This window comes from Atopomonas hussainii, from assembly GCF_900109735.1.
Lineage (GTDB): Bacteria > Pseudomonadota > Gammaproteobacteria > Pseudomonadales > Pseudomonadaceae > Atopomonas > Atopomonas hussainii.
On sequence record NZ_FOAS01000012.1, the window covers coordinates 56,839 to 113,649 of the forward strand.

General features: G+C 60.2%; 50 protein-coding genes and 3 tRNA genes (1 of these 53 only partly in view). 30 read left to right on the forward strand and 23 right to left on the reverse strand.

The window, feature by feature from the left end:
- Positions 1–679, reverse strand: the 5' portion of a protein-coding gene (gene serB, locus BMX80_RS12660; RefSeq protein WP_074869081.1) for a phosphoserine phosphatase SerB. Its footprint begins 533 nt before the window's first position; the window shows 679 of its 1,212 coding nt (coding positions 1–679); the start codon lies at positions 677–679; its stop codon lies beyond the left edge, outside the window.
- 130 nt (positions 680–809) lie between these two features.
- On the opposite strand from serB, the gene BMX80_RS12665 reads away from it, so the two are divergent.
- Positions 810–2,306 (forward strand): histidine kinase, encoded by a 1,497-nt coding sequence (locus BMX80_RS12665; protein ID WP_074869085.1) that lies wholly within the window; start codon positions 810–812, stop codon positions 2,304–2,306.
- Positions 2,307–2,320: 14 nt separating this feature from the next.
- The gene (locus BMX80_RS12670) at positions 2,321–3,277 is read left to right on the forward strand and encodes a YHYH protein (protein ID WP_074869088.1); all 957 of its coding nucleotides are present in this window, start codon (positions 2,321–2,323) and stop codon (positions 3,275–3,277) included.
- 16 nt (positions 3,278–3,293) lie between these two features.
- Here BMX80_RS12670 and BMX80_RS12675 read toward each other — a convergent pair whose 3' ends face one another.
- A complete protein-coding gene (locus tag BMX80_RS12675) occupies positions 3,294–4,778 on the reverse strand; it encodes an AAA family ATPase (protein WP_074869091.1) in 1,485 nt (494 codons plus the stop codon).
- 95 nt (positions 4,779–4,873) lie between these two features.
- Here BMX80_RS12675 and BMX80_RS12680 point away from each other — a divergent pair, with 95 nt between their 5' ends.
- From BMX80_RS12680 to coq7, 3 genes are all read left to right on the forward strand, one after another.
- Positions 4,874–5,212, forward strand: a complete 339-nt coding sequence (locus BMX80_RS12680) for a histidine triad nucleotide-binding protein (RefSeq protein WP_074869093.1) — start codon at positions 4,874–4,876, stop codon at positions 5,210–5,212.
- A 1-nt stretch (position 5,213) separates the two neighbouring features.
- Positions 5,214–6,029 carry a formylglycine-generating enzyme family protein gene (locus BMX80_RS12685; RefSeq protein WP_074869096.1) on the forward strand — a complete coding sequence of 272 codons (816 nt, stop codon included), beginning with the start codon at positions 5,214–5,216 and terminating at the stop codon, positions 6,027–6,029.
- Positions 6,030–6,092: 63 nt separating this feature from the next.
- A complete protein-coding gene (coq7, locus tag BMX80_RS12690; protein WP_071872947.1) occupies positions 6,093–6,740 on the forward strand; it encodes a 2-polyprenyl-3-methyl-6-methoxy-1,4-benzoquinone monooxygenase in 648 nt (215 codons plus the stop codon).
- A gap of 74 nt (positions 6,741–6,814) precedes the next feature.
- Here the strand turns inward: coq7 and BMX80_RS12695 are convergent, their stop codons facing one another.
- Positions 6,815–7,240 carry an OsmC family protein gene (locus BMX80_RS12695; protein ID WP_074869099.1) on the reverse strand — a complete coding sequence of 142 codons (426 nt, stop codon included), beginning with the start codon at positions 7,238–7,240 and terminating at the stop codon, positions 6,815–6,817.
- A 264-nt stretch (positions 7,241–7,504) separates the two neighbouring features.
- On the opposite strand from BMX80_RS12695, the gene crp reads away from it, so the two are divergent.
- Positions 7,505–8,149: a cAMP-activated global transcriptional regulator CRP gene (gene crp / locus BMX80_RS12700; protein WP_071872945.1), complete on the forward strand. Its 645-nt coding sequence runs from the start codon at positions 7,505–7,507 to the stop codon at positions 8,147–8,149.
- A 232-nt stretch (positions 8,150–8,381) separates the two neighbouring features.
- Positions 8,382–10,067, forward strand: coding sequence for a flagellinolysin (locus tag BMX80_RS18055; RefSeq protein WP_074869101.1), 1,686 nt, complete (start codon positions 8,382–8,384; stop codon positions 10,065–10,067).
- An 11-nt stretch (positions 10,068–10,078) separates the two neighbouring features.
- Here BMX80_RS18055 and BMX80_RS12710 read toward each other — a convergent pair whose 3' ends face one another.
- From BMX80_RS12710 to BMX80_RS12725, 4 genes are all read right to left on the reverse strand, one after another.
- Positions 10,079–11,023 (reverse strand): Nudix family hydrolase, encoded by a 945-nt coding sequence (locus tag BMX80_RS12710; RefSeq protein WP_074869105.1) that lies wholly within the window; start codon positions 11,021–11,023, stop codon positions 10,079–10,081.
- A 65-nt stretch (positions 11,024–11,088) separates the two neighbouring features.
- Complete coding sequence (gene argJ / locus BMX80_RS12715; protein WP_074869108.1) at positions 11,089–12,306, reverse strand: bifunctional glutamate N-acetyltransferase/amino-acid acetyltransferase ArgJ; 1,218 nt, start codon at positions 12,304–12,306, stop codon at positions 11,089–11,091.
- Positions 12,307–12,405: 99 nt separating this feature from the next.
- Positions 12,406–15,141 carry a preprotein translocase subunit SecA gene (secA, locus tag BMX80_RS12720; RefSeq protein WP_074869111.1) on the reverse strand — a complete coding sequence of 912 codons (2,736 nt, stop codon included), beginning with the start codon at positions 15,139–15,141 and terminating at the stop codon, positions 12,406–12,408.
- A 133-nt stretch (positions 15,142–15,274) separates the two neighbouring features.
- Complete coding sequence (locus BMX80_RS12725; RefSeq protein ID WP_074869115.1) at positions 15,275–16,204, reverse strand: M23 family metallopeptidase; 930 nt, start codon at positions 16,202–16,204, stop codon at positions 15,275–15,277.
- A gap of 86 nt (positions 16,205–16,290) precedes the next feature.
- Here BMX80_RS12725 and BMX80_RS12730 point away from each other — a divergent pair, with 86 nt between their 5' ends.
- The gene (locus BMX80_RS12730) at positions 16,291–16,764 is read left to right on the forward strand and encodes a DciA family protein (protein ID WP_074869118.1); all 474 of its coding nucleotides are present in this window, start codon (positions 16,291–16,293) and stop codon (positions 16,762–16,764) included.
- Positions 16,765–16,795: 31 nt separating this feature from the next.
- Here BMX80_RS12730 and BMX80_RS12735 read toward each other — a convergent pair whose 3' ends face one another.
- From BMX80_RS12735 to BMX80_RS12745, 3 genes are read right to left on the reverse strand one after another with little or no spacing between them, the layout of a single operon-like run.
- A complete protein-coding gene (locus BMX80_RS12735; RefSeq protein ID WP_074869121.1) occupies positions 16,796–17,107 on the reverse strand; it encodes an RnfH family protein in 312 nt (103 codons plus the stop codon).
- Entirely contained in the window at positions 17,100–17,531 is a 432-nt protein-coding gene (locus tag BMX80_RS12740) for a type II toxin-antitoxin system RatA family toxin (protein ID WP_071872937.1), read from the reverse strand. The genes BMX80_RS12735 and BMX80_RS12740 overlap by 8 nt, the downstream gene beginning before the upstream one ends.
- Before the next feature lie 10 nt (positions 17,532–17,541).
- Positions 17,542–18,942, reverse strand: a complete 1,401-nt coding sequence (locus tag BMX80_RS12745; RefSeq protein WP_074869124.1) for a sodium-dependent transporter — start codon at positions 18,940–18,942, stop codon at positions 17,542–17,544.
- 270 nt (positions 18,943–19,212) lie between these two features.
- Here BMX80_RS12745 and smpB point away from each other — a divergent pair, with 270 nt between their 5' ends.
- Positions 19,213–19,680 carry an SsrA-binding protein SmpB gene (gene smpB / locus BMX80_RS12750; RefSeq protein WP_071872935.1) on the forward strand — a complete coding sequence of 156 codons (468 nt, stop codon included), beginning with the start codon at positions 19,213–19,215 and terminating at the stop codon, positions 19,678–19,680.
- An 83-nt stretch (positions 19,681–19,763) separates the two neighbouring features.
- Here the strand turns inward: smpB and BMX80_RS12755 are convergent, their stop codons facing one another.
- A complete protein-coding gene (locus tag BMX80_RS12755) occupies positions 19,764–20,498 on the reverse strand; it encodes a UTRA domain-containing protein (RefSeq protein WP_074869126.1) in 735 nt (244 codons plus the stop codon).
- A 172-nt stretch (positions 20,499–20,670) separates the two neighbouring features.
- Between BMX80_RS12755 and BMX80_RS12760 the strand changes: the two genes are divergently transcribed.
- Genes BMX80_RS12760 through BMX80_RS12780 form a run of 5 tightly spaced genes read left to right on the forward strand, consistent with a single transcriptional unit; the run spans position 20,671 to position 25,231 of the window.
- A complete protein-coding gene (locus BMX80_RS12760) occupies positions 20,671–21,723 on the forward strand; it encodes an extracellular solute-binding protein (protein ID WP_074869129.1) in 1,053 nt (350 codons plus the stop codon).
- A gap of 8 nt (positions 21,724–21,731) precedes the next feature.
- Entirely contained in the window at positions 21,732–22,568 is an 837-nt protein-coding gene (locus BMX80_RS12765) for an alkaline phosphatase family protein (RefSeq protein WP_074869133.1), read from the forward strand.
- Positions 22,562–23,446 carry an ABC transporter permease gene (locus BMX80_RS12770; RefSeq protein ID WP_083394324.1) on the forward strand — a complete coding sequence of 295 codons (885 nt, stop codon included), beginning with the start codon at positions 22,562–22,564 and terminating at the stop codon, positions 23,444–23,446. The genes BMX80_RS12765 and BMX80_RS12770 overlap by 7 nt, the downstream gene beginning before the upstream one ends.
- Complete coding sequence (locus tag BMX80_RS12775; protein ID WP_074869137.1) at positions 23,433–24,218, forward strand: ABC transporter permease; 786 nt, start codon at positions 23,433–23,435, stop codon at positions 24,216–24,218. Before BMX80_RS12770 ends, BMX80_RS12775 begins: the two co-directional genes overlap by 14 nt.
- Positions 24,215–25,231 (forward strand): ABC transporter ATP-binding protein, encoded by a 1,017-nt coding sequence (locus tag BMX80_RS12780; protein ID WP_074869140.1) that lies wholly within the window; start codon positions 24,215–24,217, stop codon positions 25,229–25,231. The genes BMX80_RS12775 and BMX80_RS12780 overlap by 4 nt, the downstream gene beginning before the upstream one ends.
- Here the strand turns inward: BMX80_RS12780 and BMX80_RS12785 are convergent.
- The 3 genes from BMX80_RS12785 to BMX80_RS12795 all read right to left on the reverse strand — a co-directional run bounded on the left by BMX80_RS12785 (position 25,211) and on the right by BMX80_RS12795 (position 27,789).
- A complete protein-coding gene (locus tag BMX80_RS12785) occupies positions 25,211–25,996 on the reverse strand; it encodes an enhanced serine sensitivity protein SseB C-terminal domain-containing protein (RefSeq protein WP_074869143.1) in 786 nt (261 codons plus the stop codon). The two genes, BMX80_RS12780 and BMX80_RS12785, sit on opposite strands and share 21 nt — an antisense overlap.
- A gap of 136 nt (positions 25,997–26,132) precedes the next feature.
- The gene (locus tag BMX80_RS12790) at positions 26,133–27,002 is read right to left on the reverse strand and encodes a hypothetical protein (protein WP_074869146.1); all 870 of its coding nucleotides are present in this window, start codon (positions 27,000–27,002) and stop codon (positions 26,133–26,135) included.
- 25 nt (positions 27,003–27,027) lie between these two features.
- Complete coding sequence (locus BMX80_RS12795) at positions 27,028–27,789, reverse strand: FCD domain-containing protein (protein WP_074869264.1); 762 nt, start codon at positions 27,787–27,789, stop codon at positions 27,028–27,030.
- A gap of 382 nt (positions 27,790–28,171) precedes the next feature.
- Here BMX80_RS12795 and BMX80_RS12800 point away from each other — a divergent pair, with 382 nt between their 5' ends.
- The 3 genes from BMX80_RS12800 (at position 28,172) to BMX80_RS12810 (ending at position 33,949) form a co-directional block, all read left to right on the forward strand.
- The gene (locus tag BMX80_RS12800; protein WP_074869149.1) at positions 28,172–29,866 is read left to right on the forward strand and encodes an L-lactate permease; all 1,695 of its coding nucleotides are present in this window, start codon (positions 28,172–28,174) and stop codon (positions 29,864–29,866) included.
- 80 nt (positions 29,867–29,946) lie between these two features.
- Positions 29,947–31,092, forward strand: a complete 1,146-nt coding sequence (gene lldD / locus BMX80_RS12805) for an FMN-dependent L-lactate dehydrogenase LldD (RefSeq protein WP_074869152.1) — start codon at positions 29,947–29,949, stop codon at positions 31,090–31,092.
- A 19-nt stretch (positions 31,093–31,111) separates the two neighbouring features.
- On the forward strand, positions 31,112–33,949 hold the full coding sequence (locus BMX80_RS12810) for an FAD-binding and (Fe-S)-binding domain-containing protein (protein WP_074869154.1): 2,838 nt from the start codon (positions 31,112–31,114) through the stop codon (positions 33,947–33,949).
- 152 nt (positions 33,950–34,101) lie between these two features.
- On the opposite strand, the gene BMX80_RS12815 is transcribed toward BMX80_RS12810, so the two are convergent.
- The 3 genes from BMX80_RS12815 to BMX80_RS12825 all read right to left on the reverse strand — a co-directional run bounded on the left by BMX80_RS12815 (position 34,102) and on the right by BMX80_RS12825 (position 34,342).
- Positions 34,102–34,177 (reverse strand) — tRNA-Lys (locus BMX80_RS12815).
- Between the two features lie 5 nt (positions 34,178–34,182).
- Positions 34,183–34,259, reverse strand: a tRNA-Pro gene (locus BMX80_RS12820).
- A 7-nt stretch (positions 34,260–34,266) separates the two neighbouring features.
- A tRNA-Asn gene (locus BMX80_RS12825) sits at positions 34,267–34,342 on the reverse strand.
- Between the two features lie 196 nt (positions 34,343–34,538).
- Here BMX80_RS12825 and BMX80_RS12830 point away from each other — a divergent pair.
- From BMX80_RS12830 to BMX80_RS12840, 3 genes are read left to right on the forward strand one after another with little or no spacing between them, the layout of a single operon-like run.
- A complete protein-coding gene (locus BMX80_RS12830; protein WP_074869156.1) occupies positions 34,539–36,917 on the forward strand; it encodes a DUF1631 domain-containing protein in 2,379 nt (792 codons plus the stop codon).
- Between the two features lie 25 nt (positions 36,918–36,942).
- The gene (locus tag BMX80_RS12835; protein WP_071872922.1) at positions 36,943–37,269 is read left to right on the forward strand and encodes a PilZ domain-containing protein; all 327 of its coding nucleotides are present in this window, start codon (positions 36,943–36,945) and stop codon (positions 37,267–37,269) included.
- A gap of 37 nt (positions 37,270–37,306) precedes the next feature.
- Complete coding sequence (locus tag BMX80_RS12840) at positions 37,307–37,636, forward strand: DHCW motif cupin fold protein (protein ID WP_074869159.1); 330 nt, start codon at positions 37,307–37,309, stop codon at positions 37,634–37,636.
- A gap of 52 nt (positions 37,637–37,688) precedes the next feature.
- Here the strand turns inward: BMX80_RS12840 and clpB are convergent, their stop codons facing one another.
- The 3 genes from clpB to rluD all read right to left on the reverse strand — a co-directional run bounded on the left by clpB (position 37,689) and on the right by rluD (position 42,119).
- A complete protein-coding gene (clpB, locus tag BMX80_RS12845) occupies positions 37,689–40,253 on the reverse strand; it encodes an ATP-dependent chaperone ClpB (RefSeq protein ID WP_071872920.1) in 2,565 nt (854 codons plus the stop codon).
- A gap of 168 nt (positions 40,254–40,421) precedes the next feature.
- Positions 40,422–41,153 carry a peptidoglycan editing factor PgeF gene (gene pgeF, locus BMX80_RS12850; protein ID WP_074869162.1) on the reverse strand — a complete coding sequence of 244 codons (732 nt, stop codon included), beginning with the start codon at positions 41,151–41,153 and terminating at the stop codon, positions 40,422–40,424.
- A gap of 3 nt (positions 41,154–41,156) precedes the next feature.
- Positions 41,157–42,119, reverse strand: a complete 963-nt coding sequence (rluD, locus tag BMX80_RS12855; RefSeq protein WP_074869164.1) for a 23S rRNA pseudouridine(1911/1915/1917) synthase RluD — start codon at positions 42,117–42,119, stop codon at positions 41,157–41,159.
- 140 nt (positions 42,120–42,259) lie between these two features.
- On the opposite strand from rluD, the gene BMX80_RS12860 reads away from it, so the two are divergent.
- Positions 42,260–43,246, forward strand: a complete 987-nt coding sequence (locus BMX80_RS12860; RefSeq protein WP_074869266.1) for an outer membrane protein assembly factor BamD — start codon at positions 42,260–42,262, stop codon at positions 43,244–43,246.
- Positions 43,247–43,316: 70 nt separating this feature from the next.
- Here BMX80_RS12860 and BMX80_RS12865 read toward each other — a convergent pair whose 3' ends face one another.
- A complete protein-coding gene (locus BMX80_RS12865) occupies positions 43,317–44,141 on the reverse strand; it encodes a mechanosensitive ion channel family protein (protein WP_074869167.1) in 825 nt (274 codons plus the stop codon).
- Between the two features lie 73 nt (positions 44,142–44,214).
- Complete coding sequence (locus tag BMX80_RS12870) at positions 44,215–44,694, reverse strand: YajQ family cyclic di-GMP-binding protein (protein WP_074869169.1); 480 nt, start codon at positions 44,692–44,694, stop codon at positions 44,215–44,217.
- Between the two features lie 174 nt (positions 44,695–44,868).
- On the opposite strand from BMX80_RS12870, the gene BMX80_RS12875 reads away from it, so the two are divergent.
- The 4 genes from BMX80_RS12875 (at position 44,869) to BMX80_RS12890 (ending at position 49,413) form a co-directional block, all read left to right on the forward strand.
- A complete protein-coding gene (locus BMX80_RS12875) occupies positions 44,869–45,831 on the forward strand; it encodes a GGDEF domain-containing response regulator (RefSeq protein ID WP_074869172.1) in 963 nt (320 codons plus the stop codon).
- Positions 45,828–46,736, forward strand: coding sequence for a putative 2-dehydropantoate 2-reductase (locus tag BMX80_RS12880; protein WP_074869175.1), 909 nt, complete (start codon positions 45,828–45,830; stop codon positions 46,734–46,736). Before BMX80_RS12875 ends, BMX80_RS12880 begins: the two co-directional genes overlap by 4 nt.
- A 3-nt stretch (positions 46,737–46,739) precedes the next feature.
- Entirely contained in the window at positions 46,740–48,743 is a 2,004-nt protein-coding gene (locus BMX80_RS12885; RefSeq protein WP_074869178.1) for a sensor histidine kinase, read from the forward strand.
- Positions 48,744–48,837: 94 nt separating this feature from the next.
- Positions 48,838–49,413, forward strand: coding sequence for a cob(I)yrinic acid a,c-diamide adenosyltransferase (locus BMX80_RS12890; protein ID WP_074869181.1), 576 nt, complete (start codon positions 48,838–48,840; stop codon positions 49,411–49,413).
- Between the two features lie 61 nt (positions 49,414–49,474).
- Here BMX80_RS12890 and BMX80_RS12895 read toward each other — a convergent pair whose 3' ends face one another.
- Entirely contained in the window at positions 49,475–51,103 is a 1,629-nt protein-coding gene (locus BMX80_RS12895) for an NAD+ synthase (RefSeq protein ID WP_074869184.1), read from the reverse strand.
- Positions 51,104–51,225: 122 nt separating this feature from the next.
- On the opposite strand from BMX80_RS12895, the gene BMX80_RS12900 reads away from it, so the two are divergent.
- The 5 genes from BMX80_RS12900 to BMX80_RS12920 all read left to right on the forward strand — a co-directional run bounded on the left by BMX80_RS12900 (position 51,226) and on the right by BMX80_RS12920 (position 55,989).
- Positions 51,226–51,459, forward strand: coding sequence for a PP0621 family protein (locus tag BMX80_RS12900; RefSeq protein WP_074869189.1), 234 nt, complete (start codon positions 51,226–51,228; stop codon positions 51,457–51,459).
- Positions 51,446–53,047 (forward strand): sensor histidine kinase, encoded by a 1,602-nt coding sequence (locus BMX80_RS12905; protein ID WP_074869192.1) that lies wholly within the window; start codon positions 51,446–51,448, stop codon positions 53,045–53,047. Before BMX80_RS12900 ends, BMX80_RS12905 begins: the two co-directional genes overlap by 14 nt.
- 5 nt (positions 53,048–53,052) lie before the next feature.
- Entirely contained in the window at positions 53,053–54,399 is a 1,347-nt protein-coding gene (locus BMX80_RS12910) for a sigma-54-dependent transcriptional regulator (RefSeq protein WP_071872908.1), read from the forward strand.
- Positions 54,400–54,553: 154 nt separating this feature from the next.
- Positions 54,554–55,561 carry a hypothetical protein gene (locus BMX80_RS12915; RefSeq protein WP_139214126.1) on the forward strand — a complete coding sequence of 336 codons (1,008 nt, stop codon included), beginning with the start codon at positions 54,554–54,556 and terminating at the stop codon, positions 55,559–55,561.
- The gene (locus tag BMX80_RS12920; RefSeq protein ID WP_074869197.1) at positions 55,558–55,989 is read left to right on the forward strand and encodes a hypothetical protein; all 432 of its coding nucleotides are present in this window, start codon (positions 55,558–55,560) and stop codon (positions 55,987–55,989) included. The genes BMX80_RS12915 and BMX80_RS12920 overlap by 4 nt, the downstream gene beginning before the upstream one ends.
- Positions 55,990–56,811: the final 822 nt, after the last annotated feature.

Here is a 56,811-nt window from a genome sequence, read left to right on the forward strand (position 1 = left end):
CGCGCTCGGTGATCTCCGCCACCTGCTCGCCCACGCCTGCCGCCTTGGCCAGCTCGTCGATCACTTCGGCCTCAATCAAGGTGGAGTCCATATCGAACACCACTAAGCGGCGATTGCGGCGGAACACAGTGTCTTGCTGGAAGGCGATATCGACATTCAGCTCCTGCGCCACGGAGAGAAACTCGGCGCGAAGTGCTGCCGCATCGTCCGGCTCACCACGCACCGAGAACTCCACACAGCCCTTGCTGCGTGACTGATCGGCGCCCAGCGCCACACGACCCGACAGGCGATCGATATGATCGATATTCAAGCCATAGCGCGCGGTGATCGAGCTGACTCGGCGCAGCTGCTCTGCGGTGACCTGACGCGTCAGCAAGGTAACGATATGCCGCGACTTGCCTTGGCCGCCCACCCACGCGGCGTACTCCGCCTCGCTCACTGGGGTGAAGCGCACTTGCTGATCCATCTTGTAGCCGGTGAACAGCACTTCTTTCAGCACACCGGAGGCTTCGGCATTGCTGGGAATTTCCACCAGAATGCCAAACGACAAGGTGTCGTGAATCACCGCTTGGCCAATGTCGAGGATATTGGCGCCGCTTTGCGCCAGCACGCCGGTGATGGCCGCGGTTAAACCCGGGCGATCTTCACCGGTGATATTGATCAGCACTATTTCGCGCACGCTGGGGTCTCCCTGCAAAATTTGCCGACAGTTTACCTGCAAACCCGGTCGCATCGGCAGCGTTGCGGCTATCAAGGCTCGCAATCAGGCGTTTATACTGCCGATCATCTTTGTCTGCCGATTTTGCTCTGTGAACCGCCCACACGATCCACGCCCCGATAATGTGTTCGTCATGCTGTTTCAGGCCCTGCGTCGCAAGCGCATCAGCCTGAGCTTACGCGTGGCAGCGCACAGCCTGTTTTTAGTGGCGTTTGCACTGATTGTGTATGCCTGGGTGATGGGCATGCAGTTTCGCCAAGCCATGCAGCAACAGGCTGACGCTTTAGGGCAAAGCTTAGTGGCACAAACCGGCGCCTCAGCCACCGAGCTGCTGGTCGCCAACGACCTGCTTAGCCTCAATGTGTTGCTGAATAATCTGGTGAAAAACCCGCTGGTGGCGCATGCGGCGATTTACAGCGTCGACAACCGCATTCTTGCCGAAGCCGGCGCAAGGCCACGCACCCTACTGGGCGAGCCGGAAGGCCTGTATTCGACCAACATCACCTTCCAAGAGGTGATCGCCGGCTACCTGCGCATCAGCCTCGACATGAGCCAGTTCTACCAGCCGATGACCATCAGCTTGCAGAGCATGGCGATTCTTAGCTTGATTCTGCTCGCGCTGACCATCTCGCTATCGCTGCGAGTGGGGCGCAATCTCGCCCAGCCGCTGCAAGAGCTGCGTCTGTGGCTGCGCGACCCCGACGACCCAGCGCCAGGCTCGGCACGCATGGATGAAATCGGCGAGCTGGCGCGCCAGCTGCAAGCTCGCTTGGTGGTTCCCAAACCTGCACCAGCACCTATTGCTGAGCTCACGTCCGCCGACGAGCAAGAAGACGCATCAGAGCCTGACTGGGACGAACGCGGCGAATTCGACGAGCAACACGACGAACCACTGCCTTGGCAAGCCGATGAGGCGAGCAGCGCGTTTAGCGACATCGAAGACGACCCAGACCCAGAAACCTGGCTCGGCGAACTGGTCACCCCAAGCGAATTGGATGAAGCCGGGGAAATCCCCGGCGAAACCTGCGTACTCGCCGTGCAGCTCGGTGCCCAAGAACAACTGCGCCGCCTGCCCCGCCCACGCCTGATGGAGCTGCTCGAGCGCTATCGTGGCGCGCTGGAGCAAGCCGCACAGCTGTATAACGGCGAACTGCATACCCTCAATGACGGCAGCAGTTTGGTGCTGTTTCACAGCGAAGAATGCGCCGACGACCACACCGGCAATGCCCTGTGCTGCGCCGAACTGCTGCGCGGCCTTGGCCATAGCCTGCAAGTGGAAGTGGCCGACAGCGGCTTAACCTTGCAACTGCAACTGGGCTTGGCCGTAGGCGATAGCCTGCAAGATTTGCCGCAAGGCGAACTGCTGCTGAGCGAAGCTACCCAAGCGGCACTGGCCCTCAGCCAACACAGCCGCAACTTAGTGTTGCTTGACCAGTCAATCAGCAGCGAGAGCGACATTCGCCACCGTGCCAAGGTACGCCCCATCGCCAGCCCTGCTGGTGCCTGTTGTGTCGAGCGTTTGCTGGAGCCCTACCAGAGCCTGCTCGATAGCCAGCTCACGCAGATGTTTGAAAGCCCCACCAGCTAACGCCGGAGCCCACCATGCGCCGCCTCATCACCCTCCCCTTGGTTTTGTTGAGCAGCGCGTTAGCCGCGCATGAGCATCACGGTCATGCGCAGTGGAGCGAACACAATGGGCAACGCTGCGTGACCAGCAATGGCCTGCCCAACCATGCCACCGGGCAGTTTCCTAATCGCGGCAACCCACACCGCATCAGCGAACAAGCCACACACCTGTGCGTGACACTCACGCCGAAGAAAAACGCCACGCCCACAATGATCGAGCGCGGCGCGATTGGCGTGGCGATTAATGGCGTGCCGTTTCGCCCAGAAACCGCCGACTATTACGACGCCAGCAGCCAGCGCGGCTTTAGCCGCAATCCGCAGTCGGGTTGGAATCTGGAAGGCTTAGGCGCCCGCGACTTGCTCGGCATGGACAGCAACAACGCCCACGTGGATGAGCGCGGCCTGTACCACTATCACGGCGTGCCACCGACGTTAACAGCTCACAGCAGCTTGCTTGGCTATGCCGCCGACGGCTTTGAGATTCACTACCGCGCTAATCAGCCGCCATCGGGCTACCGGCTAAAGCCCGGCCAGCGACCTACCGCGCCCTATGGTCGCTACGACGGCACCTATATCGAAGACTGGCAGTATGTCGGCGGCCCGCACACCCTCGATCGCTGTAACGGCGGCGAGCTGGATGGTCGCTTCGTGTATTTCGCCACCGATAGCTTTCCATTCTTCCCCCGCTGCTTGTGGGGCACGCCAAGCGCCGACTTTAGCCCACGCGCACGGCCAAACGCGGCGCAGCCTAGCCAGCGCTTGCCAGCACGCACTAACGACGCAGCAGCGCGGCGCCAACCGCCGGCAGCGGCTATCGACGCCTGCTCAGGCCGTAGCGACGGGCAACGCTGTCAATTCAGCCCGCCGGGGCGCCCAAGCCTACAAGGGCAATGCCGCCGCACCCCGCAGGGTGTGACGGCTTGTGTGCCTTAAAGCGTTTAAGCCCGCGTTAATCCGCCGGCACCGTGCGCTGCTCGGCCCATTGGCGCAGCGCGAAGAGGTCTTCCGCCATCACCACCGACAGTGGCGAGGTGTCATGCAGCGCCTGCACGATGTGCGTCTGGTTAACCGGGCTTTCTTGCGCTTGCGCGGCGTACACAGCGCTGACCACCGCCTGCTCGATTTCCGCCCCCGAGAAGCCTTCTGCAGCCTCCGACAGCTCCGCCAAGGCAAAGCGCTCTAAGGGCAAATCGCGTTTTTCGAGGTGAATGCGGAAGATCTCCTCACGCACCTGCGCCCCGGGCAAGTCGACAAAGAACATTTCATCAAAACGCCCTTTACGCACCAGCTCCGGCGGTAACTGTTTGATCGCGTTGGCGGTGGCAACCATAAACACCGGCGTTTTGCGCTCGGCCATCCACGTTAACAAGGTGCCTAACACGCGCTGGCTGACGCCGCCGTCGTTGTCGCCGGTGGCCATGCCTTTTTCCAGCTCGTCCATCCACAGCACGCACGGCGACATCATGTCCGCCAACTTGAGCGCCTCACGCAGGTTGCGCTCGGTTTCGCCAAAGTACTTGTTGTACAGGCTGCCGAAATCCAAGCGCAGCAGCGGCAGACCCCAGAGACCAGCCACGGCTTTGGCAGCCAAACTTTTACCGCCGCCTTGCACGCCCACCAACAGCACGCCGCGCGGTATATCGCCGCCTTGCTGGGTTAAAAACGCCTGCTGACGTTGGCCCAGCCACTGCTTAAAGCGGCGCAAACCACCTACATCGGCAAAGCGCGCGGTGTCGTACTCAAAGCTCAGCACGCCGTCTAGGTCGAGCAGCTCGAACTTGGCTTTATTGAGCTCCGGCAGGTCTTCTTGGGTGATGGCGCCGTCATCGACAATCACTTTGCGCGCCAGCAGCCGCGCCTCGCCATGGGTAAGGCCGCGCAGGTTCTTTACCAGCTGCCCTAAGGTGCGGTTATCGGTGCGCACGCGCAGGCCGCGATTGCGCTCGCTCCACTGCCCGGCCTCTTCGCGCACAATCGCGCCGAGTTCTTCTTCCGACGGCAGCGAAAGCTCAAAGCGCGCGGCATAACGGCGCACCTCAGCGGGCAGTTCCATGGCATGCGAGAGCAGCACCACGGTCGGCGCGTAGCTTTCGCTGCGCAGCGCCACTTCTTTCAGCAAGCGCACCAGCTTAGGGTTCTCGCCCAGCAAGTACGGGTGTAGATCGCACAAGACATACACATTGGGCTGCATATCGCGGCGAATAACCTTCAGCGCCTCTTCCGGGTTTTGCGTCAGCTCGCTATCGGCGGCATCGCTACCAAAACCCAAGCGTGCCAAGCCGTCGACATCGGTCCAGCGATACACCGTATGGGTGCGTTTAACCGCCAAGCTGGTGATCAGTTCCAGCACGCGCGGCTCTTCCCACGACTCAATCAGAATCAGTTTGACCTTAGAGTCGAGCACTAAGCCCAAGTCATGTATGTCGTTTTTCACCCTTACTCCTTAAAGGCTTATCCGTGCACGAAAAGTTGCCAGAGGATACACTCGCCGACGAATTTAGCGCGCCAATCAGCGCCACGGGAGGCTCTATGGACTGCTTATTTTGCAAAATAGTCGCCGGTGACATACCCGCGAAAAAGCTCTACGAAGACGAACACCTCGTGGCCTTTCACGACATCAGCCCGCAAGCGCCGGTGCACTTTTTGGTGATCCCAAAAAAACACATCGCCACCTTGAATGACTTAGCCGAAGACGACAAAGCCCTCGCCGGGCACATCCTCTTCACCGCCCAGCGTTTGGCCAAAGAGCAAGGCTGCGAGGCGGGCTTTCGTGTGGTGATGAACTGCAACGAGCAAGGTGGGCAGACCGTGTACCACATCCACATGCATGTGCTCGGTCAGCGTCAACTGAACTGGCCGCCGGGTTGATATGCGCGTCACCGCTTTACTGGCCAGCCTATTGCTGTGCCTAGCGCCCAGCGCGCATGCCTTAAACCCCGGCGACACCTTCCACGACAACCTGCTCGACGGCACCCCCGGCCCTGAGCTGGTGGTGGTGCCGGCGGGCACCTTTGTCATCGGCGACAGCGTAGGCTCTGGCAATCACAACGAGCGCCCCACCAAACAACTTACCCTGCCCAAGGCGTTTGCCATGGGCGTTTATGAGGTGAGCTTCGCTGAATGGCGCGCCTACAGCGAAGCCAGCGGCAAGCCGGTGCCGAATAACGAAGGCTGGGGCTTATCGGAACAGCGCCCGGTGATGCATGTGAACTGGCATCAAGCGCAGGCGTTTTGCCAATGGCTCAGCCAAGTCACCGGCCAGCGCTATCGCCTACCTACTGAGGCCGAGTGGGAATACGCCGCCCGCGCCGGTAGCAGCAGCTTGTTTTGGTGGGGCGACAGCGCCGCGCCCGTTAATGAGCAACCGTTTGCCCACTGTCGCGGCTGCGGCACCTCCAGCTTTATTCGCAACAAAACCGCACTGCGTGGCCAATTTGCGCCCAACGCGTTTGGTCTGTACGACACCGCCGGCAATGTTTGGGAGTGGACTGCTTCGCCCTATTCCGCCACCTATGATGGCAGCGAACAACACAGCGCCCGCTTGCTCGATCAACGCCCGCGCGTAGTGCGTGGCGGCGCGTGGAACAGCGGCCCGCAGTATTTGCGCAGTTCGCTGCGCGACCCGCGCCAAGCCGATCAAGCCAGTTACTCATTGGGTTTTCGTGTGCTGCGCGAGCTGAACTGACAGACGTCAACGTCTACACACCTAACTGCGTTACACTTTGCACAGTTTGTTCTGGAGATGCGTATGCCGTCCCAACGCCATTACTCCCCGCTCGATCAGCTGCTGCTGCAAGCCGACAGCGCCCTGCGCACCTTGCTGCCCTTTAGCGGCCAGCCGGATCGCCTGTCACCGGCCAGCGATAAGCCCGAGTGCGAGCTGTCTGCCGATGACAACCGCCATGTCGCCGGCTTGATGCGCATCAACCACACCGGAGAGGTGTGCGCGCAAGGCCTGTACCAAGGCCAAGCCCTCACTGCCAAGCTGCCGGAAGTGCGCGAACGCATGGAGCACGCGGCGCGGGAAGAAATCGACCATCTGGCCTGGTGCGAAGAGCGCCTGCGCCAACTGGACAGCCGCCCCAGCGTACTTAATCCACTGTTTTACGGCCTGTCGTTTGGTATTGGTGCCACCGCCGGTTTGATTAGCGACCGCTTAAGCCTAGGCTTTGTCGCCGCCACCGAAGATCAAGTGTGCAAGCACTTGGATGAGCACCTGCACCAACTGCCGCGCAGCGATGCAAAGAGCCGCGCGATTTTGGCGCAGATGCGCATCGATGAAGCCGAGCATGCCGACCATGCCTTAGAGGCCGGCGGCTTTAAGTTTCCCGCGCCGGTCAAACTGGGCATGACCTTGCTGTCCAAGGTGATGACCAAAAGCACCTACCGCATCTGATTGAGTCAGGGCTTTGCGGCTTGAACAAAAACGGCAGCTTAATAAGCTGCCGTTTTTGTGCGTGCGCTCGCGACTTAAGCGCCGAGCTCTTCAATCTCATAATCGTGAGTAATCGCCACACCCGCCGCGCCGAGCATGATCGACGCCGAGCAGTATTTTTCTGCCGACAACTCAACCGCGCGTTTAACCTGCGCTTCTTTTAGGCCACGGCCTTTGACCACAAAGTGCACGTGAATTTTGGTGAACACTTTCGGGTCTTCGCTGGCGCGTTCGGCCTCTAAAAACGCCTCACAGTGCTCTACCGGCTGACGCGCTTTCTTCAAAATGCTCATCACGTCAAAACCGGTGCAGCCACCCATGCCCAGCAGCAGCATTTCCATCGGGCGCACGCCCAAGTTGCGGCCACCGTATTCCGGCGGGCCATCCATCACCACCACATGGCCACTGCCTGACTCACCTAAAAACATGGCCTCACCGGCCCACTGAATCCGCGCCTTCATCCCCATACTCCTGATAGCCTGCAAACCGCGCGGTAGCTTACCACACGTCTATTTGCCAGCTGTGGCCACTAGCGCTTACGCTTTCTGTGGTTCAATTCGTAAAACCAAGCGGTCGCTTGTTGGTAAACTTGACGCCGTCACACTGACACCATCAGCTAAAAAAGGAATATAGTCACTGTTGGTCTTTATCCAGATCACTGATGACGTATCCCAGATAAAACAAAACGAGTCGCTGGATCGTGACTCAACATTGCGGGAAATCTCATGGTTGCACTGACCCTTACGCCAAAAATCAAGAACCTCGATAAGTTCTTGGCCCACTGCCATCGCCGTCGTTTTACTGCCAAAAGCACCATCATTTATGCCGGTGACCGTTGCGAAAGCCTGTTTTTTATCGTCAAAGGCTCCGTGACCATTCTGATTGAGGATGACGATGGTCGCGAAATGATCATTGCCTACCTCAACGCCGGAGACTTCTTTGGCGAGATGGGCCTGTTCGAGCGCGAAGGCTCCGAGCAAGAGCGCAGCGCTTGGGTACGCGCGAAAACCGAGTGCGAAGTGGCAGAAATCAGCTACGCCAAGTTCCGCGAAATCAGCCAGCAAGACCCGGATATTATGTTCGCCCTTGGCCAGCAGATGGCCGAGCGCCTGCGCGATACCACGCGCAAAGTCGGCGACTTGGCCTTCCTCGACGTGACTGGCCGCGTCGCACGCACCCTGCTCGATCTGTGCAAGCAACCCGACGCGATGACGCACCCCGACGGCATGCAGATCAAGATCACCCGCCAAGAGATTGGCCGCATTGTTGGCTGCTCGCGGGAAATGGTTGGTCGCGTACTGAAGTCACTGGAAGAACAGGGACTGGTACACGTCAAAGGCAAAACCATGGTGGTTTACGGCACCCGCTAAGACCCTCGCGCAGGCTTGGCTCTCAGCCGAGAGCCAAGCGCCGCTCGACGCAACAAGCGCTCACTCGCTCTCCTCACTTAACGCACCCCGTCGCCGAATCTCAATCAAACGACAGCACGCCGCAACGGCAACCGTTCGTCGGCAATAGCCCTCCCCTGCCTCAAGCTCTTTTCACCCACGCCGAAAACCCGCTCAGGAGTTACAAAAACCTGCACGCGAGGGGCTGCAAAGCATGCTCAGCGTCAACACCAACATGGCGTCATCATTTACCCAGCGCCAACTGGGCAGTAACGGCAGCGCCTTAAATACCACGCTGCAACGACTGTCCACGGGCTATCGCATTAACAGTGCGAAGGATGATGCCGCCGGCCTACAGATCTCCAACCGCCTATCGACACAGGTCAGCGGCTTGGCTGTGGCTGTGCGTAACGCCAACGACGGCATCTCGCTGTTGCAAGTCGCCGAAGGCGCTCTGCAAAGCGTGACCGATGCACTGCAGCGGATTCGCGTACTGGGCTTGCAGGCCATGAATGGCTCCAACGGCGCCAGCGAGCGCGATGCGCTCAACCAAGAAGCCCAGCAGCTTGCGCAGGAAATCACTCGCATCAACGAAACGACCACCTTTGGTGGGCGCAAAGTGTTCGATCAGGGCAGCAGCTCGCTGCTTGGCGATCTTGACCAACGCTCGGTACTCAACTCTTTACGCGGCTATTGGATTAGCGAAGGCGAACAACGCGTCTTCGACGCCTTCGGCCTGCGTGCCGATGGGGCGCAGCTGGAAATCACCTTCAGCAATAACGGCGCCAGCCCTGCTTTAGCCTCGGTCGCCTACACCGGTGCCGATGGCAACGGCAAGGCGCTCAACCAAGTACTCGACGTTAACCTCGCCTATTTCGATGCCTCCACCCTACCCAACGGCGGCACCAACCCTGCGCAGTACACCGACCGGGTGATTGCCCACGAAATGGCTCACGCGGTAATGGGCCGCACGATGAATTTTGCCGGCGGACTGCCCAACTGGTTTATCGAAGGCGCCGCAGAGGCTGTACATGGCGCCGATGCCCGAGTATTTGCCGACACCGCCGGCGGCACCAATGTCACCGCCATGCTCGCCGCCTTCAACGCCGACAACGTCGGTGTCAGCGCCGGTTACTCGGCCGGCTATGTGGCCGTTCGCTATATGCATGACCGCATCAAGGCAGCCGGCGGCACCGGCATCAAAGAGATCATGGGTTATCTCAACAGCAATGCCGGCTCGACACTCGATCAGGCGCTGACCAATGCCAGCAAAGGCGCCTTCACCAGCCTGGCCAACTTCAATACCCAGTTCAATGCCAATGCCAGCGCCTATGTTGCAGGGATGAACCTGACCAACGCCGACACCGGCGCCATCGGCGGCCTAGATGCTGACGGCGGGCCGGTGTTAACGGCAGAGAACATCTTGCCCAACCAAGGCACCGGGCTGCCCGGCTCACAGGGTTTTAAGCTCAAAGAACCGAGCTTATTTAATGCCAACAGCGTGGGCGGCGGCAGCGTGGTGGACTTCCAAGTTGGCGCCAATGCTAACGAAACCGTCAGTGTCGGCATCGGCTCATTCAGCGCCGGCTCGCTGGCACTGAGCCGGCTCAACTTAGGCACTTTGCCCGGCTTCGCGGTGATGGATGTAGATGACGCGCTGGCCTATGTCGATCGCCAGCGCGCCTACATGGGCTCGCTACAAAACCGTCTTGAAGCGACTATCGACAACCTGCAAAACATTGGCGAAAACGCCGCCTCCAGCCGCTCGCGAATCATCGATGCTGACTTTGCCCAAGAAACCGCCCTGCTGGTCTCACAGCAAATCAAACAGCAGGCCGCGCAGGGCATCCTCGCGCAAGCTAATCAGCAGTCGGAAAACGTGCTCAACCTACTGCGCTAGAGGCTTTGACGCTAAGCAGCCCCGACACCGTGCCACAACCCCCGAATCGCCGCAATGCCCTGCGCACCCACTTGCCACGCCTGCGGCAAGTCGGCCGGACTTACCCCGCCGAGCAGATACGCTGGGCTTAAACACTGCTTGAGTAATTGTTCGGCCTGCGCCCAGCCTAGAGGCTCTGCCTCTGGGTGTGAGGCGGTCTGCAGTAGCGGTGACAGGGTAACAAAGTCCACCCCCAACTGATTGGCCAGCGCTAACTCGGCGGCGTTATGGCACGACGCCGCCACGCGCACACCCGCCGGGCGCTCACCCTGAAAGCCCTGCAACTGCGCGGCGCTGAGATGCCAGCCGGCGCCCGGCACTTGCGCCAATAACGCCTGCTCGCCGTGCAGCATCAGCTGGGCACGGCCCGCACACAGCGCCGCCGCTTGCTGCACACAGTGCAAATACGCCGCCGCACTTAACTGCGGTAAACGCCAGTAGATCAACGCTGCGCCAGCAGCCAAAGCCTGGGTTAACTGCGCTAAGGCGTGCTCTGCCGTCCACTCGGGCGCCGTGACCCAGTAGCAATCGGGCAGCTGTGCGGCACTCACAATCGGCAAATTCGCTGCAGGAAAGTGGTAATCGCTTAACGCCGGCGGCACCACCCACGCCAAGGGCTGCCCCTCAGCACCGTGTGGCTCGCCACTGAAGCCGGTCACGCGCCAAACGTCCAACAGTACGGATTTATCCGCGTAATCATGGCTCACCTGAATCAGTGGCCGTGCAGCGGTCACGCGGATGCCTAACTCTTCGTGCAGCTCACGATCCAGCGCCTGCTCGCGAGTTTCCCCCGCTTCGCATTTACCGCCGGGGAATTCCCACAAGCCACCTTGATGCTGATTCGCCGCGCGCTTGGCCAGCAGGATACGTCCATCCTCGCCGACGATCACAGCAGCCATGACATGAATGCGCTTCATCCATCCCCCCAAAAATACACGGGCCAGCAAGCTGGCCCGTTTTTAGCTCGGTGTTACCCGCCAATTTAGGTGCGGTATTCGGCGTTAATCTTCACATACTCATGGGAAAGGTCGGTGGTCCAGATAGTTTCGCTGAACTCGCCACGACCTAACTCGATGCGAATGGTGATTTCCTCGCGGGCCATGACCTCGGCGCCTTGCGCTTCGGTGTAGCTGGCCGCGCGACCGCCTTGGCTGGCGATGCACACTTCACCCAAGAACACGTCGATCTTGCTCACATCCAGCTCTGGCACGCCGGCGTAACCTACGGCCGCCAAGATGCGCCCCCAGTTGGGGTCGGAGGCAAACAGCGCGGTCTTGATCAGCGGCGAGTGGGCCACGGCATACGCCACATCCAAGCACTCTTGCGCATTACCGCCACCGTTGGCTATCACGGTAACGAACTTAGTCGCGCCTTCGCCGTCGCGCACGATGGCTTGTGCCACTTCCATAAATACGCTGAACACGGCGTCTTTCAGTTTGCCGAACAACTCACCGCTGGCGGCGGTGATTTCCGGCAGCTTGGCTTGGCCGGTGGCGATCAGCATGCAGCAATCGTTGGTCGAGGTGTCGCCGTCGATGGTGATGCGGTTAAACGATTTATTCGCCGCATCGCGCACCAGCGCTTGCAGCACATCGCGCGAGACTTTGGCGTCGGTGGCGATATAGCCCAGCATGGTGGCCATGTTCGGGCGAATCATGCCGGCGCCTTTGCTGATACCAGTGACGGTGACGATGACGCCGTCATGCTCAAACTGACGACTGGCGCCCTTAGGCAGCGTGTCGGTGGTCATGATGCCTTCGGCGGCTTGCGCCCAGTGATCTTCCGCCAAGTCAGCCAGTGCCGCGGGCAGCGCGGCTTCGATCTTGGCCACGGGCAGCGGCTCACCAATCACACCGGTGGAAAACGGTAAAATCTGCTCGGCATCGACTTGGGTCAGCTGGGCCAACGCCTCGGTGCTGCGCTTGGCGTTGGCCAGACCATCATCGCCGGTACCGGCATTGGCGTTGCCGGTATTGGTGAGCAAATAGCGCACCTCGCCCGCCAGACGCTCGCGAGTAATCAGCACGGGAGCGGCGCAAAACGCATTGGTGGTGGTCACGCCAGCCACACGCGAACCTTCTGCACAGCGCATGACGACCACATCCTTGCGGCCTACGCGTTTAATCCCGGCCGAGGCGATACCCAACTCGAAACCCGGTACTGGATGCAATGTGGGCAGCGGGCCCAGTCCAACAGCCATAGTGACGCTCCTTGAAAATCATGCTTGCTTTAACTGGCAAAACGCCGCGAGCAGCCAAGGCTGGTCACGGCGTTGCTAGCACGGTGGCTCGATCAGGGTTTAGCTGATCTGGCCGTGACAGTGTTTAAATTTCTTCCCCGAGCCGCACGGGCACAGCTCATTGCGACCCACTTTGCGCTCGTTGCGCACGGGCTCTTGCGCCTGCGGCTCGTCGTCTTCAGCGTCGCCATCGTCGTCACCGGCCATGGCTGGAGCAGCGGCATGCTGGAACTGCATGCTACGGGCGCGGGCTTCGGCTTCGGCGCGCATCCGCGCTTCTTCTTCGGCCGGATCTTCGCGGCGCACTTGCACGTGGGCCAGCACGCGAATCACGTCCCGCTTGATCTGCTCGAGCATTTCTTGGAACAGGTTAAACGACTCGCGCTTGTATTCCTGCTTGGGGTTCTTCGCCGCGTAACCACGCAAGTGAATACCGTGGCGCAGGTGATCCATAGTCGCTAGGTGTTCTTTCCACAGGTCATCCAGCACGCGCAGCATGATCTGCTTCTCGAAGGTGCGCAGCGCATCGCCGCCGGCCAGTTCTTCTTTGCCGCGATAGTCTTCGGTGACCAGATCCATCAGCTTGGCGCGCAGGGTTTCTTCGTGCAGATGATCGTCTTCATCCAGCCACTGCTGAATCGGCAGCTGCAGGGTGAACTCGCGGTTCATCGCCTCTTCCAGCCCTTCGATATCCCACTGTTCTGGCAGGGATTGCGGCGGCAGGAACTGATCGACCAAACCATTCAGCACTTCGGCGCGGAACTCGTCGATGGTGGCCGCTACGTTGTCGGCTTCCAGCAGGCTGTTGCGCATGTGGTAAACCACTTTACGCTGCTCGTTGGCGACGTCGTCGAACTCCAGCAGTTGCTTACGGATATCGAAGTTGCGGCCTTCGACCTTGCGCTGGGCTTTTTCGATGGCGTTGGTGACCATGCGGTGTTCGATGGCCTCGCCCTGCTGCATGCCGAGGGCTTTCATAAAGTTCTTCACCCGATCAGAGGCGAAGATGCGCATCAGGTTGTCTTCCAGCGACAGGTAGAAACGGCTCGAACCCGGATCGCCCTGACGACCCGAACGGCCGCGCAGCTGGTTATCGATACGGCGTGATTCGTGACGCTCGGAGCCAATCACGTGCAAGCCGCCATTTTCCAGCACTTGCGCGTGGCGCTGTTGCCATTCGGCTTTGATCTGCGCGATTTGCTCGTCGCTGGGGTTTTCCAGCGCGGCGACTTCGGCTTCCCAGCTACCACCAAGCAGAATGTCGGTACCACGACCGGCCATGTTGGTGGCGATGGTCACAGCGCCCGGACGACCGGCTTGCGAGATGATCTCAGCTTCTTTTTCGTGGAACTTGGCGTTCAGTACCTTGTGCGCAATACCAGCTTTGTCCATCAGGCTGGACAGGTATTCGGAAGCATCAATCGACGCCGTACCGACCAGCACCGGGCGACCCGCAGCCTGACAGGCTTGCACGTCGGCAATCACCGCTTGGTATTTCTCTTCGACGGTGAGGTACACCAAGTCGTTGCCGTCTTTACGCGCCAGCGGCTTGTGGGTGGGGATCACCACCACGTCGAGGGCGTAAATCTGGCGGAATTCGAACGCTTCGGTGTCTGCGGTACCGGTCATGCCGGACAGCTTGTTGTACAGACGGAAGTAGTTCTGGAAGGTGGTCGAGGCCAGCGTCTGGCTTTCGGCCTGAATCGGCAGGCCTTCTTTGGCTTCGATGGCCTGGTGCAAGCCTTCGGACAAACGACGACCGGGCATAGTACGGCCGGTGTGTTCGTCGATCAGCAGCACCTGATTGTTCTGCACGATGTACTCGACGTTGCGGTGGTACAACGCATGCGCGCGCAAGGCCGCGTAAACGTGGGTCAGCAGGGTCAGATTCTGCGCGTGATAGAGGCTCTCGCCTTCGGGCAGCAAACCAGCTTCGGTGAGCAGTTGCTCGATGTACTCGTGACCGGCTTCGGTGATTTCGATCTGCCGGGTCTTTTCATCGATGGTGTAGTGACCCGGCTTGCCGGCGTCGCCTTCCACCGCCTCGACGCCACGTTCCAGACGCGGGATCAAGTTGTTCATTTCCATGTACAGGCGCGAGCTGTCTTCGGCCTGACCGGAAATAATCAGTGGGGTACGCGCTTCGTCGATGAGGATCGAGTCCACTTCGTCGACCACGGCGAAGTTCAGGCCGCGCTGGAATTTATCTTCCAAGCTGAAGGCCATGTTGTCGCGCAGGTAGTCGAAACCAAATTCGTTGTTGGTGCCGTAGGTGATGTCACACGCATAAGCAGCACGCTTTTCTTGCGGGTCTTGCTGCGGGGTAACCACACCAACGCTGAGGCCTAAGAATTCATACAGCGGACGCATCCAGTTGGCGTCACGGCGGGCCAGGTATTCGTTCACGGTGATCACGTGCACGCCTTTGCCGGCCAGGGCGTTTAAATACACCGCCAAGGTGGCCACCAGGGTTTTACCCTCACCGGTACGCATCTCGGCAATTTTGCCGGCGTTAAGGGTCATGCCGCCGATCAACTGCACATCAAAGTGGCGCATACCCATGACGCGCTTACTGGCCTCGCGACATACGGCAAAGGCTTCCGGCAGCAAGGTATCGAGGGCTTCCCCTTGGCTGGCACGCTGGCGCAGCTCCTGACTCTTGGCACGCAAAGCGGCGTCATCCAAGGCGACCAACTGCTCTTCCATGGCATTGATGGTCTTAACCACGCGCGACATGCGCTTGAGCTCACGGTCGTTTTTACTTCCGAAGACTTTTCTCAGCAAAGGGGCAAACATGACGTATAGGGCTTTCCACTGATTGAAGGGAAAGGGCGCATCCGCGCGCCCAGCCGAAGCGATAGGCTTAAAACAAGGCAGGCATTCTAACCGGATGCAGACGATTCGTCAGGCATGCCGTTGGATTGCATTGTCAACGATGTAACGAACTGCGGGCAATGTAGCTACTGGGATTGACTAATTTGCCGTTTTTGAACACCTCAAAATGCACGTGATTGCCAGTAGAGCGGCCAGTGCTACCCACTTTGGCAATAACCTGCCCCGGCTGCACCAGCTCACCGACTTGCACGGTGTTGCGCTGGTTGTGCGCGTAGCGGCTCACATAACCATCGGCATGGGTGATTTCTACCGTGTTGCCATACGCGGGACGACGGCCTGACCAGGTCACCACGCCAGCAGCCACCGCGACTACATCGCTGCCACGCGGCGCGGCAAAGTCGACGCCTTTGTGCAAGCTAGAGCGCCCCGTCACTGGGTTTACCCGACGACCAAACGGTGACGATACGTAGCCCGTATTCACTGGGCGACCGGCCAGTTCGCTGGCTTCAGAGATGCTGCGTTCGGCCAACATAGACTCCAGCAAATCCAGCTGCAGTTCGCGCTCGCCTAAGCGCAGCTCTAGCGCGCTTAAGGTTTCCATAAAGCTGGGCGGGGCATAGGCCGGCAGGTTTTCCAGCTCGTCATCAGCACCGCCTTGGGCGACGTCGATGGCGAAGTCGAACTCGCTGCTATCCAGCTCGGCCACGCCAACTAAACGCTCGCCTAGGGCATCGATACGCATCATGCGCGCTTGCAGGCGGCCGACATGCACGGCCAGGGCATCTAATTGACGCTGCGCGTCTTCGCGGGTTTCCCGCACGTTGTCACGCTGGTATTGCAGCGCCAGCGCAACATCTAAGCCCTCGCCCGGGCCGCTGTGGTTATGCCACTGGGCCAGCGCTAAGCCGCCAACCAAACCCACACCTAACAGGAGCTTGGTCGCCAACGCGGCGGTCACTGCCAGCCAGCGACCGCTAACATTGGTAGTGTTACTGCCACGACGGCTAAGAATGATGACTTGCATGCATTCAACCTCGTTGTGTCTTGCGCCGCAGCGCATGCGTCTCTGTTAGCATGCCGGGCAAGTAAATCATCACAAGGCTTCCTGCCATGGGGTTCCGTCCGTTGGACGCGAAAGGGCTCAAACACCTGCTCAAGCAGGGTGCCCTGCAAACAATGCTCAATCAGGCCGCTCGGGTGGCGCGCTATCAAGCGCTACTCGAACAATGCCTACAGCCGGCGGCTAGGCCACACTGCCAAGTGGGCGGCCTGAATAACGGCAAGCTGGTGATCGTGGTCGACAACAGCCATTGGGCTACCCGCCTACGCTTTCAGGAACAGCGATTGCTGCGCCAGCTGCAAGCGTGCGAAGAATTGCGCACCTTAACCAAAATTCTCATCAAGGTACATCCTCGGTCGTCCGCAGCGCCTTACCGTTCACATTCTGCGCGACGCACCCCCGCCGCTGCCGAGGCCCTGCATGAAGCTGCCGAGGTGATTCAAGACCCGCAACTAAAGGCCGCGCTAGAGCGCTTAGCCAGCCGCCACGAGAGCAACAAAAAAGCCTCAGACGACAACGCCTGAGGCTTTTTTAATACCCGCAAAACCCGCCGATTTATTCTTGCGCTTTGGCCTTGGCCAGTTTCGCCGCGCGTTGTTTGCGCACTTCCTTGGGGTCGGCAATCAAGGGGCGATAAATCTCCACCCGCTCGCCCTCTTCCAGCACGCGCTCCGCCGGCTTAGCCACGGCTTTGCCAAAGATACCCATGGGCGTGGCAGCCACATCCAACTCGGGAAAGAAGCGCTCCAGCCGCGCCGCTTTCGCGGCATCGAGCATGCTACTGCCTTGCGGCACTTTTAGGCGCACCAGTTCTTGGCGCTCGGGGGTGGCGTAAACCACCTCGACGCTGATTTCGTGCTCAGCCATACAGTTGTTTCGCTCGTTGGCAGAAGGCATCCACCATAGTGTTGGCAGCCTGATTGAACAAAGGGCCCAGTGTCGCTTTGGCCAAGGTGCCGGCGTAATCGAAGGACAAATCCAAGCTGATCTTGCAGGCATGCTCGCCAAGAGCCTTGAAGTGCCACACGCCGTTTAAGCGCGAGAACGGCCCTTCGACCAAGTTCATTTCGATACGCTCGCCGGGCACTAGCGTGTTGCGGGTGACAAAACTCTGATTGACCCCGCCTTTGGCGATGGTTAGGCGCGCGGTCATTTGCTCGGCGCTAACCTCGAGCACTTCGCTGCTATCACACCACGGTAAAAACTGCGGATAGCTGGCCACATCATTAACCAAGTCGTACAGCACCTGTGCGGAAACCGGCAGCAAGGCAGAGCGCTGAATGCACATCATGGGCAAACCCTCACTTCAGCAATTCGGCGACAAACACCACGGCGATGCCCAATGGGGCGACCACACGCAGCAACACCAGCAGTAGGTTTAAGAATAGCGGGTTCTTAAGCTCCAGCTCTTCGCGCACCACCTCACGGCCCAGCACCCAGCCGGCGAACAGCACGAACACCAAGCCACCCAGCGGCAGCATGATGCGACTGGTTAAGTAATCAACCAGATCGAAGAAAGTCTTACCGCCTTCGGCGCCCCACGCCCACAGCGCAAAGCCGTCGGCGCCGGTGACGAAGAACTTAAGCTCGGCCCACTCGTTAAACGACAGCACAGTGCCAATCCCCAGTACCCAGCAGATCAGCGCCAAGAGCCAGGTAAAGCGCACCCGGCCACCGGCATGCCGATCACTGAAATAGGCCACCGCCGGTTCGAGCATGGAGATCGACGAGCTCCACGCCGCCAAGGCCACCAGCACGAAGAACACCACGCCCATCACTTGGCCAAAGGCGATATTGCCGAACGCCACCGGCAAGGTGACGAACATCAAGCCCGGCCCGGCGCCCGGCTCAAGGCCGGCAGCAAACACGATGGGGAACAAGGCTAAGCCTGCGGCCAGCGCCACCACAGTATCCAGCAGGCCGACGGTAATAATGGTCGCGCCAATCGGTGCGCGGCGCGGCATATACGCACCAAAGGCCATGATCGAACCGACGCCCACACTCAAGGTGAAGAAGGCATGACCTAAGGCCGGCAGCAGGCCGTCTTTGACTTGCGCGGGGTCGAAGTGGAACAAGAAGCGCACGCCATCCATGAAGTGTCCGGTGGTCACGCTGTAACCCAAGAGCACCACCAAGAGTAAAAACAGCAGCGGCATCATCAAGCGCAGCGCACGCTCAAGACCGGCGACCACGCCACGGGTAATCACCCACGCCGTCATGGCCATAAAAATGGTGTGAAAAATAATCAGCTTGACCGGGTCGGCCGTCAGCGCGCCGAAAGCGGCGCCAGCGTCTTCACCACTAATGCCGGTGAAACTGCCCTTGCCCATATCGATGATGTAGCTCAGCGACCAACCGGCCACCACGCTATAAAAAGACAGAATCAGCAGGCCGCAAATCAACCCCATTACCGCTGCCCACGCCCAACGCACACTGGCGCCACGCTCTACGGCCAGGTTCTGCAAGCTGACCACGGGGCTGTGTCGGCCACGCCGGCCAATCAGGGTTTCCGCCAGCATTACCGGCATACCCACCAAGGCGATGCAGAACAGATAAATCAATACAAAGGCACCGCCGCCGTAGACGCCGGTCATGTAGGGGAATTTCCAGATATTGCCCAAGCCCACCGCCGAGCCGGTGGCCGCCAGAATAAAGATCCAACGGCTGGCCCACACCTGAGCCACTGCCTTGTCGCCTGCCATGTTGTTCTCCACGCTCTACTTTCTACAAGGGGGCAAGAAAACCGCGCATTGTCCAGAAAACGACCAAGGCGAACAAGGCTCAGAAGCCGCGAATAAATGCAGCGAACAGCGCAAGCACAAGGCAATAGGAGCACAGCCTGCGGGGCATACCCAGTGGTAGACGCGTTGCCGGGCACCGCGCAACGCTGTGCTTGAGCCGGGCAGCCATTTCATTCGGGGACTCCTCAGCGACTAGGCGGCAGTCGACCACCTGCCTATAATGCGCGCCCTATGGCTAAGCAGAAAAAACACCCCTCGGGGACTATCGCCCTTAATAAGAAGGCGAAACACGACTACTTCATCGAGCAGACCTTCGAGGCCGGCATTGCTTTGTCGGGCTGGGAAGTAAAAAGCCTGCGCGCTGGCAAAGCGCAGCTGGTCGACAGCTATGTGCTGCTCAAAGATGGCGAAGCTTGGCTGATGGGCGCGCACATCACCCCGCTGCCGCAGGCCAGCACCCACGTGATTGCCGACCCCATCCGCACCCGCAAATTGCTGCTGCACAAAAACGAGCTGGGCAAGCTGTTTGGCGGCGTGCAGCAAAAAGGCTACGCCTGCGTGTGTACCGCGCTGTATTGGAAGCAGCACTTGGTCAAATGCGAAATCGCCCTGGCTAAAGGTAAGAAGGAGTTCGATAAGCGCCAGGTCGAGAAAGACCGCGACTGGGCCCGCGAAAAGCAGCGCGCGATGCACAAGTAAGCCAATGCGAGGCGCCTAGGGGCGCCTCGCTGCTTTTAGTTAGTTGCCCAGCTGATGGTTGTCCAGCTAGCTGTCCAGCGGGCCTAACTACCCGCCTCGATACACACCTTCACCGCATCCTGCCGCCAATATTCCAGATCGCAGTCGATCCAGCGCCCACTCTGATCGGCGTTGACCCGTTGCACCTGTAGCGCCGGGCTGCCGGGGGCGACTTTCAGCACGCGCGCGGCCATTTCCGGCAGCGCAGTGGGCATGATTTCGAAGCGCACGCGACCGTATTCGATGCCGTAATGCTGGCGATACAGCTCGGTCAGCGAATGGCTCAAGGTGCGCTCGCCAAAACGCTCGAAGTCGGGAAAACACGCCGCGTTTAAGTAGTGCTCGACAAACAACACCCGGCGCCCATCCACGCTGCGCGCACGACGCACTAGGTACACCGGGTCGAGCGGGCGAATCTGCAAGAGCGCGGCAATCTGTTCGGTCGCGGCTTGGGTTTCCACCTGCAACAAACGCGTGCCGGGCACCCGCCCTTGGCTGCGCACCATGCGATCAAAATAACCGCGCGCGCTGGGGTTGTAGGCCAAACGCGGCGGGGCGACAAACCAGCCACGGCGCTCTTCGCGGTACAGCACGCCTTCGGCCTCCAGCTGCAATAACGCCTCGCGCAGGGTGATGCGCGTGGTGGCGAACTGTTCGCTGAGCACCCGTTCGGCGGGCAGACGGCCATGCTCGCCGAGGTCTTGATCGATTTGCGCCAGCAAGGCCTGACGAATTTGCGTGACTTGCGAGGGCTCGCGCCCCGGTATGCCGGTGTACATCGAATAACTCCCACGGCGTGATTGTGCGCGGCAGGTTATGCCTGCGCCACGTGACAGGTGGATGACAAACCGGGGTTGTCACACAAGCGTCATCGCCTTGCCATGGCGCCGTCATGGCGCCGTCCTAGCGTGGTGGCTGTTGTGCTGACCTAGACCAGACACGGAGCCATCCATGAAGCGTTTTACCCTCTCCCTGCTTGCCCTCACCTTGGCCGCTGGCCAAGCGCTGGCTAACACCCCCAACATCACCGCGCTAGAAAAAGCCGCACGCGCCGAAGGCCAACTGGCCAGCGTTGGCATGCCCGACTCGTGGGCGAACTGGAAAGACACCTGGCGCGACCTGAAAACCCACTACGGCCTGGCGCACATGGACACCGACATGAGCTCGGCGCAAGAGATCGCCAAGTTCGCCGCCGAGAAAGAACAAGCCACTGCCGATATCGGTGACGTTGGCGAAGCCTTCGGCCCGATCGCCGTGCAGCAAGGCGTCAGCCAGCCCTACAAGCCAAGCACCTGGGACGACATCCCGGCTTGGGCAAAAGACCAAGACGGTCACTGGGCGCTGGCCTACACCGGCACCATCGCCTTTATCGTCAACAAGCAACTGGTGAAAGACGCGCCCACTTCCTGGGCCGACTTGCGTAGCGGCAGCTACAAGGTCAGCGTCGGCGAAGTGGGCGTAGCCTCACAAGCCAACAATGCCGTGCTGGCTGCAGCGTTTGCCACTGGCGGCAACGAACAAGACTTAAGCCCGGCGCTGGATCTATTTGCCGAGCTGGCCAAACAAAAGCGCCTGTCGCTGAATAACCCGGTGGTGGCCAATCTGGAAAAAGGCGAAGTGGAAGTCGGCATTCTCTGGGACTTCAACGCCCTCGGTTATCGCGATCAGATCGACCGCGAGCGCTTCGCCGTGGTGATCCCCAGCGATGGCTCGGTCACCTCGGGCTACACCACCATCATCAACAAGTACGCCAAGAACCCCAACGCCGCCAAGCTGGCCCGCGAATACATCTTTAGCGATGCCGGGCAGATCAACTTAGCGCGTGGCTATGCCCGACCGATTCGCGCCGAAAAACTCAGCCTGCCGGACGATGTCGCCGCCAAGCTGCTGCCCGCGGCGCAATACGCCAAGGCCCGCCCGATTGCCGACGGCAAAGCCTGGGAAGCCAGCGCCAAGCAACTGCCGCGTCAGTGGCAAGAACGTGTCGTCATTCACCTGCAATAAGTCGCACCATGCCAACCGCTCAACACCGGGTGATTGTGATCATCCTCGATGGTTTGGCATGGTCGGTCGCCACACAGACTCTGGGTTATTTGCAGGGTCTGTGTGAGGCCGGTCAAGCCAGTGTGCAGCGCCTGCGCTGCGAGCTGCCATCGCTCTCGCGCCCGCTTTACGAATGCATTCTCACCGGCACTGCGCCGGTGCACAGCGGCATCACCCATAACAATGTGGTGCGCTTAAGCCAGCAAACCAGCCTGTTCCATCTGGCCCAAGCCGCCGGGCTGCGCACCGCTGCGGCGGCCTATCATTGGATCAGCGAACTGTATAACCGCGCGCCCTATGACCCGCTGCGCGACCGCAACACCTGCGCGCCGGAGCTGCCGATTCAATACGCCAGCTTCTACCACCGCGACGACTACCCCGATGACCACCTGTTTCTCGACGCCGAGCAACTGCGCCGCCAGTACCAACCCGACCTGCTGCTGGTGCACCCGATGAATATCGACGACGCCGGGCACCGTCACGGCCTACACAGCGCCGCCTATCGCAACGCCGCGCGCCGCGCCGATAACCTGCTGGCCGCCTTCGTGCCACTGTGGCGCGAGGCCGGTTATCAACTGGTGATCACCAGCGACCACGGCATGAATGCCGACGGTAGCCACGGCGGCACGCTGGATGAAGAGCGCGATGTGCCGCTGTACTTGATTGGCGAGGCGTTTAACCACCAGCACCCGCCGCAAGTAGCCCAGACCGAACTGTGCGGGCTGTGCGCCGACCTGCTGGGCCTTACGCATAACAAGCCCCGCCCGCGCCGGACGCTGGCCAATAGCGAGGCCGTGCCATGCTGAGTTTGCTAAGCCGCGCGCCCGCCAGCGCGCTACGCCTGCCGCGCCTAGAGCGCAGCCAATTGGCCTGTGCGCTGGCGGTGTTGCCCTTCGTAGTGCTGTTTGGCCTGTTTCAACTGGCCCCGCTGGCGTGGGTGGCGGTGAACAGCCTACTGGTGGATGGCCAGTGGTCGTTGGGCCACTACCGCGAAGCGCTGAGTTCGCCGTTTATGCGCCAAGCGCTGGGTAACTCGCTGTGGGTGTCGGTGCTCTCCAGCCTGATCGGTTTGGTGATTGCAGCGATCGGCAGCTACGCGCTGTACCGCAGCGGCAGTCGCTTGCGTGAATGGGTGCTGGCCTTTGCCAGCATGACCAGCAACTTCTCCGGTGTGCCGCTGGCGTTTGCCTTCATCATTCTGCTCGGCTTTAACGGCAGCTTGAGTTTGCTGCTGCGCAAGTTTGGCTTGGCGGATGACTTCAATCTGTATTCCACCCAAGGCCTGCTGCTGATTTACAGCTACTTTCAGATTCCCCTCGGTGTGTTGTTGCTCTACCCCGCCTTCGATGCCCTGCGTGATGACTGGCAAGCAGCCGCCGCGCTGCTCGGCGCCAGTCGCTGGGGCTTTTGGCGGCAGATTGGCTTGCCGCTGCTGTGGCCGGCACTGGCCGGCACCTTTCTGATTCTGCTCGCCAACGCCATGGGCGCTTACGCCACGGCCTATGCACTGACCAGCGGCAACCTCAACCTACTGACCATTCGCATCGCCAGCTTAGTGGCCGGGGATATTTATCTGGAGCCGCAACTGGCCAGTGCCTTGGCCATGCTGCTGGTCGGCATGCTGGCGCTGACTGCAGCGGTTAACCAATGGCTACTGCGCCGGAGGCCCAATGCGCTGGACTGAACAACACAGCTACCGGCTGATCGTCTGGAGCCTCGTCGGCCTGCTGGCCATGCCGTTGCTGGCCACCTTGTTGTATTCACTCTCGAGCAGTTGGGGCGCCACCCTGCTGCCCGACGGACTAACCCTGCGCTGGTACTTAGCACTGTGGAGCGAGCCGCGTTTTCTTGCCGCCTTCGCCCGTTCGCTGTTGGTGTGTTTGGCGGCGCTGGCCCTCACGGTGGCCGTTATGTTGCCGCTGGTATTGGTGGCGCACACCCGCTGGCCGTGGCTCGACCGGCTCATGCAACAGCTCATGCTGCTGCCCTTCGCCGTGCCTCCGGTGGTGGGTGCCGTGGGGCTGTTACAGCTGTATGCCGGTGGCCCGCTACCCATAGTCGGCACACCGTGGATCTTGATCGCCTGCTTCTTCACCCTCGCTGTGCCGTTTCTCTATCAGGCGCTGGCCACCAGCATCAAAGCCCTGCCCTTACAGGATTTGCTCGACGCCGCGCGCCTGCTCGGCGCCAGCACGCCCGTGGCGTTTTGCCGCGTGGTGCTGCCGAGCCTGCGCAACGGCTTGCTGGCCGGCTGCTTTATCAGCTTCTCGTTTTTATTTGGCGAGTTCGTGTTTGCCAACCTGCTGGTGGGCACGCGTTTCGAAACCTTGCAGGTGTACTTAAACAACATGCGTAACCACAGCGGGCATTACACCAGCGCGCTGGTGATCAGTTATTTCTTGGCCATCTTGCTGCTCACGTGGCTGGCCAACCGACTCAGCCGGAGCGCCCGATGAGCTTTCTTACCCTCAGTCATATTGAGCAGGGCTACGCCCAGCAGCCGCTGTTTAACGACTTCAACTTAAGCATTGGTGAAGGCCAGTTGGTCAGCCTGCTCGGCCCCAGTGGCTGCGGTAAGTCAACCCTGCTGCGCTTAGTCGCCGGGCTCACGCCGCTACAAGGCGGGCGTATTCACTTGGCTGGGCGCGATATCAGCCACTGCGCGCCACGCGAGCGCGGCATCGGCATGGTTTTTCAGAGCTATGCGCTGTTTCCCAACCTCAGCGTGTTCGACAACGTGGCCTTCGCCTTAGTGCAGCAAAAGCAGCCCAAGGCGCAGATTCGCCAAGCGGTTGAAGCCATGCTGGAGCAAGTCGAGTTGAGTGAGCTGGCCAACCGCCTGCCACGCCAGCTGTCCGGCGGCCAGTGTCAGCGCGTGGCCTTGGCCCGCGCCTTGGTGTGCAAGCCGCGTTTGTTGCTGCTCGATGAGCCACTGTCAGCGCTGGATGCACGCATTCGCCGGCATTTGCGCGAGCAAATCCGCCAGCTGCAGCAGGCTTATGGCCTGACCACACTGTTCGTCACCCACGACCAAGAAGAAGCCCTAACCCTGTCAGATCACATCGTGCTGATGGAGTGCGGGCGCATCGTGCAGCAAGGCAACGCGGCCGAGGTGTATAGCGCGCCGGTGAATGAATTTGCCGCGCGTTTTATCGGCCACTACAACGTGCTCAGCGCCAGCGAAGCGCAGCAACTGAGCGGCCACGCGCAGACTCAAGCACTGGCGATTCGTCCCGAGGCACTGCTACTGAGCACGCAACCGCAAACCCTTACCGGGCACTGCGCGCCACAGCCGGTGCAAGTCGAGCGCCTGCAATTGCTCGGCAATGTGCTGCGCTACCAAGTGCGCTGCGGCGAGTTAAGCCTGACCTGCGACCGCCTCAACCAGCACCCGCAGCAAGTGTTTGCCGTGGGCCAACAGCTGTGGCTGAGCGTGCCGTTGGCCGCACTACGCCCACTGGCCGCGTAAGCGCGCCCAGAGGCTTTTTGGCTTGCGGTAGAAGGGTTCAACCTCGCTATAAAAGTGCTGGCTGATGCCGCTGTTTTCGTTAGGGCTGACCAGCACTAAATCCACCGCCATGCCTTGCGGCGCGGTGTCGGTGGCCACGCTGCCGGCATCCTGCAGCACGCTTTGCGCATCGCCGCTGACCTCCAGCCCCACCAGTAAACTTTGCGCCGGTGTGCGGCTCGCGTCGTGCATCAGGGCCAAAAAGGCCTGCTGCACGTTAGCGTGCTTGGCCAGCAAGGCGGTTAACGCGGCGACTAAGGCATCGGGGTAGTCTTTGGGCTGGCCGAGCAAGACTTGGGTTGGCTCCTGCACCACATGCTTCTGAACGCTACAGCTGCTGCCGTGGGCGAGAATTTGCTCCACCTCGTGGGGGACAAACTCTTTGCCATAGGGCGAACGCGGATTGAGCACTAAGGTGGCACCACGGGTCATCTCGAACAGGGCACGGGCGTTAAAGCTGAGGTATTGCTCCTCGCGCTCAATCGACTGGGCGAGCACTTCTACCGAGGTAAAAAACGGCAGCACCGCCGTGCCATCGGGCTTTTGCCAATGCTGCAGACGCAGCTTATCGCCCGCCGCCACCTGACCGCCTAAGTGCTGCTCGCCATGGCCGATCACCAACACCTCGCTTTCCAGCAAGGCGCGGATAAACGCCGGGCGCTCGGCGGGCGCTTGCGCGGCTAAACGCAGCGCCTGTTCGAGGGCGTTCTCAGGCTCGGCAGACATAGGCAGCTCCGGAAAAAATCAGCGCGGAGCATGCCAGTGGCTAAACGGCATTGCTGTGTGCCATGCCCCAGAACACCGCCAAGCAGCCATGACGTGTCAATTGTGTGAAGTGCTGCGTGGCTCGGCTTAGCTCGGCTTAGCGCATCAGCAGCGGCACATCGAACCAGCGCGCTAACCGTTCGGCATCGGCCACTAAGACATCCCGCTTGCCGTGATCCATCACATTCAGACGTTGGCCACTTTGCAGCACAAGGTTGAGTTCGTAGCTGTTATACGAGGGGGCTTCGCTATCCGTCACTAGTTCTGCCAGCACCTGCACGGCGCGAATTTCATGCAGCGGCGCTGCTTTGCCGCGTTCCTGTAAGGCATGCCGTTGCTGATCCGTCAGCCCTTCACGGCCTTGCCAATACCAGCCCACGCGCCGGTCAAAACACTTGCGTGGCGCCGCGAAGCGCACCAGCGCCCAGCTAATGCCGATAAACATCAGCCCCATCAGCAGCGGAATCAACGCCTTGGCGCCCTTATCCAGCTCGGCAAAGGCAATCCCCAAACCCAACGGGCCGCCAATGGCACCGAATAAGCTGCACAGCAGCACAAAGCGCCAAGTAGGCGCGACAACCCAACCCTGCTCCGCGCACGCTGACAGTTGCTGGGTCTGAAAGTTGGCACCACCGCTGTTGAGCGGCGACCAGTCAACCTTGAGGCCTTTAACCCCCGATTGCGCCGCCGCATCGCGGACGGCTCCCGGCGCGGCAGCGGCGTCCGCCTGCGCTTGTAACCATGAACGGCGGTTGTGCCGCACACGCACACTGAGCAACCACACCTGCGCGAACACGCCGCCGATCAGCAACACCCAGCGCCCCGCATGAATCGCCTCGGCGATGGGTTCTGGCAGTAGCGCAATCGGTGACACAGGCCAGAGGGCCAAAAAGCCCAACATCGCCAGCAGCCCAGCGATGAGGTTAAGCGTTTGGTAAGACAGCCCACGCTGTTCTTCAGCGGCCATAACCCCTCCGTAAAACGAATGGCACTCAGGATTTGCTGAACGTGCCGCGCCGCGCCGCGCGGGCTTCGCGGTCGTGTTGTGCGCGAGCTTCGCCGAGCACTTCCTCGACAAAGCGAATGTGCTGCTCAGCGGCGGCTTTGGCCGCGTCGGCCTCACCGGCAAGAATCGCCGCAATGATCGCCGCATGCTGCGCGCGCAGCTGCTCGCGCGTGGCGGGGTCGCGCTGGTACAAGCCGCCGATGTTGGTCACCACATTGCGCTTTAGCAGGTCGAACAGACCTTTCATGGTGTGCAGGTAGATCAGGTTGTGGCTGGCCTCGGCAATCGCCAGATGAAAGTGCGCATCCGCGCCGCCTTCTTGCTGGCGCGAGTTGTTTTCGTAGCTGGCTTCCAACGCTTGGTGCGCCGCTTGTAAACGCTGGTGATCTTGTGCGCTAGCGCGGCGCGCCGCTTGGTAGGCACAGGCGCCTTCCAGCACGGCACGAAACTCAAGCAAGTCGCGGTGCGCCGAGGGTTGGCTTTCCAGCAAAGCCAGCAGCGGATCAGTGACGCCGCGGCCCAACTCTTGGCTGACATAGTTGCCGCCGCCTTGGCGGCTGACCAATAAACCGCGCGCCACCAGTTTTTGCAGCGCCTCGCGCAGGCTGGGGCGCGACACGCCAAATTGCTCGGCCAACACGCGCTCAGCGGGCAGGCGTTCGCCAGCCTTAAAAGTGCCTTCGGCGATCAGGGTTTCCAGTTGCTGAACGATATCGTCCGACAAACGGCGCGGTTGCAGCGAGGCCATGCAGGTGTCCTTAAAAAACCAATAAAAAGCCCCGCGCCAGCGCTGTGGCAAGCGGGTTTGCTCGGCGAGCGTACCCAGAGCCCCGTAGCAACTCAAGGCCAATGGTCAGACCAATCCTGCGACTTAAGTCCAATAGTCATCAATTGACACATTTTTCTCGCCCCCATAAGCTGATCGGGCCCAAAGGGAATTGGTATTACCAATTTACCAAAAAACAAATCTAAACAACGAAGGGTCGATTGCGTGTCTTATGTCTTAAACATAAGCGCGACAACCGATCCGTAATGGGAGCCGTCATGAACTTAACCGCTTTGTTGCTGGCCGCCGTGTTGTGCGCCTGCACCTGTGCCCTCAGCGTTACCCACCACGCGGAGGATCGCGCATGAGCCCTGCCATGGCCGCCCTACTGGCCTTTACCCCCATTCTGCTTGCCGGCATCTTGCTGATTGGTCTGCGTTGGCCCGCCAAGCACGCCATGCCCGCCGTGTTCGTCGTCACCGCGGCTATTGCGGCGCTGGCGTGGGACATGAGCGCCACCCGCATCATCGCCTCTAGCCTGCAAGGCTTAGTGATTACTCTTGGCGTGCTGTGGATCATCTTCGGCGCCATCTTGCTGCTCAACACCCTGAAACACTCCGGGGCGATCAGCACCATTCGCAGCGCTTTTGCCAATATCAGCCCAGACCGCCGTATTCAGGCGATCATCATCGCGTGGCTGTTTGGTTGCTTTATTGAAGGCGCCTCAGGCTTTGGCACCCCCGCCGCGATTGCTGCACCACTGCTGGTAGCGCTGGGCTTCCCCGCCATCGCGGCGGTGATGCTGGGCATGATGGTGCAAAGCACGCCGGTATCCTTTGGTGCGGTGGGCACGCCGATCGTGATTGGCGTTAACACCGGCCTCGACACCGCCACCCTAGGCGCGCAACTGGTTGAGCAAGGCTCTAGCTGGGCGGCGTTTTTGCAGCTGATCACCAGCCAAGTGGCGATCATTCATGCGCTGGTCGGCAGCATCATGCCGATCCTTATGGTGCTGATGCTGACGCGCTTCTTCGGTAAGGAAAAAAGCTGGAAAGCCGGAATCGCCGCGATCCCCTTCGCCTTATTTGCGGGCTTGGCCTTCACCCTGCCGTACATGGCCACCGGGGTGTTCTTAGGGCCGGAGTTCCCCTCGCTGGCTGGCGGTTTGATTGGTTTGGCGATTGTTACCTTGGCCGCCAAAGTAGGCTTTTTGGTGCCCAAGCAGAGCTGGGACTTTGCCGACAGCAAAGACTGGCCGAGCGAGTGGCTGGGCAGCATCGAGATGAAACTCGACGAGCTGAGCCAAGCGCCGATGAGCGCCCTGCGCGCGTGGGTGCCGTATGTGCTGGTGGCGGTCATTCTGGTGATCAGCCGCGTGTTCCCCGAGGTCAGCGCGCTACTGAAAGGCGTGGCGGTGAACTTCACCGACATCTTGGGCGAAACCGGCATCAGCGCCGGCATTCAGCCGCTGTACTTGCCCGGCGGCATCTTAGTGGCCGTGGTGCTGATCACCTTCTTCTTGCATGGCATGCGCCTTAACCAGCTGAGCAAAGCGGTGGGCGAATCCGGCAAGGTGCTAGTGGGTGCCGGCTTTGTGCTGCTGTTTACCGTGCCTATGGTGCGCATCATGATCAACTCAGGCGTTAACGGTGCCGATCTACCGAGCATGCCGATTGCCATGGCACAGTTTGTCGCCGACAGCGTGGGCGGTATTTACCCATTGCTGGCGCCGAGCGTGGGTGCACTGGGCGCTTTCTTGGCCGGCTCCAACACCGTGAGCAACATGATGCTTAGCCAGTTCCAATACGGCGTGGCACAAAACTTAGGTCTTTCTGGCGCGTTGATCGTCGCCGTGCAAGCCATTGGCGCCGCCGCCGGCAACATGGTGGCTATCCATAACGTTGTCGCCGCATCTGCCACCGTGGGCCTGCTGGGCCGCGAAGGCAGCACGCTGCGCAAAACCGTTTGGCCTACCTTGTATTACGTGCTGGCGACCGGCGCGATTGCTCTGTTTGCCGTGTATGGCCTGGGCATCAGCGACCCGCTGGTTGGCCATTAACGCGCAAGGCTTAACGCCTTATGCCATAACCGACCTGCGCTGCTTGGGCGCAGGTCGGCTGATTGATTGAGGACTTTGCCATGATTATTTCTGCCGCCACCGACTACCGCGCCGCCGCCAAGCGCAAGCTGCCGCCGTTCTTATTTCACTACATCGACGGTGGTGCCTACGCCGAGCACACCTTAAAGCGCAACGTGGCGGACCTCGCCGATATCGCCCTGCGCCAGCGCGTGCTGAACAACATGGCCGAGTTGGACTTGTCCACCACGCTGTTTAACGAACAACTCAAGCTGCCGGTGGCGCTGTCGCCGGTCGGCTTAACCGGCATGTACGCCCGCCGTGGCGAAGTACAAGCCGCGCGCGCCGCCGATGCCGCGGGCGTGCCGTTTACCCTGTCTACCGTGTCGGTGTGCCCGATTGAAGAAGTCGCCCCGGCGATCAACCGGCCCATGTGGTTTCAGCTCTATGTGCTGAAAGACCGTGGCTTTATGCGCAATGCGCTGGAGCGCGCCAAAGCCGCCGGCGTCACTACTTTAGTGTTTACCGTGGATATGCCGGTGCCCGGCGCACGCTACCGCGACGCGCACTCTGGCATGAGCGGCCCTTACGCGCCGCTGCGCCGTGTGCTGCAAGCCATGACTCATCCGCAGTGGGCGCTGGATGTCGGCGTGCTCGGCAAGCCGCACGATCTGGGCAATATCTCCGCCTACCGTGGCTACCCTACGGGGCTGGCCGATTACATTGGCTGGCTGGGCGATAACTTCGACCCGTCGATCTCGTGGCAAGACTTGGAGTGGATTCGCGAGTTCTGGGACGGCCCTATGGTCATCAAGGGCATTCTCGACCCGCAAGACGCCCGCGATGCGGTGAGTTTCGGCGCCGACGGCATTGTGGTGTCCAACCACGGCGGCCGACAGCTCGACGGCGTGTTATCCAGCGCCCGCGCCCTGCCAGCGATTGCTAAGGCGGTCAAAGGCGAGCTGAAGATTCTCGTCGACTCCGGCATTCGTACCGGGCTGGACGTGGTGCGCATGCTCGCCCTCGGCGCCGACTGCTGCATGCTCGGCCGCGCATTTGTTTATGCGCTGGCCGCCGATGGCGAAACTGGGGTACGCAACCTGCTGAGCCTGATCGAAAAAGAAATGCGCGTGGCCATGGTGCTCACTGGCGCCAAATCGATCAGCGACATCACCGCCGATTTACTGGTGCGCCCGAGCCACCCCTAATAACAGAGCGTGCCCCCTGATGAGCCTACCCACTGCTTTTCTCGACGCCATCGCCGAACTAATCCCCGACAACCGGCGCTTTAGCGACCCGCTCTCGACCCTCGCCTTCGGCACCGACGCCAGCTTCTACCGGCTGATTCCGCAATTAGTGCTGCGCGTCGAAAGCGAGTGGGAAGTGCAAGAAACCCTGCGCCACGCGCACCAACACAGCGTGCCGGTGACCTTCCGCGCCGCGGGCACCAGTCTTTCCGGCCAAGCGATTACCGACTCGGTGCTCATCGTGCTGGGTGAGCATTGGCAAGGCCGCGAGATTCGCGATAACGGCGCACACATCCGCCTGCAACCGGGGGTGATCGGCGCCACCGCCAATGCTGCGTTGGCACCGTTCGGGCGCAAAATTGGCCCTGACCCGGCGTCGATCAACGCCTGCAAAATCGGCGGCATCGCGGCCAATAACGCCAGCGGCATGTGCTGCGGCACCGCGCAAAACAGCTACCACACCTTAGCCGGCATGCGTCTGCTGCTGGCCGACGGCAGCATGCTGGACAGCGAAGATGCCGCCAGCGTGGCGCGCTTTCGGCAGTCGCATGCGGCACTGCTGGATGAGTTGGCTCGTTTGGCCGAGCAGACGCGCAACAACCCTGTGCTGGCAGAGAAAATCCGCCACAAGTACCGGCTGAAAAACACCACAGGCCTGTCGCTGAATGCCTTGGTGGATTTCACCGACCCGCTGGACATCCTCCTACACCTGATGATCGGCAGCGAGGGCACGCTAGGCTTTATCAGCGCCATCACCTACCGCACCGTGGAAGAGCACGCGCACAAGGCCTCGACCTTGGTGGTGTTTGCCGATGCCGAGCAGTGCTGCCAAGCCGTCACCACACTTAAAACCAGCCCCGTCGCGGCTGTGGAGCTGATCGATCGTCGCGGCCTGCGCTCGGTAGAGAACAAACCGGGCCTGCCCGAGTTTGTGAAAACCCTGCCCGATGCCGCCTGCGCCTTATTAATAGAAAGCCGCGCCGCCGATGACGCCACGCTAAGCCAGCAGCTGGCGCAGATCGAAGCGGTATTAAAGGGCTACACCCTGCTCGCCGAAGTGCCCTTCACCCGCGACCCTGCCGAGTTCGGCAAGCTGTGGGCGATCCGCAAGGGGCTGTTCCCTGCCGTGGGCGCGGTGCGCGACACCGGCAGCACGGTGATCATCGAGGACGTGACCTTCCCCATCGAGCAACTGGCTGCCGGCGTGCTGCGTCTGCAGGCCTTGTTCGACAAGCACGGCTATAACGAGGCGCTGATCTTCGGCCACGCGCTGGAAGGTAATCTGCACTTTGTGTTCACCCAAGCCTTCGAAACGTCCGAGCAAATCGCCCGCTACCGCGCCTTTATGGATGACGTGGCGCAACTGGTGGCCGTGGAATTTGGCGGCGCACTAAAAGCCGAGCACGGCACTGGCCGCAACATGGCGCCGTTTGTTGAGCTGGAATGGGGCCACGATGCCTATCAGTTGATGTGGCAATTAAAGCGCCTGCTCGACCCGCAGAACATTCTTAACCCCGGGGTGATTCTTTCCGACAATCCCGAGCTGCATGTGCAAAACCTAAAGCCCATGCCCGCCGCCAACGCGCTGATCGACAAGTGCATCGAATGCGGCTTCTGCGAGCCGGTGTGCCCGTCACGCGGGCTAACGCTTACCCCGCGTCAGCGCATCGTGCTGTGGCGCGACATTCAAGCCAAACGCCGCGCCGGCCAAGACACTCAAGCGCTGGAAAAGGCCTATCAATACCAAGGCATTGACAGCTGCGCCGCCACCGGCCTGTGCGCGCAACGCTGCCCCGTGGGCATTAACACCGGCGATTTAGTGCGTGAACTGCGCGCCGAACAAACTCGCTCGCCACGCATTGCCCGCTGGCTGGGCGAACACTTTGCCGCCAGCCTAAAGGCCAGCCGTCTGGTACTGGCCGCTGCCGATGGTGCGCGTCGGGTGCTCGGCGCACCGCGTTTAGCAGCGCTATCGAACGGCGCCAGCAAAATCAGCGGCGAACGCTTACCGCGTTGGCATGCCGCCATGCCGCAGCCGGTGCGCCTTGCTGCGGCGCCAGCAATCCGCCAAATGGACAAGCCACGCGTGGTCTATCTGCCAGCCTGCGTATCCCGCGCCATGGGGCCAGCAGCCGCTGACACAGAGCAAACCAGCTTGTTCGATAAAACCGTCGCGCTGCTTAATAAAGGCGGCTATGCGGTGGTAATCCCCGAAGGGCTGGATAACCTCTGCTGCGGCCAGCCGTTTGCCTCTAAAGGCTATGCCGAGGAAGGCGCGCGCAAACTGACGGAGCTGCGTGATGCGCTGTTAAAAGCCAGTCGCGGCGGGCTGGACCCCATCTACTGCGACACCAGCCCGTGCACCCTGCGCTTAATCAAAGAAAGCCCCGACAGCCGCTTAGACATTTATGAGCCGGTGCGTTTTATCCGCCAGCATTTGGCCCCGCGCCTTACCTTTAGCCCACAAAGCACGCCAGTCGCCGTACATGTCACCTGCAGCACCCAGCACTTGGGCGAGGCCGAACACTTGATTGCGCTGGCGAAACTTTGCGCCACTAAGGTGGTCATTCCAGAAGGCATTCATTGCTGCGGTTTTGCCGGCGATAAGGGCTTCACCACCCCCGAGCTAAACCAACACGCGCTGCAACGTCTGCGTGGCGCCGTGCAGGAATGTGGCGAGGGCATATCCACCAGCCGCACATGCGAAATTGGTCTAAGCCAGCACGGCGGCATCGATTATCACGGGCTAGTCTATTTAGTAGATCGCGTGACATCTCCGCGAACTGAAGAGCCAAGCCAACTTGAGGTCAGCGCGTAGCGCCAGCACCGCAGTCTCACTACTGAATTGTTGAAGGTGTGTTCGACATGATCTACCCCGCCCAGCGCGGGGCTTTTTTTGTCGGCGCGACGGCTGCGCAAAGCAGACGCGCAAAGAAAAAGGCCAGTCCGTGTGGACTGGCCTTTTCTAGATGGTGGGTCGTGTAGGATTCGAACCTACGACCAATTGGTTAAAAGCCAACTGCTCTACCGACTGAGCTAACGACCCAAAAATGGTCGGGGTAGGGGGATTCGAACTCCCGACATCCTGCTCCCAAAGCAGGCGCGCTACCAGACTGCGCTATACCCCGGTTGAGATGGCTCCGCGACCTGGACTCGAACCAGGGACCCAATGATTAACAGTCATTTGCTCTACCGACTGAGCTATCGCGGAACAACACTTCTCAAATCTCGCCAGAACCGGCGTTTGCCTGCGTGCTGTCGAGGCGCGCCATTTTACGGAGCGACACCGCCCTGTCAACCCCCTATAATCGATAAAAAAAGCCATTGGCACACATCGTTGCCGCTTGCTATATCAAAGACTTAAAGCATCGAATGCAAGACGACCAGGCATGGTCGAGGGAAAACGCATGACCACCCGCAGCACTACCAGCGATAACAGCAGCCCCGCGATTGCCAACGAGCAATTCCGCCAGTTGCTGGCCGGCTCTCGGCAAATGCTGGTTAGCACGCTCTCCGAACGCATCAGCGAATCGTTTGGCCACGTCGACCAAACCTTGTTTGAAGCCGCCGACCAAGCCGAAACCAACCAAGTGCAGACCCTGTTTTTCGACAGCATGCGCGAGATTCGCAGTCGCCGCGGCGAAATCGAACGCCAGTTCTTGCGTTTAATTGCAGAAAACTTTGCTGACTTTTTAGCCGGCAAAGTGCCGCCGCCACGCGACCTGCAAGGCATGGAGGCCGACGAGCTGTCGCTGGTGCAAAACGAGGAATACGAAGAAGCCCTGCAAGTGACCACCATGGCGCAGCACGTTAATAACCGCTGCGTGCAAGAGCTATTCACCTTGGAACAACGCTTGGCCGTGATCAACAACGGCCGCAAACCCAGCGACGAAGCCAACCCGTTTGCCGCGCGCAAAATTGCCCAAGCCTTTAGCGATGCGCTGCGCGCGCACAGCTTTCACCCGCGCATTAAACAAATGCTGTATGTGCTGTTCGATCAGCACGTGATGAGCTGCTTGGACGAACTGTACAAAACCCTGAATCAGCGCCTCATCGACGCCGGCATTCTGCCCAACCTCAAATACAGCGCGCGCCGCGCCCCCAGTGCACCTAGCAAGTCAGCCGCCCCAGCCAGCAATGAGGCGCCCAACGACGACGAACAGCCGTCGTCAGCCCATGCCAGCGCACCTAACAACGCGCCCAACCAAGGCGCAGGCGCTGCACAAGCCAGTAGCGCGCACAGCGCTGGCGGGCTTAGCCAAGGCGATGGCGCCGCACTGCACGCCGCCGCACAAGCCGCCGCTGAAAGCCTGCAAATGCTGTCGAACCTCACCAGCCTGATCCAAACCCAGCGCAACCAAGCACCGCAAGCGCCGATATATGGTGAAACCCGCAGCATCAGCGCCTACAGCCCGAGCGATGCGCAAGAAAGCTTCAGCATTGGCGAGCTGTTCTCCGCGCTCGACCGACTGCAAGAAAGCAGCGCCCGCGAACTGCCACAGAATATTCACACCGCGCAGAAAGTGGCGCCGGTGAAGCAATCACTGCACGAAGACCTGCAACAGCACAGCGAAAAACCCGGCAAAGTGAAAGTTGGCGATGCCGAAGCGGATGTCATCGACTTAGTCGGCATGCTGTTTGACTACATCCTCGATGATGACAACCTGCCCGACCACTTCAAAACCCTGCTCTCGCACCTGCACACGCCGTATTTGAAAATCGCCTTGCAAGACAAAGCCGTGTTCAGCAACCACGACCACCCCGCGCGGCGCCTGCTGAATAATTTGGCCCAAGCCGGCGTGCTGTACGGCGACAGCAACGACAACCAGCCCTTGCAGGCAAAAATTCAGTGGATGGTGGAAAAAGTCATCCACGAATTTAAAGGCGAGCTGGCCATGCTGGAGAAGCTCAGCGAAGAGCTGGACGACTTCTTAACCGTGCAAAACCGCCAAGCCGAACTGGTCGAGCGCCGTGCGGTAGAAGCGGCACGCGGCCGGGAAAAACTCTTACAAGCGCGGCAAGACGCCGAAAGCCAAATCCACCAGCGTTTAGAGGGCAAGAATCCGCCGCTGCTGATTCGCAATTTCCTCGAACTCACTTGGGTCGATGTGTTGGTCTTTAGCCAGCTGCGCCAAGGGGTCGCCAGCCCCGCGTGGCAAAACGCGCTAAAGGTCGCCGAGCAGCTCATTCTCGGCTCTAGCCCGCTGGAAGCCGTCGCCCTCGCCCAGTTCAAATCGACCCAAGCGCAACTGCTCGATCAGGTGCGCGAAGGCTTGGAGCAAGTCGGCGGCTATCAAGAAGACGGCATCCGCCGCTTGCTGGCCGATCTGTCGACCTGCTTTCACGCCGTGCAAGCCAAAGCCCCGCAGATTGCCGACAAGATCAAACACGACCTGCCCCCCTCGCAACTGGGCAGCATGCTCGGCGAAGATGCCCCGGCAACCACCCCGGCCAAGCCCAGCAGCGAACTGAGCGCGGCGGCCAAAGCGCGCCTTAAAGAGCTGGATGATCTGGAGTTCGGCACTTGGTTCGACATCAAGCACCAGCAGCGCCTGCAACGGCTCAAGCTGTCGTGGTTTAGCCCCACCACCCGCAAATACATGTTTGTTGACCAAAGCGGCCACCGCACCCTAGTGATGAGCCGCGAAGAACTCGCTCAAGCGCTGGAGAGCCAACAAGCGTGCATCATTGAGCCCGAGCGCAAACCGCTGGTCGACCGCGCCCTCACCACCATCTACAAAGTGCTGCAGCGGATTACCGGCCGCCAAGCAGCCACGGCGAACTGAGCCGATAACAGGACCGAGAAACGCAATGGACGAACGCCGCTACCAACCCCGAGTCGCCCCACAGCAACCGCTCGAGTTGATCGACAGCATCACCGGCAAACGCATGGGGCGGGTGGTGGATCTTTCCGAAGAAGGTCTGATGATCTTCAGCGAAATGCACATTGACGCCGAATCCATCTGGCAGTGCGTACTGATCAGCCAAGATGGCGCCGAAGTGCCACTGGGCGCGGAATGCCTATGGAGTCGCAGCGGCGGCGATCAACAACACTGCTGGGCCGGCTTTCACATCATCGACATCAGCGATGAAGGTAACGCCAAAGTGCAGGCGTGGATTATTGCCGGCTTAGCTTAAGCTCAGCGTTTGCTTCCACCTTTAGGTCGCGCACGATATGGATATCAACAACCTGCCCTTCGGCATCACCGACTGGGAGCAACTCCCTAGCACCCTGCATGCGGGTGAGCGCGGCAGCGCCACGTGGCGCACCCAGCACTTTGGCCCCATTCGCGTGCGCCGCGTGGACTACTCCGCCGGTTACTTGGCCGACCACTGGTGCCGCAAAGGGCACATCCTGTTCTGCCTAGCCGGCGAGCTGACCACCGAACTGGAAGACGGGCGCTGTTTTGTGCTCAAGCCCGGCATGAGCTATCAGGTCGGCGATAACGCCGAAGCGCACCGCTCTAGCACCGAAGTGGGTGCCAGCTTGTTTGTGGTGGATTAAAACAATGAGGGCAGCTTGCGCTGCCCTAACCACGCCAAAGCCAGCAAACGTCTTAGTTAAACACCACCTCTTCCCCCTCCAGTGCAGCTTTGATCTGGCTGCCTGGGGCAAAGCGCCCGGAGAGGATGGCTTGCGCCAGCGGGTTTTCGATCCAGCGTTGAATGGCGCGTTTTAGCGGGCGCGCGCCGTACACCGGGTCGAAGCCGACGGCGACCAGTTTATCCAGCGCTTCTTGGCTGAGTTCTAAGCTCAGCTCGCGCTCGGCCAAGCGGCTGCGCAGGCGGGCCAGTTGGATATTGGCGATACCGGCGATTTGTTCGCGGGCCAGCGGCTCGAACACCACCACTTCGTCGATCCGGTTGATGAACTCGGGGCGGAAGTGCATGCCCACCGCATCCATCACCGCGGCGCGCTGCGCTTCGGCGTCGCCGGCCAGCTCTTGGATTTGCGCCGAGCCTAGGTTGGAGGTCATCACCACCACGGCGTTTTTAAAGTCCACGGTACGGCCTTGGCTGTCGGTCAGGCGGCCGTCTTCGAGCACTTGCAGCAGCACGTTGAACACATCGGGGTGGGCCTTCTCCACCTCATCCAAGAGGATCACCGAGTACGGCTTACGGCGCACGGCTTCGGTCAGATAGCCGCCTTCTTCATAACCCACATAGCCGGGCGGCGCGCCGATTAAGCGAGCCACGGAGTGCTTCTCCATAAACTCGGACATGTCGATGCGCACCAGCGCTTCTTCGGTATCGAAGAGAAACTCGGCCAGCGCCTTACACAGCTCGGTTTTACCCACGCCGGTGGGGCCTAAGAAGAGGAATGAGCCGCTGGGGCGATTCGGGTCGGCCAGCCCCGCACGCGAACGGCGTACGGCGTTGGCCACCGCCACCACGGCTTCGTGCTGACCGATCACCCGGTTATGCAGGGCATCTTCCATGCGCAGCAGTTTGTCGCGCTCGCCCTCAAGCATTTTCGCCACCGGAATGCCGGTCCACTTGGACACTACTTCGGCGATTTCTTCATCGGTGACCTTGCTGCGCAGCAGTTGGTTTTCGCTTTTACCGTGCGCGTCGACCATTTGCAGGCTGCGCTCCAAGTCCGGGATAACCCCGTATTGCAGCTCGGCCATGCGATTCAGGTCGCCCTTACGGCGGGCCAACTCCAAGTCTTGTTTGGCTTGTTCGAGCTTTTGTTGCAACTGCGCCGAGCCTTGTACCTCGGCTTTTTCCGACTTCCACACCTCTTCCAAGTCGGCGTATTCGTGCTGCAACTTGGCGATGTCGTCTTCCAACTTGGCCAAGCGTTTGCGCGCGGCTTCGTCTTCTTCTTTCTTCAGTGCTTGGCGCTCAACTTTCAGCTGAATCAAGCGACGGTCGAGGCGATCCAGCGCTTCAGGCTTGGAATCGATCTCCATACGAATGCGGCTGGCCGCTTCGTCGATCAGGTCGATGGCCTTGTCCGGCAGCTGACGATCGGTGATGTAACGATGACTCAGCTTGGCGGCAGCGATGATCGCACCATCAGTGATGGTCACCTTGTGGTGCACTTCGTAGCGCTCTTTCAGGCCGCGCAGGATGGCGATGGTGTCTTCTTCGCTGGGTTCATCGACCAGCACCTTCTGGAAGCGGCGCTCCAGCGCAGCGTCTTTTTCGATGTACTGGCGGTACTCATCCAGCGTGGTAGCACCCACGCAGTGCAGCTCGCCACGCGCCAGTGCGGGTTTGAGCATGTTGCCGGCATCCATGGCGCCATCGGCTTTACCGGCGCCGACCATAGTATGCAGCTCGTCGATAAACAGGATGATGCGCCCTTCTTGCTTGCTCAGCTCGTTGAGCACGGCTTTGAGGCGTTCTTCAAATTCGCCACGGAACTTAGCGCCGGCAATCAGCGAGCCCATGTCCAGCGACAGCAAGCGCTTGTCCTTCAAACCATCAGGCACTTCGCCATTAATGATGCGCTGCGCTAAGCCTTCGACAATCGCGGTTTTACCCACGCCCGGCTCGCCGATCAGCACCGGGTTGTTCTTGGTGCGGCGCTGCAATACCTGAATAGTGCGGCGGATTTCATCGTCGCGGCCAATCACCGGATCAAGCTTGCCGTCTTCGGCGCGCTTGGTCAGGTCGATGGTGTATTTATCCAGCGCTTGGCGGGCTTCTTCGGCGTTGGGGTCGTTCACCGCTTCGCCACCGCGCAGGTTGTTGATGGCGTTCTCCAAGGCTTTTTTCGACACGCCTTGCGCCAGCAACAGCTTGCCCAAACGGGTGCTGTCATCCAGCGCGGCGAGCAGCACCAGTTCGCTGGAAATAAACTGATCGCCCTTCTGCTGCGCCAGTTTGTCGGCCAAGTTGAGCAACCGCGCCATGTCTTGCGACAGGGTGACATCGCCGGTGGGGTTAGAGATTTTCGGCAGATCACTCAGCGCTTTGTCCAACTGCGTGCTCAGTTGGCGCACATCGAAGCCGACTTGCGCCAGCAGCGGTTTAATCGAGCCGCCTTGCTGTTCGAGCATGGCCAGCAGCAGGTGCAGGGGTTCAATCGCCGGGTGGTCGCGGCCTACGGCCAGCGATTGAGCATCGGAAAGGGCCAGCTGTAATTTGCTGGTTAAACGGTCAATACGCATACACAGTCCTCGGTCATGGCCAGCACGGGGCGATCACTTGCCCAACCACTAACGCGCCAGCGATACAGTTCAAAACACTTACTGTTTAGATAAGGACACTTTGCGCGCTTTCAAGGTGTAGCGCTTGATTTGGCGCAATGCCAAGGCCTGCTCGCGGCAGACGCAGGCTTATTCTGCCAGCCAGATTAAGCTGGCTTGGCGGCCGGTATTGGCTTGCCGGCGGTAGGAAAAGAAGCGTGCTTCGTCGCTAAAGGTGCACTCGCCGCCGCCGGCCATTTGGCTCACGCCACAGGCCGCCAAACGCTGGCAGGCGAGCAGGTATAAGTCGGCATAAAAATGCCCATCGCGCTGACTGGGGATAAACGCGCTGGCAGCGGCGCGGTCAACCTGCATAAAGGCGTCGCGCACTTCAGCACCGACTTCAAAGGCTTGCGGGCCGATGGCCGGACCAAGCCATACGCTGACCTGCTCAGCCGGTGTGCGCATGGCTTTTAAGGTGGCCTCTAGCACCCCAGCATGCAGGCCACGCCAGCCGGCATGCGCGGCGGCGACCACATCGCCCTGCGCACTGGCAAACAGCACTGGCAGGCAATCGGCGGTCATCACCACGCAGGCTTTGCCGGGCGTGCGACTGATCACAGCATCGGCGCACGGCGTGCCGGTTGCCGTGGCGTCGACCACCTCGATGCCGTGCACTTGCTTGAGCCAGCAGGGCTCCATTTGCCATGCGCGCGCCAGCTTAGTGCGGTTAGCGGCCACGGCTTCGGGGCTATCGCCGACGTGATCGCCCAAGTTAAAGCTGGCATACGGCGCGGCGCTGGCACCGTCCAAACGGGTGGTCTGCAAGGCGCGCACGCCTTCAGGCAGGGACCAGTCGGGGAGATACCAGCTCGCGCTCATCGGTTAGCCCAAATAGGTTTCGGCGTCTTGCTTAAGCAGAGTCAGCAGCCAGCGGAAATCTTCCGGCAATGGCGACTCCCAGCCGACTTTCTTGCCTGTAGCCGGGTGTTCCAGCTCAAGAAAGCGCGCATGCAGCGCCTGACGCGGAAATTCGCGCAGCGCTTGAATTAAGGTTTGGCTCGAACCCGGCGGAATCTGCACGCGGCCGCCGTATTGCGGGTCGCCCACCAGCGGGTAATGCAGATGGCTCATGTGCACGCGAATTTGATGGGTACGGCCAGTTTCTAGCTTAACCCGCACATGGGTATGCCCACGGAAGCGCTCTAGCACGCGGTAATGGCTCACCGCTGGTTTGCCGCCGGCGACCACCGCCATCTTCTGCCGTTGTTGCGGATGACGACCAATCGGCTGATCGACGGTGCCGCCAGCGGTAATCACGCCCAGTACCACAGCCTCGTACAGACGGCTCACGGTGCGTGCTTGCAGCTGGCGGACTAAGACGTTTTGCGCTTCCACCGTCTTCGCCACCACCATCAAACCCGTGGTGTCTTTATCTAAACGGTGCACGATGCCCGCACGCGGCACTTTGTCGAGCGCCGGCACATGGTGCAGCAAGGCATTTAACAAGGTGCCATCGGCATGCCCGGCAGCCGGGTGCACCACTAGGCCGGCGGGCTTGTCGATGACCAGAATATGCTCATCTTCAAAGACAATATTCAGCGCGATAGCTTGCGCCTCCCACTGGCCTTGCACTTCGATGGTCGCTTTCAGCGCCAGCTCGCAGCCGGCGTGCACCACATCCTTAGGACGCAGGGTTTTGCCGTCCGCTGTTAAGGCGCCGTCTTTAATCCAACCGGCAAGGCGGGAGCGGGAATAATCTTCAAACAGCTGCGCGGCCACTTGGTCAAGGCGTTGACCGCCTAGCTCCACGGGCACAGTGGCGTTTTTTTCAATGAGTTCAGACATGGCGATAAGAGGGCTGCAAGGCTTTTGGTTTCGCCTGCGCGCTGTGGTTAAATACGGCGTTCTTCAACCCCGTTAGCGGGCGCTCACTATAACAGGACGGCCTGATCGCGTCAGCCGCCGTCTCAGGGATGCACGACACCATGCCAGTGAACAAGTTGTTGTTGATTGCCGCGTTGGCCCTTATTGCGGCCTGTTCTTCAAAAACGGTCATCGACGAAAACCTCACCGAAAACGAACTGTACGCTCAGGCTCAGGAAGACCTAGGAAGCAGCCGCTACAGCACCGCGATTGAAAAGCTCAAAGCCCTTGAGTCGCGCTACCCCTTCGGCCGCTACGCCGAGCAGGCGCAGCTGGAGCTGATCTACGCCTACTTTAAGAGTGTAGAACCCGAAGCCGCGCGCGCTGCGGCCGATCGTTTTATTCGTCTGCACCCACAACACCCGAGCGTGGATTACGCCTACTACATCAAGGGGTTGTCCTCGTTCGAGCAAGACCGTGGGTTGATCTCGCGCTTTATTCCGCTGGACATGACCAAGCGTGACCCGGGCGCGGCGCGTGACTCGTTCAACGAGTTCGCCCAGCTGACCAGCCGCTCCCCCAACAGCCGCTACGCACCGGACGCCAAGGCGCGCATGATCTACCTGCGCAACCTGCTGGCCGCCTATGAAGTGCACGCCGGCGACTACTACTTAAAGCGTAAAGCCTACGTAGCCGCGGCTAACCGTGGTCGTTATATCGTCGAGAACTTCCAAGGCACCCCTGCGGTAGGCGATGGCTTGGCGATCATGACTGAGGCTTACCATCACCTCGGCATGCAAGACTTAAAGCAAACCTCGCTGGATGCGCTGAAGCTTAACTACCCTGAGCACCCAAGCTTGGATGGTGGCGAGTTCAAGGTCACCTACAAGCAAAAAGAAGAGCGCAGCTGGCTGTATCGCAACACTGTCGGCCTGTTCGACAATGCTGCGCCGCTGCCGCCGGGCCAAACCCGCGCCAGTCAAGACGTAATTCAACAGTACGAAGATGCTGAAGAAGCTATCCCCGGCGAGCTGAAAGAAGGCCTGCAAGGCGAAGAAGAGAAAGAGCGCTCTTGGTTCAGCTACCTGACCTTCGGCCTGTTCGACTAAGTCGCACAGCGCTCTCAACAAAAAAGCCCGCAGCATTCACTGCGGGCTTTTTTGTTGGCCATGGGGGCGCTTATTTCACTTGATGCATGACCCGCTGCGGGAACGGAATCGACAGCCCTGCTGCTTCTAAACGCTCTTTACCTTGCTCGGTAAAGCCGAACATCACGTTCCAATATTCGGCAGTATCTACCCACACGCGCAGTTGCAGATTGACTGAGCTGTCAGCCAATGCCGTCACCCACAACACAGGCTCTGGGTCTTGATGTACGCGGCTGTCTTCGTTGGCCATGGCCAACAGCACATCACGCGCCAGCTTGATGTCATCGCGGTAATCAATGCCAAAAGGGATATCCACACGGCGGCGTGATTCACGCGAGAAGTTGGTAATAGTGCCGTTGGACAGCGCGCCATTGGGCACCACGACGATCTTGTTGTCGCCGGTTTTTAACACCGTGTGGAAGATCTGAATCTGCACCACAGTGCCGCTAATGCCCTGCGCTTCAACAAAGTCACCGGCCTTAAACGGACGGAACAACAGAATCAGCACGCCACCGGCGAAATTCGACAAACTGCCCTGCAGCGCCAGACCAATCGCCAAACCAGCAGCACCAATGGCCGCCACGAACGAGGTGGTTTCCACGCCGATCATGCTCGCCACGCTGACGATCAACAGCACCTTCAGGACGATATTCGCCAGGCTGGCGATAAAGCCGTGCAGCGTGGGGTCGACGGCCTTCATGGTCAGCAGCGCGGTGATGCGCTTGCTCAGTTTGTTGGTCAGCCACCAACCCAGCACTAAGGTAATCAGCGCCAGCGTCAGCTGCCCGCCGTAATGCAAAATCAACGGCATCCAAGTATTGGCCAGCTCTAACAGCTGGTTGTATTCAAGCTCCATAGTCACTCCTCGTTTTATGGAAGGATAAAAATGACGAAGGCCCACAAGGGGCCTTCGTTAGAAACAGCAACGCTTAATCGCGGAAGTTGTTGTACTGCAGCGGCATACCCAGCTCTTTAGTGCGCAGCAAGGCGATGGCCTCTTGCAGGTCGTCACGCTTTTTGCCGGTCACCCGCACTTGCTCACCTTGAATGGCGGCTTGCACCTTGAGCTTGGCGTCTTTGATCAGCGCGACGATTTTCTTCGCTAAGTCTTTATCAATGCCCTGCCGCAGCAGCACTTCTTGCTTCATTTCTTTGCCCGAGGCATAGGCGTCTTTGACTTCCAGACACTGGATATCGATCTTGCGCTTAACCAGCGAGCTCTTAAGAATTTCCAGCATTTGCTGCAGTAGGTAATCCGCCTCGGCGGTCATGGTCACGCTGAGATCTTTGGCCTCGAAGCTGCCTTTACCGCGCAGATCGTAGCGGCGCTCCAGTTCCTTCATGGCATTGTCGATAGCGTTGGTGACTTCGTGTTTATCCAGCTCAGACACCACATCAAAAGACGGCATATATCCTCCCCTTGGGATAAACCCAGCCGACTTACCTCGGATGGGTTACTTGCGACAGACGAAAAAGATGACCGATTATAGCCAACCGCGCGGCCATCACAGAACCGCGCCTGCATGCCGCCTAGGATGGCAGGCATTCTCTATACTCAAGCGCAAAGACAAGAAGGAACCTTCATGCCCAACCCCCAGCTCAGCATTATGGTGGTCGACGACGCTAAGTTTTCTAGCGCCGTGATTGGTCGTGCTCTTAGCCAAGCCGGCTACCAAGATATCCGCTTCGCCTCCAGTGCTGGCGAGGCATTGCAACAGCTGGAGAAGCGCCCGGTGAGCGTGCTGCTGGCCGACTGGCTAATGCCCGAAATGGACGGTTTAGAGCTCACCGCACGGGTACGCCAACACGATGAGGCGACCAACCATTACACCTATATCGTGCTGCTGACCGGCAAAGACGGCGACAAGGTACAAGGCGAAGCGTTTGACCGTGGCGTGGACGATTTCATCAGTAAAACCTCGATGAGCGACCAATTATTGCCGCGCATCTATGCCGCTGATCGGGTTAGTAACACCATCAATCGGCTGCTTGGCGAAACCCGCATGCTGACGAAAAACCTCGCCAGCCTTGAGTCGCGCAACTTAGTCGATGCCACCACCGCCTTGGGCAATGCCCGCTTTGCGCGGCAGAAACTCGGCGACACCCTGCGCCAAGTGGAGTCCCGCGGAGGCGCCTGCTGTTGCCTACTGATCGGCATTGAAGAAGCCAGCAAGCACAAGCGCACCTTAGGTGAAAAAGCCTACAGCGAGCTGCTCGCTGGCATGGCGCGGCGTCTGCAGCACCTCGTGCGCCCACTGGATATTTTGGCGCGCTTAGATGACGAGTGTTTTGCCCTGATCACCCTGCAAGAAGACCTGCAGCAGTGCGTGCCCAGCAGCTTCCGCCGTCTGCACGAAGGCCTGAACTTAAAGGCCTTTAAAACCAGTGAAGGCTTTGTCAGCGTTAAAGCCGGCATCGGCATGGCCGCCTGCGATAACCGCTTAGGCCTGCCCGCCGAAGACACCTTAATGAGCCTTGCCCACCAACAACTGGAGTTGGCCTACCAAAACGGCTTGGTCAACGCGGCGCGCTGGCAGCCAGAATGACCTGGCACATCTTAGGCGCCGGCAGTTTGGGTTGCCTATGGGCCGCCCGACTCGCTCGCGCCGGCGAGCCTGTGCTGCTGCTCCTGCGAGACCGCCAGCGCTTAGCGCAGTACCGCGCTAGCACCGGCGTTGGTCTGCGTGAAGGGGATAACTTCAGCCGCTTTCCCATTGCGGCCGACACCCTCGACGGCAACCAGCCGATCCAGCGTTTATTACTCGCCTGCAAGGCCTACGACGCCGAAGAAGCCGCCGCCAGCGTGGCGCCTCGCTTAGCGCCCACGGCGGAAATTCTCTTGCTGCAGAACGGCCTCGGCAGCCAACAAGCGGTAGCCGAGCGCCTGCCGCGCGCGCGCTGCATTGCCGTATCCAGCACCGAAGGCGCCTACCTTGAAGCCCCGTTTAGCGTGGTGTGGGCCGGGCGCGGGCAAAACTGGTTAGGCGATGGCAGCGAGCAAGCCCCCGCATGGCTCGCCGCTCTGGATAAAGCCGAGATCCCCCAGCAATGGACGACACAGATCGACGCCCGCTTGTGGAAGAAACTTGCGCTGAACTGCGCCATCAACCCGCTCACTGTGCTGCACCAGTGCCGCAACGGCCTGTTAGCCGAACAGCAAGAAACCCTCGCCACGCTGTGCAGCGAACTGGCTGCCCTGCTGAGTCGCAATCAGGTCCGCATTAGCGCCGATGAGCTGCTTAACGAGGTGTTGCAGGTGATCAACGCCACCGCAGCGAATTACTCCTCGATGTACCAAGATGTGCAGCAAAACCGCCGCACGGAAATCGCCTACTTACTCGGCTATGCGGTACAAAACGCTCGCGCTCATCACCTGCACTGCCCGGCCTTTGAGCAGCTGCACCAGCAGTTGCAAAACGCCCTCGCGCAGCGCGGCTTGCCTACTGACTAACACATGGCGCAGCGCAGCTTTCTGCAAGACTTACCGGTTGGCCACAAGATTCTCGCCGGCCTGCTCACCCTCGTTTTAACCACCCTGCTGATCGCCAATATCGCCTTTATCAGCGCCGCGTATTGGATCACCCAAGAAAGCATGGCGCCCTCGGCCATGCGCACCCTCGGTCAAGTGTTTGCCAGCCCCGCGTTAAGTCGCGAGGCTCTGGCCTCGCCACAAGCGGCCAGCCGCGCACTAGAGCGCTTAGACGGCCACTCGCCCCTGCGCGGCGCGGCCTTGTACGGCGCCGATGGCACGCGCCTCGCCGAACGTTTTTGGGGCCACGCGTTAAGCATTCCCAGTAACGCCGGCAGGCTGCACGACTGGCAAGACAGCCACCTGCGGCAAAGCCGGATCAGCGAAATGCCGCTACCCAACGGCGCCACCGGCCACCTGCTGCTGATTGCCTCCAGCGAGCTACCCAGCGAGTTCTTCACCGGCACCTTAAGCGCCAGCTTGGGGATCTTTTTCGCCAGTGCCTTGCTCTGGATCGTACTGGCGCGCCAGCTGCGCAAGTTGGTCACTAAACCAATTCGTCGCCTTGAAGAGCTCAGCCGCCAAGTCACCGAGAGCGAAGACTACAGCCTGCGCGCACGCATCAGCGGCGAGGACGAAATCGGCCACCTAGGCCAAGCCTTCAATACTATGCTCACCCGCATTCAGGCCCGCGAGCAGGAGCTGCGCGACGCCCGCGACGAAGCCTGCGCCGCCGAACAACAAGCCCACGAACTGGCCGAAGAAGCCCGCCGTGGTCAGCGCAAGCTGGAGCTCGAAGTGCAAGTACGCAGCAAGATCGAGCACAAGCTGACCGGCTTTCAGGACTACCTCAACAGCATCATTAACTCCATGCCCTCGGCGCTGATCGCCGTGGATGACCAACTGTTTGTCACCCAGTGGAACCTCGCCGCCTGCGAGCTGAGCGGCCTAAGCCGCGCCGATGCGTTAAACAAGCCGCTGGCCTTGGTTTTCCCCAACTTGGAAGGCTTCACCAGCACCCTGCGCGACACCATGGGGCGCAGCAAAGCCGCCACCGTCGAGCGCGTCAGCTGGCCGCGCGACGACGAAACCCGGCATTACACCCTGACCTTCTACCCGCTCTCAGCCGCCAGCGGGCGTGGCGCGGTGATCCGTATCGACGACATCACCCAACGCCTGAACATGGAAGAACTGGTGGTGCAGTCAGACAAGATGCTCTCGGTCGGCGGGCTGGCCGCCGGCATGGCCCACGAGATCAACAACCCGCTTGGCGCCATGCTGCACAACGTGCAAAACATTCGCCGCCGCTTGTCGGCGCACCTGCCGCGCAATCAGCAGATTGCCGACGGTGTGCAGCTCGATTTAGAAATCCTCGAACGCTACCTAGAAGCGCGGGAAATCCCCGCGCTGCTAAACGGCATCGACGCCGCCGGTCAGCGCGCCGCGCGCATTGTCGAGCACATGCTGAAATTCAGCCGTTTAAGCGACCGCCAACTGGCGCCGTGCGACCTCAACGCGCTGGTCAGCCAAGCCTGCGAGGTAGCACGCACCGAACTGCAACTGGCCGATGGCGGCGACCTGCGCCAGCTACCGATCGAGCTGCAACTCTCACCGCGCCTGCCGGAAGTGCGCGTGGTCGCCACCGAGCTGGAGCAAGTGCTGCTCAACCTGATCGGCAATGCCGCGCACGCCATCGCCCAGCGCAAACGCCAAGCGCCGAGCCATCAAGGCCGCTTGAGCATTCGCACCCGACTGCGCAGCCCGTGGGTCGAAGTGCTGATTCAGGACAACGGCATCGGCATGTCGGAAAAAGTCCGCAAGCGCATCTTCGAGCCCTTCTTCACCACCAAAGACACCGGCCAAGGCACGGGGCTGGGTTTGTCGGTGAGCTACTTCATCATCACCAACAACCATCAAGGGCAGATGGAAGTGCAGTCCAGCCTTGGCGAAGGCAGCTGCTTTACCCTGCGCTTGCCGCTAGCCAACTAAGGTGCGCGGGAAAGCCCGCATGTTTCTGAGGGTTAAGCGCCCTTGGCGAGCGTGGCACAATGGCGCCCTCTCTCTCGCCGCGTAAGGTTTTCCCATGAGCAATCGCCTCACCCGCATTTACACCCGCCAAGGCGACAAAGGCCAAACCTCGCTGGCCGACGGCAGCCGCGTGAGCAAAACCCACCCGCGTATCGAAGCGATTGGCTCGGTGGATGAGCTGAACAGCCAGCTGGGCTTATTGATTGCTGAACTGCTCGCTGCCGTGGCAGAAAAACCCGCGCTGCAAGAAGCGCTGGATGTGCTGCAACCGATTCAGCACCGCTTATTCGACTTAGGCGGCGAGCTGGCCATGCCCGAATGGAGCGCCCTGCAGCAAGCGCATATCGACGCCATGGAAGCGCAAATTGATCTGTGGAATAACGAGCTTGGCCCGCTGGAGAACTTCATTCTGCCCGGCGGCTCGCGCCTGCTGGCCCAAGCCCATGTGTGCCGCACCCTCGCGCGCCGCGCCGAACGTCGCTGTCAGCAGCTGGGCGATGTTGAGCCAGTTGCCGGCCTCGCCCAACCGTATCTGAATCGCCTCTCGGACTTGCTGTTTGTTGGCGCACGCATCATCGGCCGCCGCGAAGGCTGCGCCGAAGTGTTGTGGGTGCCAGCAACTGCCGAGTAGTGGGCTCGCCAACATTGGGCTCACCAACAAAAAAGGCGCTGAATCATCAGCGCCTTTTTTGTTAATCCCCGATCTTCCAACCTGAGGTAATCGGATAACGCCGATCGCGGCCAAAGCCCCGCTGCGTCACGCGCGGGCCCACCGCCGCTTGGCGGCGTTTGTACTCGTTAAGATCCACCAAACGTACCACCTTGCGCACTACGTCCTCATCAAAGCCTTCGGCAACGATGGCATCGGCGGAGAGGTCGTACTCGATGTACAGCTTGAGGATTTCATCCAGCACGGGGTACGGCGGTAGCGAGTCTTCGTCTTTCTGATCGGGCGACAGCTCGGCTGACGGCGGACGATCAATCACTCGCTGCGGAATCACCGCGCCAAGACTGTTGCGGTATTCGCAGAGGCGGAAGACCAAGGTTTTCGGCACGTCTTTGAGCACATCAAAGCCACCGGCCATGTCGCCATACAGGGTGGCGTAGCCGACCGCCATCTCGCTCTTGTTGCCGGTGGTCAGCACCAAGTAACCCTTCTTGTTGGAGATCGCCATCAGCAAGGTGCCACGGCAACGCGCTTGCAGGTTTTCTTCGGTGGTGTCGCGGCCTAAGCCCTCGAACACAGGCGCCAGCGTCGCCTGAAAGGCCTCGACCATGTCGGCAATCGGCAGCACGCGGTAGGTCACGTTGAGCAGGCGCGCTTCTTCAGCGGCATCATCCAAGCTCATTTGCGCGGTGTAGTGGTAGGGCATCATCACCGCCTCGACGCGCTCGGCGCCTAAGGCATCCACCGCCACGGCCAACGTCAGTGCCGAGTCGATACCGCCAGACAAACCGAGCACCACGCCTTTAAAGCGGTTTTTCTCCACATAGTCGCGCACGCCGGTGACCAGCGCCTGATACACCGAGGCTTCCAGCGCGGGCAGTTCGGCACACTTGCCGGGCAGCGCAGTCACCCGCTCAGCCACACGCAAATCCACCGGGAATAAACCAGCGACAAACGCAGGGCAGCGTTGCAACACCTCGCCCTCGGCACTCATCAGCAGCGAGCCGCCGTCGAACACTAGCTCGTCCTGCCCGCCGACTTGGTTGACATAAACAATCGGCATGCCGCCTTCGCGAGCACGCTCGGCCAGCATGGCCTCGCGCTCGCTTTGTTTGTCTAAGTGGAATGGCGAGGCATTCAAGCTCAGCATCAGCTGTGCGCCGGCGGCCTTGGCCTGCGCCATGGGCTCGGCGAACCAGATGTCTTCGCAGATGGTCAGCGCCACCGGCACGCCTTTAACCTCCAGCACGCACGGCTCGCTGCCAGCGCTGAAGTAGCGCTTCTCGTCGAACACTTGGTAGTTGGGTAGCTTTTGCTTGTAGTAGCTGGCGAGGATTTGCCCGTCGGCCAGCACAGCCGCCGCGTTATAACGCAGCTCGCCGTCGACCCACGGATATCCAACCACCATATAAATGCCGCTCACCGCCTGCGCCAGCTCGTGCAGTGCGCGCTCGATGCGGCGTTGCATGCTCGAGCGCAGCAGCAAGTCTTCCGGCGGGTAGCCCGACAGCGCCAGCTCAGGGAACACAATCACATCGGCGTGCTGCTCATCACGCGCCTGCTGCGCGGCGGCAATCAAGCGCGCCAAATTGCCGTGCACGTCGCCCACATGCAAATTCAGTTGGGCCATCACAATGCGCAAGGTGTCGGTCATACCAGCTCTCCACAAAACCGGCGGCCATTGTCCCGCATGCGCCAGCGCGGAACAACGGCGGATAGGCTGCGCCGCTTAAGCGCGTGGGCTACACTGGGCCACCCGCTGGAAATGAGGTGCTCATGGGATTGTTCCGCCTGCTCTTGCTCGGCGCTGTGATTGCAGCGGTTTTGCTGCTGTGGCGACGTTTTAAAAACCGCAACACCACCGCCCAACAACAGCCCACCGCCGACGAGCCCATGGTGCGCTGCCAACATTGCCGCGTGCATTTACCCAAAGCCAAGGCCATCGAAACTTCACAAGGCTGGTTCTGCAGCCAACAGCACGCCGAGGCGGGCCCGCGTGAGCCACGCTAGCACACAAACCTTCCCCCTGCGCGGCGCCACGGCGCTGCGCAGCTTGCGCCTGTATAACCTCTACCGCGTGGTGCTGGGGCTGATTCTGGTGCTGGTGGTCAGCGGCAATATTCACCACGACTTGCTGCGCTTAAGCGATGACGACCTGTTCACCGCACTGGCGTGGATTTACCTGATCAGCAACGTGCTGGTCAGCGTGTTGCTGTTACGCCCGCCCACCCCGCTGCTCAGTTTTAGCCTTGGCGTGTTGGATATCGGCCTACTCGGCGCCTTGTATTACAGCGCCGGCGGCGCACCGAGCGGCACCGGCAACTTGATGATCATTGCCGTGGCCATCGCCAACATTTTGGTGCCGGGGCGCATCGGTTTGCTGTTGGCCGCACTGGCGACCATGGTGGTAATGGGTGTCACCCTGCACATGAGCCTGAGTGACAGCAGCGCCAGCAGCCAGTTCTTGCAAGCGGGCACCTTAGGCGGGCTGTTCTTCGCCGCCGCGCTGTTTACCCAAGGCGTGACGCGCCGCGCGCAACAAAGCGAAAGCATTGCCGAGCAGCGCGCCGCCGACGTAGCCGGCCTGCAAGAAATGAACACGCTGATTCTGCAGCGCATGCGCACCGGCATCTTAGTGCTCGACGCCAGCCACCAAGTGCTGCTCACCAACCCCGGTGCGCAAAGCCTGCTCGGCCAGCAGGGCTTAACCGGGCAATACTTAGACCCACTGGTGCCCGAGCTGGTCAAACGCCTACAGCAATGGCTGCACAACCCCACCCTGCGCCCGCAAAGCTTTCGCGGCCATCCCAATGGCCCTGAGTTACTGCCCAGCTTTGTGCCACTCAAGCGCGGCGAGCAAGCCAACTACCTGGTGTTTTTAGAAGACTTATCGCAAATCGCCCAGCAAGCGCAGCAGCTCAAACTCGCTTCGCTGGGGCGCTTAACCGCCGGCATTTCGCACGAAATTCGCAATCCCTTGGGCGCCGTCAGCCACGCCGCGCAGCTGCTGCTGGAATCGGAAGAACTCGATAAGCCCGACCGCCGTCTGGCACAGATCATTCAAGATCACTCGCGGCGCATGAACTTAATCATCGAAAACGTCTTGCAGCTCTCACGCCGCCAAGCCGCCGAGCCACAACTGCTGGATTTAAAATATTGGCTGCACCGTTTTGCCAGCGAGTTCCGCAGCACGCATCCGCAAGCCGGTACACTGCACCTCGCCACCAGCCAAGGCTCGGTGCAAACCCGCATGGACCCCAACCAGCTAACCCAAGTACTCAGCAACTTGGTGCAAAACGGCCTACGCTACAGCCAGCAAAAGCATGGCCAAGCGCAGGTTTGGCTAAAGCTGTACAAGGACGACAACAGCGAACTCCCCGTACTGGAAGTACTCGATGACGGCCCCGGCGTGCACCCAGAACGCCGCGAGCAACTCTTCGAGCCTTTCTACACCACCGAAAGCAAAGGTACGGGTTTGGGACTGTATATTTCCCGTGAGCTATGCGAGAGCAACCAGGCCCGCCTGGATTACCTGCCGCGCGAGGAAGGCGGCAGCTGCTTCCGTATCACCTTTGCTCACCCGCGCAAGATGAGTTGACCTTGATGAGCCGCAAAACCGCCCTGATTGTCGATGACGAACCGGATATCCGCGAACTGCTGGAGATCACCCTCGGGCGTATGAAGCTCGACACCCGCAGCGCGCGCAATGTGAAGGAAGCGCGCGAGATGCTCGCCCGCGAACACTTCGACCTGTGCCTGACCGACATGCGCCTGCCCGATGGCACCGGCCTCGAGCTGGTGCAGCACATCCAAAAGCAGCACCCGCAAACCCCGGTGGCGATGATCACCGCCTACGGCAGCCTCGACACCGCCATCGCCGCGTTAAAAGCGGGCGCCTTCGACTACGTGACTAAGCCGGTAGAACTGCCGCGCCTGCGCGAGCTGGTCAACAGCGCGCTGAACATTCCTGCCCCCGGCGCCGCACTACCCGCTGCCGCCGAAGCCAGCCAGCAATTGCTCGGCGAATCGGCACCGATGAAGGCGCTACGCAAACAGATTCTCAAGCTCTCACGCAGCCAAGCGCCGGTGTACATCAGCGGCGAATCCGGTAGCGGTAAAGAGCGCGTCGCGCGGCTGATTCACGCCCAAGGCCCGCGCGCCGACAAGCCGTTTGTGCCGGTCAACTGCGGCGCGATTCCCAGCGAGCTGATGGAAAGCGAGTTCTTCGGCCACAAAAAAGGCAGCTTCACCGGCGCCGGCGAAGACAAGCTCGGCCTATTCCAAGCGGCCAACGGCGGCACCTTGTTCCTCGACGAAGTGGCCGATCTGCCGTTGTCGATGCAGGTCAAACTGCTGCGCGCCATTCAAGAAAAAGCCGTGCGCCCGGTCGGCGGCCAGCAAGAAATCGCCGTCGATGTGCGCATCCTAAGCGCCACCCACAAAGACCTCGCCGGCGAAGTAGCGGCCAACCACTTCCGCCAAGATCTTTACTACCGCTTAAACGTCATCGAGCTGAAAGTACCGCCGCTGCGCGAACGCCGCGAAGACGTACCGCTACTGGCCGAGCACATCCTCAACCGCTTAGGCCAAGACCTCGACCTGCCGCCGGTGTCGCTAAGCCAAGACGCGCAAGGCAAGCTGCTCAACTACCGCTTCCCCGGCAACGTGCGCGAGCTAGAGAACCTGCTCGAACGCGCCTTCACCCTGTGTGAAGACGACATCATCGAAGCCCGCGACCTGCACTTCGCCGACGCCCCCGGCGCCATCAGCGAAGGCATGCCGACCTTGGGCCAAGTGGATAACCTTGAGGACTACCTCGAAGACATCGAACGCCGCGCCATCATGCAAGCGCTGGAAGAAACCCGCTGGAACCGCACCGCCGCCGCGCAGCGCCTTGGCCTGACCTTCCGCTCGATGCGCTATCGCTTAAAGAAATTGGGCATTGATTGATCACCCAGCCCACCGCCAAAACCGGCTAACGTAGGCCGGGTTAGCCCACGGCGTAACCCGGCAAGCAGGCTGCAAGGCCTGCCCTGCCTCATCACAGCAAATACCCAACCACCACAAAAAAAACCGAACCCCACACCATCAGGGAGTGATGCACGTGACCAATCTTGCCAACTTCGACACCAGCTACTGGCAACCCAAAGACCCAGCTTGGCTGGCCGCACGGGAAGCACAGTGGCCTGAAATAGAAATACTTTTGTTTGAGCTGAACAAAAGCAAGAAGGCTGTTGGTGTTATTAAGCGCTATTTTTTTAAAGGCACCTTGCCTGATTGGGATAAGCTCAGTGGCTGGGATAACTATGAGCGGCATTTAGACTTAATGCTGTTTCTCTATTTGCACCCCAGCCAAGACCCGGCGGTATTAGCCCCCTTGCGCGATGCATATATTCGCTTGCGGCATGTGCAACCACGCGACATTGAAACGGGCTTTCAACAGCTCATCAGCATAGGGATGATTCAGGCGGCCGGCGGAGGGGGGCATAGGTTTCGTTATGAAACGGTGGCGAAGGCTTTACCGCATCTGCTGGCAAATTTTTCCGTAGGTGATGACGGTTTCATTACAATTAAAGCGCATATTACGGGGCATAGTGAGCGGCTATTTCGCTTATTGTTTACCGACCCGCAGCAGCAAGTCATTAACTTGCCAAAGCGCTTGCCGGCGCAGATACCGCAGCACGGCTTTCGCGATGTCTGGGAGTGGTCGCAATGGTTGACCCTTGAGTTGCCCTTAGGGCCGTGCGCCAGCGATATGCTTTACCAATACGATTACCCTCTGGAATTTTGGTATGCCCAGTGTGGTTGCGATTTGCCACGTTTTGATCAAGCTGCTCGCTCACCTAGAGTTGTTGAGTTATTCATCAAGGCATTCTACCGCTTTCAGCATTTCTTCGATGTGCACGCCGCAGACGACCCGCGCGCGCCCCTTGTGCGCAAAGTTGTGCAAATGCTCGACACGCGTGAGTTTGTACAGCCGGTCAAGCTGCTGTGGAATGAGGTAAAAGCCGGTGAGGTGGTGGTGACTGACCCTTGGAGCCCCGACTGCAAGCTGAAAAAGTCTGCCTTATGGAGCGCCTTTAAAATTAAACCCGAGTGGCCGAGTGTATGAGTGCTGCCCTGCGTTCGAGCCTGCGCATTCACCGCCGCCAGCTGGCGGCCGTGTTGCAGGCGCTGGATTACCAGCCCGATGAAGACTTCAGCTTGGCGCACAACGTGTGCGACTGCCTAAGCGACTACCATTGGTACGCCGCAGCCCCGCAGGATGAATGGCTGAGCTTTGAGTTTGCCTCAGACGATGACGAGCAAATGGACTGGGAAGTCTTACTGACCCTCACCCCCTTTCTTGAAGAAGGCAGCTATTACGAAGAGCGCGCTGGCGATTACGTGCTTGATGCCCAAGGCCAGCAACGCACCGGGCTGATCCGCGCCTGGGTAGAGCAAGGTCAGCTCAAGGGCATGATCTATGCGCTAGTGCCAGACCCAACCGGGTCGGCAGTGCGTGAGCCCGTCGCAGCGCTTGACCCACGGATGATTTAGCCCGCTCACCGCGTTCTGCCAATCCCGTAGGCCGGGTTAGCCAACGGCGTAACCCGGCAAGCAGGCTGCAAGGCCTGCCGGAGGCCCCTCAAACCAAGCCACCCTCGCGCTGACCGAAACGAGCCTTGAGCTACAGAGATAACTTTCGGAGTTAGCGGAAGCCTCTCATTGCGCCTTCCCGGCGCGTCACTTTCTTCTTGCGTGCCCAAGAAGAAAGTAACCAAAGAAGAAGGGCACCCTGTGTCCGGGTTTGGCCTACGGCCAAACTCCCTTCGCGCCGGGCCTGCTCCACGGGTCGCGGCGAAGGGCCATCCTGGCCCATCGCCACTCGCTCGACATCCCTGTCTCGCGCCCCGCTGCGCAAACTCTCTGCTCAGCCGAACACCAAGGGGTTGTCGCCTTCGCACGAAATGCGTTTGCCAAACATCAACAATAGAAATACGCCGGCTCAGCAAGAGCTCACACATTGAAACCACCAAACCATCGACCTGCACCAACGCCCCCTTCAGCAGGCCGAGTGGAAGGTTTCTGCAAGAGGTTAAGCGGCAGGGATGCCGCGCAAAGCCCGATGGGCCATGGATGGCCCTTCGGGCTGGGCCTCTGGAAGAAGCCTGGAGCGAGGGTACTCGGCGCAGCCGAGCCAATGGCGGGGGCATGTTTCTTTTGCCTTCTTTTCTTTGCGCCAAAGAAAAGAAGGTCGCCGGGAGGCGAAATCAAAAACGTAACGTCAACGCCAATAATCAGCCTGACTAGAAAGCATCGTCAATGACGACCTCTGGCAAGCTTCGGAGCCACACCGACGACTAGCTGAAAAAAACTCAA

Bases quoted from the DNA above. Each gene is read 5' to 3' on its own strand.
- BMX80_RS12670 (WP_074869088.1), top strand. From the start codon at position 2,321: ATGCGCCGCCTCATCACCCTCCCCTTGGTTTTGTTGAGCAGCGCGTTA.
- BMX80_RS12680 (WP_074869093.1), top strand. From the start codon at position 4,874: ATGGACTGCTTATTTTGCAAAATAGTCGCCGGTGACATACCCGCGAAA.
- BMX80_RS12685 (WP_074869096.1), top strand. From the start codon at position 5,214: ATGCGCGTCACCGCTTTACTGGCCAGCCTATTGCTGTGCCTAGCGCCC.
- coq7 (WP_071872947.1), top strand. From the start codon at position 6,093: ATGCCGTCCCAACGCCATTACTCCCCGCTCGATCAGCTGCTGCTGCAA.
- BMX80_RS12695 (WP_074869099.1), bottom strand. From the start codon at position 7,240: ATGAAGGCGCGGATTCAGTGGGCCGGTGAGGCCATGTTTTTAGGTGAG.
- crp (WP_071872945.1), top strand. From the start codon at position 7,505: ATGGTTGCACTGACCCTTACGCCAAAAATCAAGAACCTCGATAAGTTC.
- BMX80_RS18055 (WP_074869101.1), top strand. From the start codon at position 8,382: ATGCTCAGCGTCAACACCAACATGGCGTCATCATTTACCCAGCGCCAA.
- BMX80_RS12710 (WP_074869105.1), bottom strand. From the start codon at position 11,023: ATGAAGCGCATTCATGTCATGGCTGCTGTGATCGTCGGCGAGGATGGA.
- argJ (WP_074869108.1), bottom strand. From the start codon at position 12,306: ATGGCTGTTGGACTGGGCCCGCTGCCCACATTGCATCCAGTACCGGGT.
- secA (WP_074869111.1), bottom strand. From the start codon at position 15,141: ATGTTTGCCCCTTTGCTGAGAAAAGTCTTCGGAAGTAAAAACGACCGT.
- BMX80_RS12725 (WP_074869115.1), bottom strand. From the start codon at position 16,204: ATGCAAGTCATCATTCTTAGCCGTCGTGGCAGTAACACTACCAATGTT.
- BMX80_RS12730 (WP_074869118.1), top strand. From the start codon at position 16,291: ATGGGGTTCCGTCCGTTGGACGCGAAAGGGCTCAAACACCTGCTCAAG.
- BMX80_RS12735 (WP_074869121.1), bottom strand. From the start codon at position 17,107: ATGGCTGAGCACGAAATCAGCGTCGAGGTGGTTTACGCCACCCCCGAG.
- BMX80_RS12740 (WP_071872937.1), bottom strand. From the start codon at position 17,531: ATGATGTGCATTCAGCGCTCTGCCTTGCTGCCGGTTTCCGCACAGGTG.
- BMX80_RS12745 (WP_074869124.1), bottom strand. From the start codon at position 18,942: ATGGCAGGCGACAAGGCAGTGGCTCAGGTGTGGGCCAGCCGTTGGATC.
- smpB (WP_071872935.1), top strand. From the start codon at position 19,213: ATGGCTAAGCAGAAAAAACACCCCTCGGGGACTATCGCCCTTAATAAG.
- BMX80_RS12755 (WP_074869126.1), bottom strand. From the start codon at position 20,498: ATGTACACCGGCATACCGGGGCGCGAGCCCTCGCAAGTCACGCAAATT.
- BMX80_RS12760 (WP_074869129.1), top strand. From the start codon at position 20,671: ATGAAGCGTTTTACCCTCTCCCTGCTTGCCCTCACCTTGGCCGCTGGC.
- BMX80_RS12765 (WP_074869133.1), top strand. From the start codon at position 21,732: ATGCCAACCGCTCAACACCGGGTGATTGTGATCATCCTCGATGGTTTG.
- BMX80_RS12770 (WP_083394324.1), top strand. From the start codon at position 22,562: ATGCTGAGTTTGCTAAGCCGCGCGCCCGCCAGCGCGCTACGCCTGCCG.
- BMX80_RS12775 (WP_074869137.1), top strand. From the start codon at position 23,433: ATGCGCTGGACTGAACAACACAGCTACCGGCTGATCGTCTGGAGCCTC.
- BMX80_RS12780 (WP_074869140.1), top strand. From the start codon at position 24,215: ATGAGCTTTCTTACCCTCAGTCATATTGAGCAGGGCTACGCCCAGCAG.
- BMX80_RS12785 (WP_074869143.1), bottom strand. From the start codon at position 25,996: ATGTCTGCCGAGCCTGAGAACGCCCTCGAACAGGCGCTGCGTTTAGCC.
- BMX80_RS12790 (WP_074869146.1), bottom strand. From the start codon at position 27,002: ATGGCCGCTGAAGAACAGCGTGGGCTGTCTTACCAAACGCTTAACCTC.
- BMX80_RS12795 (WP_074869264.1), bottom strand. From the start codon at position 27,789: ATGGCCTCGCTGCAACCGCGCCGTTTGTCGGACGATATCGTTCAGCAA.
- BMX80_RS12800 (WP_074869149.1), top strand. From the start codon at position 28,172: ATGAGCCCTGCCATGGCCGCCCTACTGGCCTTTACCCCCATTCTGCTT.
- lldD (WP_074869152.1), top strand. From the start codon at position 29,947: ATGATTATTTCTGCCGCCACCGACTACCGCGCCGCCGCCAAGCGCAAG.
- BMX80_RS12810 (WP_074869154.1), top strand. From the start codon at position 31,112: ATGAGCCTACCCACTGCTTTTCTCGACGCCATCGCCGAACTAATCCCC.
- BMX80_RS12830 (WP_074869156.1), top strand. From the start codon at position 34,539: ATGACCACCCGCAGCACTACCAGCGATAACAGCAGCCCCGCGATTGCC.
- BMX80_RS12835 (WP_071872922.1), top strand. From the start codon at position 36,943: ATGGACGAACGCCGCTACCAACCCCGAGTCGCCCCACAGCAACCGCTC.
- BMX80_RS12840 (WP_074869159.1), top strand. From the start codon at position 37,307: ATGGATATCAACAACCTGCCCTTCGGCATCACCGACTGGGAGCAACTC.
- clpB (WP_071872920.1), bottom strand. From the start codon at position 40,253: ATGCGTATTGACCGTTTAACCAGCAAATTACAGCTGGCCCTTTCCGAT.
- pgeF (WP_074869162.1), bottom strand. From the start codon at position 41,153: ATGAGCGCGAGCTGGTATCTCCCCGACTGGTCCCTGCCTGAAGGCGTG.
- rluD (WP_074869164.1), bottom strand. From the start codon at position 42,119: ATGTCTGAACTCATTGAAAAAAACGCCACTGTGCCCGTGGAGCTAGGC.
- BMX80_RS12860 (WP_074869266.1), top strand. From the start codon at position 42,260: ATGCCAGTGAACAAGTTGTTGTTGATTGCCGCGTTGGCCCTTATTGCG.
- BMX80_RS12865 (WP_074869167.1), bottom strand. From the start codon at position 44,141: ATGGAGCTTGAATACAACCAGCTGTTAGAGCTGGCCAATACTTGGATG.
- BMX80_RS12870 (WP_074869169.1), bottom strand. From the start codon at position 44,694: ATGCCGTCTTTTGATGTGGTGTCTGAGCTGGATAAACACGAAGTCACC.
- BMX80_RS12875 (WP_074869172.1), top strand. From the start codon at position 44,869: ATGCCCAACCCCCAGCTCAGCATTATGGTGGTCGACGACGCTAAGTTT.
- BMX80_RS12880 (WP_074869175.1), top strand. From the start codon at position 45,828: ATGACCTGGCACATCTTAGGCGCCGGCAGTTTGGGTTGCCTATGGGCC.
- BMX80_RS12885 (WP_074869178.1), top strand. From the start codon at position 46,740: ATGGCGCAGCGCAGCTTTCTGCAAGACTTACCGGTTGGCCACAAGATT.
- BMX80_RS12890 (WP_074869181.1), top strand. From the start codon at position 48,838: ATGAGCAATCGCCTCACCCGCATTTACACCCGCCAAGGCGACAAAGGC.
- BMX80_RS12895 (WP_074869184.1), bottom strand. From the start codon at position 51,103: ATGACCGACACCTTGCGCATTGTGATGGCCCAACTGAATTTGCATGTG.
- BMX80_RS12900 (WP_074869189.1), top strand. From the start codon at position 51,226: ATGGGATTGTTCCGCCTGCTCTTGCTCGGCGCTGTGATTGCAGCGGTT.
- BMX80_RS12910 (WP_071872908.1), top strand. From the start codon at position 53,053: ATGAGCCGCAAAACCGCCCTGATTGTCGATGACGAACCGGATATCCGC.
- BMX80_RS12920 (WP_074869197.1), top strand. From the start codon at position 55,558: ATGAGTGCTGCCCTGCGTTCGAGCCTGCGCATTCACCGCCGCCAGCTG.